General features: G+C 37.4%; 49 protein-coding genes and 5 tRNA genes (1 of these 54 running past the window's edge). 38 read left to right on the plus strand and 16 right to left on the minus strand.

The features are described from left to right. Positions 1-266: 266 nt before the first annotated feature. The 6 genes from ENH66_03590 to ENH66_03615 form a co-directional block, all read right to left on the minus strand. A complete protein-coding gene (locus ENH66_03590; GenBank protein ID HDZ54752.1) occupies positions 267-617 on the minus strand; it encodes a hypothetical protein in 351 nt (116 codons plus the stop codon). Between the two features lie 202 nt (positions 618-819). After that, positions 820-1,410 carry an ATP-dependent Clp protease proteolytic subunit gene (locus tag ENH66_03595; GenBank protein HDZ54753.1) on the minus strand — a complete coding sequence of 197 codons (591 nt, stop codon included), beginning with the start codon at positions 1,408-1,410 and terminating at the stop codon, positions 820-822. A 6-nt stretch (positions 1,411-1,416) separates the two neighbouring features. Next, a complete protein-coding gene (gene tig / locus ENH66_03600) occupies positions 1,417-2,757 on the minus strand; it encodes a trigger factor (GenBank protein HDZ54754.1) in 1,341 nt (446 codons plus the stop codon). Between the two features lie 85 nt (positions 2,758-2,842). Beyond that, positions 2,843-4,828 carry a sodium-translocating pyrophosphatase gene (locus ENH66_03605; protein HDZ54755.1) on the minus strand — a complete coding sequence of 662 codons (1,986 nt, stop codon included), beginning with the start codon at positions 4,826-4,828 and terminating at the stop codon, positions 2,843-2,845. Between the two features lie 12 nt (positions 4,829-4,840). Further along, complete coding sequence (gene nusA / locus ENH66_03610; GenBank protein HDZ54756.1) at positions 4,841-6,196, minus strand: transcription termination/antitermination protein NusA; 1,356 nt, start codon at positions 6,194-6,196, stop codon at positions 4,841-4,843. A gap of 303 nt (positions 6,197-6,499) precedes the next feature. After that, complete coding sequence (locus ENH66_03615) at positions 6,500-7,675, minus strand: S1 RNA-binding domain-containing protein (protein HDZ54757.1); 1,176 nt, start codon at positions 7,673-7,675, stop codon at positions 6,500-6,502. 158 nt (positions 7,676-7,833) lie between these two features. On the opposite strand from ENH66_03615, the gene ENH66_03620 reads away from it, so the two are divergent. The 8 genes from ENH66_03620 to ENH66_03655 all read left to right on the plus strand — a co-directional run bounded on the left by ENH66_03620 (position 7,834) and on the right by ENH66_03655 (position 14,906). Then, on the plus strand, positions 7,834-8,493 hold the full coding sequence (locus ENH66_03620; protein HDZ54758.1) for a hypothetical protein: 660 nt from the start codon (positions 7,834-7,836) through the stop codon (positions 8,491-8,493). Positions 8,494-8,498: 5 nt separating this feature from the next. Next, positions 8,499-8,798 carry a hypothetical protein gene (locus tag ENH66_03625; GenBank protein ID HDZ54759.1) on the plus strand — a complete coding sequence of 100 codons (300 nt, stop codon included), beginning with the start codon at positions 8,499-8,501 and terminating at the stop codon, positions 8,796-8,798. Between the two features lie 176 nt (positions 8,799-8,974). Then, complete coding sequence (gene gyrA / locus ENH66_03630; protein ID HDZ54760.1) at positions 8,975-11,416, plus strand: DNA gyrase subunit A; 2,442 nt, start codon at positions 8,975-8,977, stop codon at positions 11,414-11,416. 148 nt (positions 11,417-11,564) lie between these two features. Beyond that, positions 11,565-12,089, plus strand: coding sequence for an SAM-dependent methyltransferase (locus tag ENH66_03635; GenBank protein HDZ54761.1), 525 nt, complete (start codon positions 11,565-11,567; stop codon positions 12,087-12,089). A gap of 38 nt (positions 12,090-12,127) precedes the next feature. Beyond that, positions 12,128-12,469, plus strand: coding sequence for a hypothetical protein (locus ENH66_03640; protein ID HDZ54762.1), 342 nt, complete (start codon positions 12,128-12,130; stop codon positions 12,467-12,469). 41 nt (positions 12,470-12,510) lie between these two features. After that, positions 12,511-12,861 (plus strand): hypothetical protein, encoded by a 351-nt coding sequence (locus ENH66_03645; GenBank protein ID HDZ54763.1) that lies wholly within the window; start codon positions 12,511-12,513, stop codon positions 12,859-12,861. Positions 12,862-13,120: 259 nt separating this feature from the next. Then, positions 13,121-13,201, plus strand: a tRNA-Leu gene (locus tag ENH66_03650). Positions 13,202-13,349: 148 nt separating this feature from the next. Beyond that, a complete protein-coding gene (locus ENH66_03655; protein HDZ54764.1) occupies positions 13,350-14,906 on the plus strand; it encodes a hypothetical protein in 1,557 nt (518 codons plus the stop codon). 83 nt (positions 14,907-14,989) lie between these two features. On the opposite strand, the gene ENH66_03660 is transcribed toward ENH66_03655, so the two are convergent. The 3 genes from ENH66_03660 to ENH66_03670 all read right to left on the minus strand — a co-directional run bounded on the left by ENH66_03660 (position 14,990) and on the right by ENH66_03670 (position 18,675). Further along, complete coding sequence (locus tag ENH66_03660; protein ID HDZ54765.1) at positions 14,990-15,400, minus strand: Hsp20/alpha crystallin family protein; 411 nt, start codon at positions 15,398-15,400, stop codon at positions 14,990-14,992. A gap of 112 nt (positions 15,401-15,512) precedes the next feature. Continuing rightward, a complete protein-coding gene (locus ENH66_03665; protein ID HDZ54766.1) occupies positions 15,513-16,334 on the minus strand; it encodes a PrsW family intramembrane metalloprotease in 822 nt (273 codons plus the stop codon). An 85-nt stretch (positions 16,335-16,419) separates the two neighbouring features. Beyond that, complete coding sequence (locus ENH66_03670; protein HDZ54767.1) at positions 16,420-18,675, minus strand: valine--tRNA ligase; 2,256 nt, start codon at positions 18,673-18,675, stop codon at positions 16,420-16,422. Positions 18,676-18,729: 54 nt separating this feature from the next. Here ENH66_03670 and ENH66_03675 point away from each other — a divergent pair. After that, a tRNA-Glu gene (locus ENH66_03675) sits at positions 18,730-18,804 on the plus strand. Between the two features lie 178 nt (positions 18,805-18,982). Further along, positions 18,983-20,599: a hypothetical protein gene (locus ENH66_03680; protein HDZ54768.1), complete on the plus strand. Its 1,617-nt coding sequence runs from the start codon at positions 18,983-18,985 to the stop codon at positions 20,597-20,599. Between the two features lies 1 nt (position 20,600). Here ENH66_03680 and recG read toward each other — a convergent pair whose 3' ends face one another. Together recG and ENH66_03690 are read right to left on the minus strand one after the other, a co-directional pair. Beyond that, positions 20,601-22,856 (minus strand): ATP-dependent DNA helicase RecG, encoded by a 2,256-nt coding sequence (gene recG, locus ENH66_03685; GenBank protein ID HDZ54769.1) that lies wholly within the window; start codon positions 22,854-22,856, stop codon positions 20,601-20,603. Between the two features lie 12 nt (positions 22,857-22,868). Next, positions 22,869-22,944 (minus strand) — tRNA-Arg (locus ENH66_03690). A 78-nt stretch (positions 22,945-23,022) separates the two neighbouring features. Between ENH66_03690 and ENH66_03695 the strand changes: the two genes are divergently transcribed. After that, a tRNA-Ser gene (locus ENH66_03695) sits at positions 23,023-23,110 on the plus strand. Positions 23,111-23,260: 150 nt separating this feature from the next. After that, a tRNA-Ser gene (locus tag ENH66_03700) sits at positions 23,261-23,345 on the plus strand. A 203-nt stretch (positions 23,346-23,548) separates the two neighbouring features. Here the strand turns inward: ENH66_03700 and ENH66_03705 are convergent. Next, positions 23,549-24,256, minus strand: coding sequence for a ComF family protein (locus ENH66_03705; GenBank protein ID HDZ54770.1), 708 nt, complete (start codon positions 24,254-24,256; stop codon positions 23,549-23,551). A 97-nt stretch (positions 24,257-24,353) separates the two neighbouring features. Here ENH66_03705 and pilM point away from each other — a divergent pair, with 97 nt between their 5' ends. The 25 genes from pilM (at position 24,354) to recA (ending at position 54,786) form a co-directional block, all read left to right on the plus strand. Next, positions 24,354-25,496: a type IV pilus assembly protein PilM gene (gene pilM / locus ENH66_03710; protein ID HDZ54771.1), complete on the plus strand. Its 1,143-nt coding sequence runs from the start codon at positions 24,354-24,356 to the stop codon at positions 25,494-25,496. 108 nt (positions 25,497-25,604) lie between these two features. Beyond that, positions 25,605-26,135 (plus strand): hypothetical protein, encoded by a 531-nt coding sequence (locus tag ENH66_03715; GenBank protein ID HDZ54772.1) that lies wholly within the window; start codon positions 25,605-25,607, stop codon positions 26,133-26,135. After that, positions 26,136-26,678 carry a hypothetical protein gene (locus ENH66_03720; GenBank protein HDZ54773.1) on the plus strand — a complete coding sequence of 181 codons (543 nt, stop codon included), beginning with the start codon at positions 26,136-26,138 and terminating at the stop codon, positions 26,676-26,678. Positions 26,679-26,809: 131 nt separating this feature from the next. Continuing rightward, a complete protein-coding gene (locus ENH66_03725) occupies positions 26,810-27,076 on the plus strand; it encodes a hypothetical protein (GenBank protein HDZ54774.1) in 267 nt (88 codons plus the stop codon). Positions 27,077-27,222: 146 nt separating this feature from the next. Further along, on the plus strand, positions 27,223-28,965 hold the full coding sequence (locus ENH66_03730) for a type II/IV secretion system protein (GenBank protein HDZ54775.1): 1,743 nt from the start codon (positions 27,223-27,225) through the stop codon (positions 28,963-28,965). Between the two features lie 128 nt (positions 28,966-29,093). Next, positions 29,094-29,462, plus strand: coding sequence for a response regulator (locus ENH66_03735; GenBank protein ID HDZ54776.1), 369 nt, complete (start codon positions 29,094-29,096; stop codon positions 29,460-29,462). Beyond that, positions 29,459-30,529 carry a type IV pilus twitching motility protein PilT gene (locus tag ENH66_03740; GenBank protein ID HDZ54777.1) on the plus strand — a complete coding sequence of 357 codons (1,071 nt, stop codon included), beginning with the start codon at positions 29,459-29,461 and terminating at the stop codon, positions 30,527-30,529. Before ENH66_03735 ends, ENH66_03740 begins: the two co-directional genes overlap by 4 nt. Before the next feature lie 128 nt (positions 30,530-30,657). Next, complete coding sequence (locus ENH66_03745; protein ID HDZ54778.1) at positions 30,658-31,866, plus strand: type II secretion system F family protein; 1,209 nt, start codon at positions 30,658-30,660, stop codon at positions 31,864-31,866. A 205-nt stretch (positions 31,867-32,071) separates the two neighbouring features. Continuing rightward, positions 32,072-32,623 (plus strand): type II secretion system protein, encoded by a 552-nt coding sequence (locus ENH66_03750; GenBank protein ID HDZ54779.1) that lies wholly within the window; start codon positions 32,072-32,074, stop codon positions 32,621-32,623. Positions 32,624-32,812: 189 nt separating this feature from the next. Beyond that, a complete protein-coding gene (locus ENH66_03755) occupies positions 32,813-33,316 on the plus strand; it encodes a prepilin-type N-terminal cleavage/methylation domain-containing protein (GenBank protein HDZ54780.1) in 504 nt (167 codons plus the stop codon). A gap of 403 nt (positions 33,317-33,719) precedes the next feature. After that, a complete protein-coding gene (locus ENH66_03760) occupies positions 33,720-34,343 on the plus strand; it encodes a type II secretion system protein (GenBank protein ID HDZ54781.1) in 624 nt (207 codons plus the stop codon). Positions 34,344-34,425: 82 nt separating this feature from the next. Beyond that, complete coding sequence (locus tag ENH66_03765) at positions 34,426-35,253, plus strand: prepilin peptidase (GenBank protein HDZ54782.1); 828 nt, start codon at positions 34,426-34,428, stop codon at positions 35,251-35,253. 55 nt (positions 35,254-35,308) lie between these two features. Next, a complete protein-coding gene (locus ENH66_03770) occupies positions 35,309-35,899 on the plus strand; it encodes a prepilin-type N-terminal cleavage/methylation domain-containing protein (GenBank protein HDZ54783.1) in 591 nt (196 codons plus the stop codon). A 37-nt stretch (positions 35,900-35,936) separates the two neighbouring features. Next, complete coding sequence (locus ENH66_03775) at positions 35,937-36,458, plus strand: prepilin-type N-terminal cleavage/methylation domain-containing protein (GenBank protein ID HDZ54784.1); 522 nt, start codon at positions 35,937-35,939, stop codon at positions 36,456-36,458. A gap of 55 nt (positions 36,459-36,513) precedes the next feature. Further along, positions 36,514-37,071 (plus strand): type II secretion system protein, encoded by a 558-nt coding sequence (locus tag ENH66_03780; protein ID HDZ54785.1) that lies wholly within the window; start codon positions 36,514-36,516, stop codon positions 37,069-37,071. Positions 37,072-37,200: 129 nt separating this feature from the next. After that, entirely contained in the window at positions 37,201-37,611 is a 411-nt protein-coding gene (locus tag ENH66_03785) for a hypothetical protein (protein HDZ54786.1), read from the plus strand. A gap of 90 nt (positions 37,612-37,701) precedes the next feature. Continuing rightward, complete coding sequence (gene ligA / locus ENH66_03790) at positions 37,702-39,882, plus strand: NAD-dependent DNA ligase LigA (GenBank protein HDZ54787.1); 2,181 nt, start codon at positions 37,702-37,704, stop codon at positions 39,880-39,882. Further along, a complete protein-coding gene (locus tag ENH66_03795; GenBank protein ID HDZ54788.1) occupies positions 39,879-40,973 on the plus strand; it encodes a rod shape-determining protein RodA in 1,095 nt (364 codons plus the stop codon). The genes ligA and ENH66_03795 overlap by 4 nt, the downstream gene beginning before the upstream one ends. A 195-nt stretch (positions 40,974-41,168) precedes the next feature. Continuing rightward, positions 41,169-41,384: a four helix bundle protein gene (locus ENH66_03800; protein HDZ54789.1), complete on the plus strand. Its 216-nt coding sequence runs from the start codon at positions 41,169-41,171 to the stop codon at positions 41,382-41,384. A gap of 34 nt (positions 41,385-41,418) precedes the next feature. After that, entirely contained in the window at positions 41,419-41,556 is a 138-nt protein-coding gene (locus ENH66_03805) for a hypothetical protein (GenBank protein HDZ54790.1), read from the plus strand. Positions 41,557-41,572: 16 nt separating this feature from the next. Beyond that, positions 41,573-43,735: a hypothetical protein gene (locus tag ENH66_03810; GenBank protein HDZ54791.1), complete on the plus strand. Its 2,163-nt coding sequence runs from the start codon at positions 41,573-41,575 to the stop codon at positions 43,733-43,735. A gap of 431 nt (positions 43,736-44,166) precedes the next feature. Then, positions 44,167-47,412, plus strand: coding sequence for a DNA-directed RNA polymerase subunit beta (locus tag ENH66_03815; GenBank protein HDZ54792.1), 3,246 nt, complete (start codon positions 44,167-44,169; stop codon positions 47,410-47,412). Positions 47,413-47,480: 68 nt separating this feature from the next. Continuing rightward, a complete protein-coding gene (gene rpoC / locus ENH66_03820) occupies positions 47,481-51,122 on the plus strand; it encodes a DNA-directed RNA polymerase subunit beta' (GenBank protein ID HDZ54793.1) in 3,642 nt (1,213 codons plus the stop codon). A 58-nt stretch (positions 51,123-51,180) separates the two neighbouring features. Continuing rightward, positions 51,181-53,370: a DNA translocase FtsK gene (locus ENH66_03825; GenBank protein HDZ54794.1), complete on the plus strand. Its 2,190-nt coding sequence runs from the start codon at positions 51,181-51,183 to the stop codon at positions 53,368-53,370. A 399-nt stretch (positions 53,371-53,769) separates the two neighbouring features. Then, positions 53,770-54,786: a recombinase RecA gene (gene recA, locus ENH66_03830; protein ID HDZ54795.1), complete on the plus strand. Its 1,017-nt coding sequence runs from the start codon at positions 53,770-53,772 to the stop codon at positions 54,784-54,786. Positions 54,787-54,875: 89 nt separating this feature from the next. On the opposite strand, the gene rpsR is transcribed toward recA, so the two are convergent. From rpsR to ychF, 4 genes are all read right to left on the minus strand, one after another. Continuing rightward, positions 54,876-55,079, minus strand: coding sequence for a 30S ribosomal protein S18 (rpsR, locus tag ENH66_03835; protein ID HDZ54796.1), 204 nt, complete (start codon positions 55,077-55,079; stop codon positions 54,876-54,878). Positions 55,080-55,155: 76 nt separating this feature from the next. Beyond that, entirely contained in the window at positions 55,156-55,614 is a 459-nt protein-coding gene (ssb, locus tag ENH66_03840; protein ID HDZ54797.1) for a single-stranded DNA-binding protein, read from the minus strand. Between the two features lie 92 nt (positions 55,615-55,706). After that, on the minus strand, positions 55,707-56,129 hold the full coding sequence (rpsF, locus tag ENH66_03845; GenBank protein HDZ54798.1) for a 30S ribosomal protein S6: 423 nt from the start codon (positions 56,127-56,129) through the stop codon (positions 55,707-55,709). Between the two features lie 95 nt (positions 56,130-56,224). Next, positions 56,225-57,268 carry a redox-regulated ATPase YchF gene (gene ychF / locus ENH66_03850; protein ID HDZ54799.1) on the minus strand — a complete coding sequence of 348 codons (1,044 nt, stop codon included), beginning with the start codon at positions 57,266-57,268 and terminating at the stop codon, positions 56,225-56,227. A 93-nt stretch (positions 57,269-57,361) separates the two neighbouring features. On the opposite strand from ychF, the gene ENH66_03855 reads away from it, so the two are divergent. Continuing rightward, positions 57,362-57,671: the start of a phosphomannomutase/phosphoglucomutase gene (locus ENH66_03855; protein ID HDZ54800.1), read on the plus strand. Its footprint extends 1,121 nt past the window's final position; the window shows 310 of its 1,431 coding nt (coding positions 1-310); it begins with the start codon at positions 57,362-57,364; the stop codon falls past the right edge of the window.

The following is a 57,671-nucleotide window of genomic DNA, read 5'->3' on the forward strand; positions in this document are numbered from 1 at the left end:
AAGGGCCCCAGATTTATATTGGGTTACCCCTCCAACATTTAAAGGAGCTGGGACATTGTCTCCTGGTGGAACAGCTGTAGGTTCTGTCCATTGAGCAAAGACATACCAGACAAAGAGGAAACTAAAAGCAATTAGCCCTAAAGTTAGGGTAAGTGTTTTGTAGTTTACTTTTGACATATTATTTTTATTGCTCCCTGACTTTTTATTACTTTATTTGAAAGATAACAAAAGACCAGGTCAACAATTTTTTATTATTTTTATTTAGATTAACGAAGTTTATTTAATTCCTCAAGTTGTCTTTGGATTTCTTCTTCTGAAAGAACAGGTGGTTTTTCGCGAGCTTTTTCTATTTCTTCAAATTGGGTCTTCATTTCTTCTTCGGTTGAGGGTTTAGTGCCTGCTTTTTCCCTTAACTCTTCAATTTCTTTTAATTGTTGTTCTGTTATTGTTTCTTCTTTTGGTGAAGGAACTTCTGGAGGTGGAGCTTCTTTTTTTAGCCAGATTAAAATTAAAATTCCCAGAATAACAATAATCCCCAGGACTATCAAAATCAAAACCTGAGGAGTGAATTTCCAGCTTTTTTCTAAAGAGATCTTTGAATTCGTGAAATTAGTCATTTTATTGTTGGTTTATTGCTTCATCAATTATATCTTATAAGAAAGATAATAATATGACTAGGCGATAGCTTTTAATTGTTTAATTTATCTTAGCAAGAAAAGTAATTGTCAACAATATAAGTTACTAACAAATAGCCCGCGCTTTCAGCGCGGGCCGTTTAATTTTTTTCTAAAATATTTTTTTATTTAGCTCGTTTATTTTTTATCCTTTAGGTTTAATTACTTCATCAATGATTCCGTATTCTTTAGCTTCAGGAGCCGACAAATAAAAATCTCTGTCGGTATCTTTCTCAATCTTTTCAAAGGGCTGGCCGGTATGTCGAGCTAAGATTTTATTAAGTTTTTCTTTAATTTTAATAATTTGGCGGGCAGTTATTTCTATTTCTATAGCCTCACCGGTTACTCCGCCAGCTACCTGGTGAAGTAAAATTTCAGCATTGGGTAGGGAAAAACGTTTTCCTTTGGCCCCAGCCGCCAGAAGAGTGGCTCCCATTGAGCCTGCCAAACCAATACAAACTGTTGAAATTTGGCATTTGACATACTGCATAGTGTCATAAATTGCTAAGCCGGCAGTAACTGAACCTCCGGGAGTATTAATGTAAAGCTTAATTTCTTTATTATGGTTGTGACTGGCCAAAAAAAGCATTTGGGCAATGATTGAATTAGCAACAGGATCAATAATGGGACCTGCCAAAAAAATTATTCTGTCTTTCAAAAGCCGGGAATAAATATCATATGCCCGCTCTCCATATTGTGATTTTTCAATGACAGTTGGAATTAAATTCATAATTATTAGTGTTTAATCATTTTCTGAAAAACTCTCAAGCTTTTCAAAAGTTTTTTCGTTTCTTATTTCACCTTCAATATATAATTTTAATTTTTCCAGGTCAAGTTGTTTTTTAGCCTCTTTTATATCTTGATAATTGCTCAGAACTTTGTCAATTCTATTTTTAATTTCTTCTTCTGTAATTTCGATATTTTCAGTTGTTGCAATCTTATTTAAAACTAAAAATCCTTTAATCCTTGTTTCCGCTTCTTGACGCAGAGGCTGTTTGACAGCTTCCTCTGTTTGATTGACTTTTTTTAAATAATCTTCAAAACTAATCTGGAATTTGTCAGCTATCTCTTTTTTAAAATTCTCAAGCATTCGATTTTCCTCTGCTATAATTAAAACCTGGGGAATTTCCCAGGAAATTTTCTCTATTATTTTTTTTAAGATTTCCCGGTGAATTCTTTGTTTCTCAAGGCCTTCTTTCTCTAAATTTAATCCTCGAATAATATTTTGTTTTAAAGCAGCGACATTCTCAAATTGACCCAAAGACCGGGCAAACTGGTCGTTAATTTCTGGGGGCTCCATTTTCTGAACAGATATCATTTTAACCTCAAGATTCACCTCTTTGCCAGCTAACCCCCCACCGCTTTTAGTGTCGTTTGTTTGGGTAGCCCCCCCTTCCATAAAAGTAGTGGGGGGTTGGAAATGTTCTTTTGGAAACTGCAGGGAAAATGTTTTTTTCTCGCTAGCTTCCATTCCTTCTAGTTTTTCTTCAAAACCAGGGATTAAACGGCCTTGACCCAACAAAAAAGCATCTTTTTGTTTTGCGCCTCCTTCAATGTTGGGGGAAGAAAATTCAATCTCAACAAAATCTCCTTTTTGGGCTGGCCTGGCAATTTGGCTAAATTTTGCCCGGCTGCGTTGAAGAAACGAGAGTGCTTCTTTAATTTCTTTTTCTTCTACTAAAACTTTTTTCTTTTTACAGGAAACTGCAATTTTTTTATAATCTGGCAGGATAATTTCTGGTAAAACCGAAATTTTAACTTTAAACAATAGTTCTTTATCTGCTTGGAGAGAAGATAGAATTTCAGTTTTTGGATTAGCCACAGCTGTAATTTTATTTTTAGAAATAACCCTAAGATAATTTTCTCTAATAGCCAGTTGGGCAGCTTCTTTTAAAATTTTATCCTGACCAATTTCTTTTTCTATAATTTCTTTTGGCACTTTTCCTTTGCGGAATCCTTTAACCTTAAGATTCTGGCCGAGCTGGAAAATTGCTTTATCAATAAAACCTTGAAATTCTGGAGCCGAAATTTGAATTTTAATTTCAAGCTGAGATTTTGGTAATTTTTCTATTGAAAAATCCATAAAAATATAGAGATATTCCCAAAACAAAGGATTAGAGAGACAGTCTTGGGACTGTCTCTCTAATCACCCTTAAAATCTAAGGTTTTTAGACTAAAAATCCGACAATTAGTAATGCGACTATATTCAAAACCTTTATCATGGGATTAATAGCAGGCCCTGCAGTATCTTTATAGGGGTCACCAACCGTGTCGCCGGTAACAGCTGACTGGTGGGCAAAAGAACCTTTGCCGCCCAAGTTCCCTTCTTCAATATATTTTTTAGCATTATCCCAGGCGGCTCCCCCTGAAGTCATAGATATTGCCACAAAAAGACCAGTAATGATTGAACCGATTAAAAGCCCTCCCAAAGCTTCTGGTCCTAAAACCAAGCCGATTAAAACGGGGGTAACAACCGGCAGCAAAGCAGGCAAAATCATTTCTCTTAGAGCAGATTTGGTAACAATATCAACGCATCTTTTATAGTCTGGTTTGGCCTTCCCTTCCATTAATCCTTTAATTTCTCTAAATTGTCTTCTAACTTCATCAACCACTTTTGAGGCGGCCCTACCCACAGCTTCCATGGCTTGGGCGGCAAAAAGATAGGGCAATAACCCGCCAATAAAAAGCCCAACCAAAACTCTCGGGTCTCCTAAAGAAAATTGGATTTTAAACCCCAATCCCTGTAATTCTTGAGTATAAACAGAAAAAAGAATTATGGCAGCAAGGCCGGCTGAAGTTATAGCATAAGCCTTGGTGATAGCCTTGGTTGTGTTGCCAACAGCATCTAAAGAGTCTGTAACTTTTCTGATTTTAGAGTCCAAACCTGCCATTTCAGCAATACCCGAAGCATTATCAGTAATAGGGCCATAAGCATCAATGGCGATAACTATACCGGTAAGAGAAAGAAGACTTAGGGTGGCTAAAGCTACGCCGTAAATTCCTCCCAGCCAGAAACTAATTAAAATTCCTAAAGAAATCAGAATTACAATAGGCGCCGTAGACCTCATGCCAACAGCGAGACCCGCAATAATATTGGTGGCATGGCCGGTTTCAGACGCTTTGGCTATGGTTTTTACTGGACGGTATTTTGTTGAAGTAAAATATTCAGTAATTAAAAAGACAAAAGCCGTCATTAGTAAACCTACTAAGGCTGAAAAATAAAGAGAAAATGAAGGAAGAGAGAGCTCAATCTCGGCTGCCTTGATTGCAGGATAGAAACCGACAGCTGAAATGAGGCCGGCTCCAATTAGTCCTCGATAGAGAGCTGCCATTATATTCTGGTTTTTGCCGAGCCTGACGAAAAAGACAGCAATTACTGAACCCATGAGAGCAATGGTAGCCAGCAGGATGGGCAAGAGAATGGCTTGGGATTGACCGAGAAAAATTAAATTACCCAAAATCATGACGGCAATCAAAGTAACAGCATAAGTTTCAAAGAGGTCAGCTGCCATTCCGGCGCAATCACCAACATTGTCACCAACCTGGTCTGCAATTACAGCTGGATTTCGGGGATCGTCTTCAGGAATACCAGCCTCTATTTTTCCAACCAGATCAGCCCCTACATCAGCAGCCTTAGTATAGATGCCCCCTCCTAATCTAGCAAAAATAGAAATTAGACTTCCGCCAAACCCTAAAGCTATCAGGGCAGTCAAGTCTTTGGTCAAAAAATAAAAACCAGAGACGCTTAAGAGTCCAAGTCCAGCCACCAAGAGACCAGTTACTGATCCCCCTCGAAAAGCCAGAGATAAGGCCGAAGCCAATCCTTTTTTGGCAGCCTCTGCTACTCTGACATTGGCTTGAGTAGAAACCATCATTCCCAAGATTCCAGATGTAGCGGAAAATATAGCTCCAACCGAAAACCCCAAAGCGGACTTTAGGCCGAGGAATTTTAAAAGGATAAAGAATATGACTAAAGCTACAATGCCAATTGTTTTGTATTGCCTTTTCAGAAAGGTTTTGGCCCCCTCTCGGATTGCTTCTGATATCTCAATCATTTTTTTCGATCCTGAAGAACTTTTTTGAACTTCCCAACTCAGGAAAAGGGCAAAAATTATAGCGGAGATGGAAGAAATTATAGCAATTATAAAAATCATAATAAATTAAAACTATTTTTTTTGAGAGTTTTCTTTTTTCTTTTTGCGCTTCTTCGGCGCATCCGCCGAAGAGGCTGATCTCCTTTTCGGTTTTTCCTTGCCCTCCGAAGCCTTCTTGTCCGCCGACTTGCCCGCCAAAGCTTCAGCGTCGGCGGGAGCTTTAGCGGAGGTGGAAGCGAAAGAAGGTTCTTTTTCTGATTCTTCTCCGGGTTTCTCCTCTTTCCCGGGTTCTTCGATTTTTACTTCTTCTTTTTTTGCTTCTTCTGAACTTTTTACATCAATTTTCCATCCAGTCAGCTTGGCAGCTAATCTGACGTTTTGACCATTTTTACCGATAGCTAAAGACAGTTGATCTTCCGGAACCATGACTAAGGCTTTATTTTTTGGAAGAATTTTTACTTCTTGAACCTTAGCTGGACTTAAGGCATTGGCAATATATTTTTCTGGATCTTCTGAATATTCGATAATATCAATTTTTTCTCCTCCTAGTTCTGAAATTACTGCCGTTACCCTTGCTCCTCTTTGTCCGACCGCTGATCCAATAGGATCCACTCCTTCTGTTTGAGAGAAAACCGCAATTTTCGATCGGGACCCTGCTTCTCTGGCGATTGATTTGATTTGGACCTGATCTTGGCTGATTTCCGGCACTTCTAACTCAAAGAGTTTGGAAATTATTTTTGGATAAGCTCGGGAAAGAAAGACAGCTGGTCCTTTAGGATTGTCTTCTACTTTTAAAATGTAGACTTTGAGCCTTTGGCCCGGCCGATAGAATTCTTTTTGGACCTGTTCTTCTGTGGGCAAAATTCCCAAAGTTTTACCAATATCTAGAAAGACATTCCCACCTTCAATTCTTTGGACTATTCCTGAGATTATTTCTCCCTCTTTGTCTTTATATTCCCTGAAAATCACGCTTCTTTCCGCTTCTCTAATCTTTTGTAAAATGACTTGTTTTGCAGTTTGAGCTGCAATTCGGCCAAAATCTATTTTAACTTTCAAGGGAATTGAAAGCACTTCCCCTGGTTTTATTTTTTTGTTCTCTTTTTTCGCCTCTTCAAGAAGAATGTGTTTTTCTGGATTAAACCGGACTTTTTTTTCTTCTTCTTGCATCTGGCCTTTTTCTTCTTTTTTTTCCACCAATTCTTCTTCCGAAAGGATCATCGATTGGTTGACCACCAATTTTTCTTGCCAGAATTTGGTTTTACCAGTTTCAAGGTTAAGCTCAGCTAAAATTTTTTGTCCTCGTTTTCCATAATCTTTTTTATAGGCTGCAGCTATTGCCTGTTCTGTAATTTCTTTAACCGTTTCTCGGGGAATGTCTTTTTCTTCGACAATTTGAGAGATGGCTGAAATAAAAGATTTGATGTCCATAAGCGCTTCGCTAAAATAAAATATAAAAAATATTTTTGGGTTTTTATATTTTTGTTTTTTTACCTCCGAACGGAGCGAGACGAATAAATGAATGTATTCATTTATTCACGAACGAGTGAGGAGGCAAGGTTCTGACGAAGTCAGGTTCTTATTTTTAGTTTTTTATCTTTATAAAAAGTGTCCGTTTTCCAACGGACATAACTCTTTCAACAGATTAAACTCTTTTAGTTTAACAAACATAGACTTAATGTCAACCCTTCACCTTTGGCTAAGGGTGAAGGGTTGACCCTCAAGATAACCTACCTATTCTCTTACCAACCGGAGAGTCATTCGATGCTCTTTCGGTTCAATTAAGAGAATTTTAAAATTGTAATTTTTATCAATCCTTAAATCTTCTTCCATTTTCTTTTGAGAACCAAATTCAGAAATGTGGCAAAGCCCTTGGATTTTAGGAGCAATCCGGACAAAAGCACCGAAAGGGTTTAATTTACTCACTTTGCCTGAAACAACACCTCCTTTTTTGTATTTTTTTTCAATGCCTTCCCAGGGGTCTTTTTTCAAAGCTTTTAATGAAAGAGAAACTTTATCATCTGAAATTTCAATAATTTTTGCCCTTACTTTTTGACCAATTTTGACTATCTCTAAAGGGTCTTCAACAATTTTCCAGTCTAACTCTGAAATATGGATTAAGCCTTCAAGGGAGAAGGTATTATTGATTGAAGTTGGAGCTTTGGCGGGTTTGTCTTGAATAAGAGGACCTTCTTTCGCCGAAGGGCTTCGGCCTTCGCCGACCGTAGTCGGCTTCGGCCGACGAAGGTCGGAGGGTAAAAATTTTATGAAAACGCCGAAATCAACAATTCCGGTGATTTCTCCATCGACTATATTACCGACTTTATAGTTTTTTAAAATCCCTTTTATTTTTTCAGCTTCTTTTGCTTTTTCTGACAAAATAAGCTGATTATCTTTTTGGTTTAAATCGAGAATTTTAACCTCCAGTTCTTTGCCAATAAATTTTTGAAGCTCTCTTAAAATATGAGAAGTTTCTCCTCCTTTTATTCTGGGATAGTGCTCCGGCGCCAGTTGAGAAACAGGCAAAAAAGCTGAGATACCCTTTATTTCGGCTATTAGGCCTCCTTTGTTCGCTTTAATAATTTTAACTTTTATTATTTTTCCTTCTTTTCGTTGTTGTGAAAATTCCTGCCAAGCGATTTCTTTTCCTGCCTGAGCAACCGATAATTCAATGAAACCGTCTTCATTATCTAATTCAATTATTTTGGCATATATTTTGTTGCCAATTTTTTTCCCTCTTAATATTTCTTTAGCTTCAATAAATTCTCTTCCATAGATTATACCCGTTCCCATAATACCCAAATCCAAAAAAGTCGTCGCCCTGTCAATTCCAATAATTTTTCCTTCAACAATTTTACCTACTCGCAGCGGTTTTAATAAATCTTCTTTGTCTTCTAAAATATTTTTCATACTGTTTAGCTTATCACGGCTCCCCATTTTTTTCAATAGTTGAGTTAGCAAAAGAATTGTGATAAGATTCAAATAGGGTTATAAAATAAAAAATAAAGACGTTAAAATGCAAAATTTTTTATATTTTATTTTTAATTTTTGGTTTTAACGAAGCGCTTATGCAGATTATTTGGCATGGACATGCTTTTTTTCAAATCATTACCAGTCAAAGAAAAGAGGAAAAACTAAGTATTGCTATCGATCCTTTTTCAGAAGAGATTGGTCTGAGGGTTCGTTCAGTTGAAGCTAATATTTCGTTGATTACCCATGATCATTATGATCATAATAATACGAAAGTAATCAGGGGAAAACCTTTTTTAATTCAGGGTCCTGGCGAATATGAGATTAAGGGAGTTTTCATTCAAGGAATTGCTGCTTATCACGACAAGGTCCAGGGGAAAGAAAGGGGAGGGGTGACTATTTATACTATAGAGACGGAAGGAATAAGGCTGTGTCATTTGGGAGATTTTGGCCAAAAAGAACTAACACCGGGCCAGATAGAAAAAATTGGCGATTGTGATATTTTAATGATACCGGTAGGAGGAGTTTATACAATCTCTGGTCAGGAGGCCTCCAGGGTTATTTCCCAAATTGAACCAAGAATAGTGATTCCTATGCATTATCAATTACCAAAATTAAAACTAAAATCAAAATTAGAAAACTTAGATAAATTTCTTAAAACAATGGGCCAGAAAGGAATTACCCCTCAATCAAAATTTTCTCTTAAGAAAAAAGACCTACCGGAAGATGGGACAAAAATTATCGTCTTGAATTGCTAACCAAGATGAACATTTTAGCAAGAATCCAGAATCAACCTAAACACATTAGAAAAATTATTTTTTGGGTTACCATCGTAATTATAGGAATAATTCTTCTATTGACCTGGATTCAGGGCGTGAAGACAAGAATAAAGGAGGTAGAACCGAGAAAAATGTTTGAGCAATTGAAACCTTCAACATTTGGAGAGGACCTGGAGAATATTCCAAAAATTGAACTGCCGGAATTCCCAGAGATTAGCGAGGAGGAATTCAAAAAACTGGAAGAGGAGTTGATAAAAGAGTCTAAAGAGCAAATAATAGAATAAACGGTTCAACGGTTTGATGACTCAATGATTATTAGAATTTTATATCATTGGTCATGTAATCTGTAACCATATAATCATTGGCTGCTAAGTCTCAAAAATTCAATACTGCCGCCGGAGGCGAGCCTCGCCAAGGGCGGGAAATAGGCCATATTAAACCCCGGGAAATTGTCGAAGAGATGAAGGAATCTTATATTGACTATGCAATGTCAGTCATTGTTTCTCGGGCTTTGCCTGATGTTAGAGATGGTTTAAAGCCAGTTCACCGTCGGATTTTATATACGATGTGGGAGGACGGTTTAACTCATAATGCAAAATCTAGAAAATCAGCAACAGTAGTTGGATCTTGTCTTGGTCGTTATCATCCCCACGGAGACACGGCGGTTTACGATGCCTTGGTTAGGATGGCTCAGAGTTTTTCATTAAGATATCCTTTGATAGAAGGCCAGGGTAATTTTGGAAGCATTGATGATCCGTCAGAGGCAGCAGCCATGAGATATACCGAGGCGCGTCTTTCCAGGATCGGAGAAGTTACGCTGCAGGATATTGAGAGAAATACGGTTAATTTTGTTGAAAACTACGACGGAACGACCAAAGAACCTCATGTTTTACCTTCACCCCTGCCTCAGCTTCTTTTAAATGGTTCTTTAGGAATTGCCGTAGGTATGGCAACTAATATTCCTCCTCATAATTTATCCGAAGTTATCGATGCTTCGGTTTATCTTATTGATCATTCCGGGGCGACCACTGAAGATCTTTTTCAATTTATCAAAGGCCCCGATTTTCCAACTGGCGGCATAATTTATGATCAAAAAAGCATAATCTCGGGATATTCTCAGGGCAGGGGTCCAATTGTTGTCCGTGGCAAAGTAGATATTGTTGAACAAGAGAAATCTGACAAATTGCAAATTGTTATTACCGAAATTCCTTTCCAGGTTCAGAAGTCTACCCTGGTTGAACAATTCGCTAATTTGGTTCAGGAAAAAAAGATTGAAGGGATAAGGGATATTCGCGACGAATCAGACAGAGAGGGATTGAGAATTGTTCTAGATTTACAGAAAGGTACCTTTCCTCAGAAAGTTTTAAACCGTCTTTATAAATTCACTGATTTACAAAGAACTTTCCACTTAAACCTTCTTGCTTTGGTAGATGGTATTCAGCCTAAAGTTTTGAATCTTCAAGAAATTTTGAATTATTACCTTCAGCACCGGAAAGAAGTTATTACTCGAAGGACCAAATTTGATTTAAATAAAGCCAAAGAAAGAGCTCATATCTTAGAAGGGTTACACAAATGTTTATCCAGGATAGATGCAGTTATTAAAACAATAAGAAATTCATCAAACCGAGAAGAGGCTCAGAAAAACCTGATGAAGAGGTTTAAATTAACCCAAATTCAAGCTAATGCTATTTTGGAAACTAAGCTTTCGTCTTTAGCCAAATTAGAAAGAAAAAGAATTGAAGAAGAGCTTGCTCTGAGAAAGAAAGAAATCAAAGAATTGACAGCCATCTTGAAAAGCCCCCAGAAAATAAAAGGGGTGATTAAAAAAGAGCTGAAAGAATTAAAAGAGAAATTCGGAGACGAAAGAAGAACAAAATTAGTTCCGCAGAAAGTCGGGGAGCTGGCCTTGGAAGATTTAATTCCCCAGGAAGAGACAATCATTACTCTGACTCAGGGAGGTTATATCAAAAGAATCAACCCTTCTACTTATAAAATTCAGAAAAGGGGAGGAAAGGGCATTGTGGGGATGAAAACTATTTCAGACGATATTGTGGAGCATTTTTTAGTAGCTAAAACCCATGATTTTTTACTTTTCTTTACCGATTCAGGAAAGGTCTTTAGAACCCCCGCCTATGAGATTCCCGAAGGCCAAAGACTGGCTAGGGGGAGGGGCTTGCTGAACTTCTTAGAAATTTCGTCTCAGGAAAAGATTCTATCTTTGATTTCTTTAGGGAAGGAGAATGGGGAGATGGGGATAAAATATTTAGCCATGGTAACCAAGGAAGGTATAATAAAGAAAACTAAAGTCCAAGAATTTGAAAACGTTCGAAGGTCGGGGATTTTAGCTATCACTTTGAAAAAGGGAGACATTTTAAAGAAGGTTTCGAAGATAAAAGAGGAAGATACGTTGGTTTTGATAACAAAAAAGGGCCAGGCTATTTGTTTTAAAGGCAAAACAATCAGAGAGATGGGGAGGCAGGCCGCAGGAGTTAAAGGCATCAGGCTGAAAGGGGGAGATGAGGTAATAGGGATGGAAGTAATTAAAGCCCAGAGCCCAGAGAACAGAGAACAGAGAACAAAAAACAAAGAGCAAAAAGCAAGAGAATATTTATTAGTGGTTACTGAAAATGGATTTGGCAAAAAAAGCGACCTGAAAGAATATCGATTACAGAATCGAGGGGGATCTGGGATTAAAACCGCTAAAGTTACCCAAAAGACCGGTGATTTGATAGTTTCAAGAATTTTAACCGGCCGGGAAGAGGATTTAATTGTTATTTCTCAGAAAGGCCAGGTAATAAGGACTAAAATCAGCTCAATCTCCAAATTGAGCAGATCCACCCAGGGAGTAAGAATTATGAGATTAGATACAGGAGACAAGGTAGCTTCTGCAACCTGTATATAGATAAAATTCTAAATCCGAAAGCAACCCTTCGGGGAGTCGCAAGCGACAGCGAAATCCGAAACAAATTCAAAACCCTAAATTCTAATGCTTCAAACCCGTGTTTAGAATTTAGATATTGTTTAGGATTTAGAAATTAGAAATTTAAACCATGGAAGGCTTTCTTAAACCAGAAGAAATTTTGAAACAGCTTAATCTTAAAGAAGAAATGACAGCTGTTGATTTTGGTTCAGGCTCCGGGGGTTGGGCTATTCCTTTAGCTAAAATTTTAAAAGAGGGAGAGGTTTATGCCATAGATGTTTTAGAGGAACCCCTTTCTGCCCTGAAAGGAAAAGCCAACCTTTCGAATATTTCTAATATTAAGACAATTCGCGCTGATATAGAAAGAGACAAAGGATCCGGGCTCAAAGATAATTCTTTAGACTTGGTTTTAATAACTAATCTTTTGTTTCAGATTGAAGAAAAGGAGAAAGTTGTAAAAGAGGCCAAAAGGGTTGTAAAAAAAGAAGGGAAAATCTTGATTGTTGACTGGAAAGTAGATTCGTCATTTGGGCCCAAAGAAGGAAAAATTTCAGCAGAGGCAGTAAAAAAAATCGCCAAAGAGCTTGGCCTGCAGTTTAAAAAAGAAATTGGAGCCGGAGGATATCATTATGGACTTTTATTCGAAAAGACTTGAACTTGTATATTAGTGTAACCATAGTAAGATAATTTAAGATGCGGATTTTCAAAACAATAATTCTTTCTTATTTTTTACTTTCTTTTTTACTGATGCCAGGTTTCGCTGGGGCAGATGTAATTATTGATAATCCTCTTGCTTCTGACAGCCTCGAAGATTTAATCGATGGAATTATCAACTTTATCTTTTGGGTGGCTACGGTTTTAGCTCCTTTAATGATAGTTATTGCTGCTTTCTATTTTGTAACTTCAGCTGGCAATCCTCAGCAGATAGCTACCGCTAAAAAGATAATCCTTTACACTTTAATTGGTTATGCTATTATCTTATTAAGCAGAGGTTTGATTCTTGTTTTAAGAGAGATTTTAGGAGTAACAACATAAAAAGGTCGATTTATTGTAATAAAAACTAAAATTTACCAAAAATGAAAAAGATTTTATTAGCTTCAGTTTTATTCAGTATTTTGGCTTTTCCTGTGGTTGGTTTAGCTGGCTTGGAAGCACCCCCTGAAGGAATCCCTGAGACGATAACAGCGGCAGCTGACATAATAGCCATAATTGACAATCTTGCCAACTGGCTTTTCGCTATTCTTTTAGCGATAGCTATGGTTTTCATTATTCTTGCCGCTTTTCAGTTCTTGACTTCAGGTGGAGACCCAGCTAGGGTGACTTCTGCCAGACAAAGCCTTATGTATGCTTTAGTTGGAATAGCAATTGCCTTTCTAGCCAGGGGGCTTGTTTTCTTAGTCAGATTTGTCCTTGGAATCGCAGCATAAATCTTGAGCCAAGTATAGATTATAGCTCATAATGAATATCGGCAAGAAGATGGCAGAGCTTATTTTGCTTTAAAGATTAAATTATCTTTATTACAATCCTCCTTTATTTGAAGGAGGATTGTTTTTTTTATCTCAATAAGATAGAATAATTAAAAATCAGGGTGGTGAAATTTCGTATCTTTTATATCGGAGTGGCGGAACCCCGCACCGAGCTTTGCTCTGGTGCGAGGCAAGCTGGAAAACACGCCCGCCAAGATTTGCCCCCGTGATGGAATGGCAGACATGCATGGTTTAGGACCATGTCCCGAAAGGGGTAGAGGTTCAAATCCTCTCGGGGGCATAAAAATTTAGGAAGACGTGAGGGTTCGTCCGGTGATGAATACCGGGTGGGGGAAGGACTTATCTCTTCCCGAATATCAAGCTAAAAGGTGCGATATAGTCCTCGGCACCAAGCAAAATATCATAAATAACATCAGACCAAATTTAGAATGAATTTTCTTAAGAGAAACCTTATTTTCTGCATTGTTTTTATTACCGGAGGAGCGGTTCTTATAATTGAAGTAACAGCCTTTCGTATCCTCGCTCCTTATTTTGGCAATACTCTTTATAGCACTTCAAGCATTATCGGAGTGGTGCTGGGGGCATTAAGTTTGGGATATTATTTCGGAGGAATTTTAGCCGACAGATATCCAAAATATTCAGTCTTTTTCTCTCTCATTATTATTGCCGGGATTTTTGCGTTGTTAATTCAAGGCCTTTCCAATATTTTGCTTGTAAAATTAGGTTATACCCTTAGTTTTAAAATTGGCCCTCCAATTATTAGTTTGATTCTTTTTTTCTTTCCCAGTTTAATTTTAGGAATGATGTCGCCCTTCGCCATCAAGCTAAAGAGTTTGAGAGAGAAAAACGGGAAAAAAATAGGCCGGATCTCAGGAAGTGTATTTTTTTGGTCAACATTGGGAAGCATTGCCGGAAGCTTCGCTGCCGGCTTTTTTCTTATTCCTTCTTTTGGCATAAATATTATCATTATTTCAACCGGCTTGGCGCTTATTATAATTGGGACCTTGGGATTGTTATTTTCTAAACCAGGGCAATATAAGAATTTTCTCAAAGGGCACAAACTATTTTTATTTTTAGTATTTTTGATATTTGTTTTATCTTTCAGCTTTTTATCTTTACCGAAATCAGAGCAGGTTATTTTCCAAAAAGAAGGGCTTTACAGCAAAATAACAATTGAGGACCGCAAAATCGCCAACAAAAAAGTTCGGGTCTTAAAAACCGATAATTATTCTATACAAGGAGGAATTTTTTTAGACAGTGATGAACTGCCCTTCGAGTACACTAAATATTACGTCCTTTATAAAATTTTAAATCCTCAATCTGAAAAAGCTTTATTTTTAGGCGGAGGAGCTTATTCTATACCAAAAAAACTTCTTTCTGAATCAAATAACATTAAAAGAATTGATGTTGTTGAAATAGAGCCGGAGCTTTATTCTTTGGCTAAAAAATATTTCGGACTCAGAGAGAATGAAAGACTATTTAATTATGTTGCCGATGGAAGAAGATTTCTGCATGATACCAAAGAAACTTATGACTTCATTTTCACAGACGTCTATTATTCGATAAGTTCTGTACCCGTTCATTTCACAACCAAAGAATTTTTTCAGTTATCAAAAAACAAACTCTTAAAAGACGGTTTTTTTATGATGAATATCATCGGAATGCTTGATGGGGAAGCCAATCAGCTGATTCTTTCTGAAATGAAAACCTTTGGATTGATTTTTCCAAGCAGCTATTTCTTTGCCGTTGATTCTCCCGATAAAAAAGGAGCCCAAAATTTTATTTTCCTTGGACTTAAAGATGATAATCAAAAGATAGATTTTTCTAGCCAGGAAATTTTAGCTAATGAAAATAAAGTTATCCGTCAACTTCCGGAGAAACTAATAAGGCTTGAGAATTTAGATTTTAATTCAGCTTATTTACTTACAGATAACTTTAACCCTATCGAGTATTTAACCGCTAAAATGGTATCCAGATTTCGATGATAACAATCTTAAAGCTTGCATTTGATTTAATGCAAAAAAACCGCCACCTTCAGGTGGCGGTTTTATCGTTGATTTGGTTTATTTCATTCTTTAATCTTAATTTTTCTTGTTTTTTCTCGTTGAATTCGAGGGATTTTTAAAGTTAGAATTCCTTCTTTCATTGAGGCTTCAGCCCTTGAAGGGTCTCCTTCGTCAGGCAAAATAATTTCTCTTGAGAATGGTCCCCAATAACATTCTTGATAGAAATATTTTTTTTCTTCAGCTTCAGAAGGTTTTTTTCTATCACCCCTAATAATGACTACATCATTTTCAATAGAAATATCTAGGTCCTCTTTTCTGATTCCGGCAATGGGAGCCTGGATAACAATATAGGAATCTGTTTGATAAACATCGATAGCTAATTGTCCTTCTTGTTTTGGCCACCCTTTTTGAGTTTCATCGTTTTCTACTTTCACTTCTTTTGGTTTTCTTTTCGGTTTTTCTTTAGTTTCCACTTCTTTCTTTTCGGCGTCCCCCCCCTTTAATTTTTCGAAAAAAGATGTCATATACCACGGATATTTATCACGAATCTCTTCACAAATATTCACTAATGATTATTCGTGATAATTAGTGATTTGAATTAGCGCTTTGATTAGTGGTTATTTTACAAATACTGGCCAACTTTTTTAAATCCCTAAAGCCAAAAGTTACAAAGACAGCCAAGCCAACTAGAATAGCTATTAAAGCGGAAAGAGAAAAATAGAATATCTGCGGGTTAACTAGAATTATCTGTCCGTTTTTAACCATCATGTTTTCCCCAATCTTTATTATAGAAAAATTAAAGAGGCCATGCAAGACAATAGCCAGGGTGAATCCTGTAAATAATAATTTCCTTTTTTGTTTGGGTGTAAAGAATGATCTGGCCAGAAAATAACCCAGAGTTCCAGAAGCTAAAGCGTGTAAAAAAGTGGCCCCGACGAAACGAAAGGCAATGATTATCGAGGCTTCCTTAATTAAAAGCGGTTTTTCGGGAAAGGATAAAACAAGGATATTTTCAACTGCCGCAAAACCCAAGGCCGCAATTATCATATAAAGAGGAATATCTAAGGGCTCATCAAGTTCTGAGCTTTTGAGGACTTTTATTTTTATTACTAAAAATTTAGCAATTTCTTCAATTGTAGCTACGCCCAAAAAGATATAAAGAAGGCCTCCCAACGGAAGAAAATCTTTAAAGAATGAAGGCAGAAAACATTTTATTGCTCCACCTTCTGGGTGAAATCCGATTGGAATACATTCTGCTATAGCTACCAAAGGAACTATTGCCATTCCCAGCAGAAAAACTAAGATAATCATTCGGTTTGATTCAGGATGCACATCTTTTCTAAGAAAAAACAGAAGCCAGATAATACTGGGGGCTAAGCCAAGAACGATATAGAGAAGAAAAATCAATTGCTACATTGCCACATTGCTACATTGCCACATTGTTTTATTAATTTAACCATTTAACAATGTAACCATTTAACAATGTAACAGTTTAATTTGGCCATTCTTCGATCATCAAGCATTTCTTTTTATTTTTAAGAGGCAATTTTTGATAAATTTCTTCTGTAATAAACGGAACAAAAGGATGCAAAAGTTTCAGAGAAGTTAATAATACATAAATTAAAATTTCCGAAGTTTGGAGCTTTAAGCCCGCAGATTGAAGCTGTCTTTTGGATTTTTCTATATAAATATCGCAAAAGTCGTGCCAGAAAAAACCATAGAGCTTATGAGCTGCTTGGCCAAAACTAAATCGCTCTAAATCTTTATTTGTTGATTTTGTTATTGTGTCCAAAGACTTAAGAACCTTTTTATCGGCTGAGGTTAAATTTTTACTTTTTAGCGTAAACCGACGCACCGAATCAACATTGATCAGGGGTAGTTTGTTCATCATAATAAACCGCGAGGCATTCCAAATCTTATTACAAAATTTTCTACCCATTACAATATTATCTTCAACAAATCTAATATCTTGACCGCCCATAACTTGATAACTAATACCAAAACGGGTGGCATCTGCTCCGTATTTTTCAATAAGTTCTATAGGATTTATTCCGGTACCAAGCGATTTCGACATTCTTTTTCCTTCTTTGGTTAAAACCGTGGCGTGGATATAAACGTTTTTAAAAGGGATTTTTTTGATAAATTCCATTCCAGAAAAAATCATTCTTGCTACCCAGAGATTTATAATTCCCCGGTCAGTACTTAGAACGTCAGTAGGGTAGTATATGTCTAAGTCAGATTTTCTCTTTTTGGCTTGTAAACCTGAGCCTTGGCGAAGACGGGGCCAGCCCAGAGTAGTAAAAGGCCAGAGGGCAGAAGAAAACCAGGTATCAAGGACATCATCAATCTGCCTTGGTTTACATTTTTTACAAATTGGACAACGCCCCGGCCTTTTTAGAGAAATGAAATATTTTTCTTTGTCTAATTTTTGGTTTTTTATTTTTGGTTTTTTATTTTTGCCTATTTGGCACTGCCAAATAGGCAAATGGTGGCCCCACCACAACTGTCTGGAAATGCACCAATCTTTTATATTTTTTAACCAGCTGAAATATCCTTTTTCAAAACTTTTGGGATGAAACTTGATTTTTCCTTCCCTGACTGGTTTCTCTGCTATTTTGGCTAATTTCTCCATTTTTAAAAACCATTGCTCAGAAGGAATCAACTCGACCATAGTATCGCATCGATAACAGACCGGAATCTGGCGAGAATAATCCTCAACTTTTTCTAACAGATCTTCTTCTTCTAAATCTTTAATAATCTTTTGGCGAGCTTCCAAAACAGATAATCCCTGGTAAGGTAGAGGAGCTTCTTTTGTAATTTTTCCTTTTTCATCAATAACTTGAACGACAGGAAGGTAGTGCCTCAAAGAAATGTCATAATCTTTTAGGTCGTGGGCCGGGGTTATTTTTACAGCTCCTGTCCCGAATTCTAAATCAACCATGGGATCTGTAATAATTGGAATTTCTCTATTAACCAAAGGCAGAATAGCTTTTCGGTCAACTAAATCCTTATACTTTTTGTCTTTTGGATTAACAGCTATAGCCGTATCTCCGAGCATTGTTTCTGGCCTGGTTGTTGCGACGATTATGTAGTTTGTAGTTTGTTTCGAGTTTCGAACCAAAGGATACTTAATATACCACAGATGACCTTTCTTTTCCTTATATTCTAATTCCAGATCAGATAAGCTGGTTTGGCACCTCAGGCACCAATTTATAACTCTTTTTCCGCGATATATCCAGCCCTTTTCGTAATAATGTAAGAAAGCTTTTTCTACGGCCTTAACATAATCTTTATCCAAAGTAAATTTGGTTCTTGACCAGTCGCAAGAAGCCCCTATTTTTTTTAGCTGTTCCAAAATAATATTTCCGTATTTTTTTTCCCACTGCCAGATTCTTTCTATAAATTTTTCCCGGCCTAAATCAAACCGGTTTTTGCCTTCTTTTTTTAATTCTTTTTCCACTACATTTTGGGTGGCGATACCCGCATGATCAGTCCCTGGCAGCCAGAGAGCTTTGAATCCCTGAAGACGTTTCCAGCGAATTAAAATATCCTGGATAGTAGCATTAAGGGCATGGCCCATATGGAGTTCTCCTGTAATATTGGGTGGGGGCAGAACAATCGTGTAAGCTTTCTTTCTTTGGCCCGGCAATTTATCAGGATTGAAAAATCCAGATTTTCTCCAAAATCGATATACTTTTTTTTCTACTTCTTTTGGGTTATAGGCTTTTGACAGAAGTTTCATATTCATTATTCTAACTTTTTCTTGATTTTTTGTAAATTTTCTTCTAAAATAATGATACTTGGCCCCATCGTCTATCGGTCAGGACATGTCCCTTTCAAGGACAAAAGAGGGGTTCGATTCCCCTTGGGGCCGCAAAATTTAATTTTATTCTGAATCTAAAGGTTCAAATCCTAAGTCCCAAGCACCAGTCAGCGCAGTATCGAGGCCGACCGAGAGGTCTATAAATATAACTTAATCAGAAAATCGCCAAGAAAGCGATTTTTTGGTTTAGGGCTTTTGTTTTCTTACAAATGAAGTTAAAATAGAAGCAAAAATGGAAGAAAAATATTATCTTAATATTGCTAAAGCCTCAGACTTAAAAGACACTAAAGAAAGAATTCTTTACCGCCTTTTGGAAATTTTTCCTGGCGCTTTTTCTTGGGGAACATTATTTTTGATTATTTTACTTTCCTGGTTGAAACCTGTCTGGATCACCATTTTTATTATCATTTATGTTTTATTTTGGCTTTTTAGAACAATTTATCTTTCTTTTTATCTAAGGTCTGGATATAAGATAATGCGAGAAAACGAGAATATTGATTGGATAGAGAGGTTAAACCAGCTAACCCTCTCAAATTTCAAAGAAACTTGGGCGGACAAGCAATCAACAATTAGCGGCTGGCGAGATATCTATCACCTTGTTGTTTTGCCAATGTATAAAGAACCATTGGAAATTATCAGAAACAGCTTTTTGTCTTTAGTGAATTCAGATTACCCAAAAGATAAAATGATTATTGTTTTAGCCTGCGAGGAAAGAGCGAAAGAATATTCTCAGCCAATAGCCAGAGCAATTAAAAATGAATTCGGTGATAAATTTTTCAATTTTTTAATAACTTGGCATCCTCAAAATTTGCCAGGCGAGATGGCCGGAAAAGGAGCAAACGAAACCTGGGCAGTCAGAAAGGCGAAAGAAAAGATAATTGATCTTCATCCACCCAAATTTTCAAAGAAAACTTGGGCGGGCACGAAAATTCCATATGGAAATATAATTTATTCTTCTTTTGATGCAGACACAGTAATTTTCCCGAAATATTTTAGCTGTTTAACTTACTATTATTTGACCTCTGAAGATCCAACCAAGACTAGTTTTCAACCAATCCCTCTTTTTATTAACAACATTTGGCAAGCTCCTTCTTTTTCCAGGATTTTTTCTTTTTCTTCAACATTTTGGCACACTATGAATCAAGGAAGGCCGGAAAAATTAATCACTTTTTCTTCTCACTCAATGAGCTTTAAAACCCTGGTTGATGTCGGGTTTCGGCAGACCGATGTTGTTTCTGATGATTCCAGAATTTTTTGGCAGTGTTTTTTAAAAAACGACGGAGACTATAGAGTTCAACCAATTTTTTACCCGATTTCAATGGATGCCAATGTTGCCAGAACTTTTTTTAGGACTGTAATCAACGTTTATAAGCAACAAAGAAGATGGGCCTACGGTGTGGCCGATATTCCCTATTTCCTTTTCGGTTTTATAAAAAATAAAAAAATCCCTATTTCTAAGAAAATATCTTTGGGATTTGAATTAATCGAAGGCCACTGGTCTTGGGCGACAGCCTCTTTTTTAATTTTTATTCTTGGCTGGCTGCCTTTGATTCTAGGGGGAGCTGAATTCAGCCAGACTCTTATTTCTTATAATTTGCCAAGGATCACCAGCCGGATTTTAACCGTAGCTATGGCAGGTCTTATTTCTTCTGCTTATCTTAGCCTTCTTTTGCTTCCGCCAAAACCCCCTCAATACGGTAGATTTAAATATCTATTTTTATTTCTTCAGTGGTTTTTACTTCCTTTCACGATGATATTTTTCACCACCCTTCCGGCCCTAGAGGCTCAAACTCGTTTAATGTTGGGAAAATATATGGGTTTTTGGCCCACCGAGAAAGTACGGAAGTAATTTATTCTAAATGCACTTTTTCTCGGAGCTCTTCTACTCTTTTTTGAAGTAGGGGATATTTTTTTAATGCGGGATCTTGTTCTAATATTTCTTTGGCGGCTTGTCTTGTTTTTTCAACTAACGATATATCTTTTAAAGAAGACATTACTAAGTCTGGAATTCCCCATTGCCTGGTACCAGAGAAATCTCCCGGTCCCCGAATCTCTAAATCCTTTTCAGCTAATTTAAATCCATCTTCAGAATCCAATAGAGCCTTTAATCTCTGCTGAGTTTTTTTAGCTGGAGAATCAGTGAATAAAAAACAGAAAGACTGAAGCTTTGATCTTCCTACTCTTCCTCTAAATTGATGAAGCTGAGCCAATCCGAATCTTTCTGTCCCTTCAATCATCATTATGGTGGCATTGGGAACGTCAATTCCCACCTCGATTACCGAGGTTGATATCAAGATATCTGTCTTTTTGTCTTTAAAGTCTTTCATTATTTTTTCTTTTTCTTTTGGAGTCATTTTGCCATAAAGCTGTTCTACCTTCAGATTGGGGAAAATAGTTTTTGAAAGCTTTTCGTATTCTTCTTTTACTGCTTTGACCTCAGCCCAGCTTAACCTCCCGCCACTTTTTATGTAATTTGTTTGATCTAATTTATTTTCTTGGGAAGCAGCGGGGGGCTCAATTCTTGGGCAGACAACGAAGGCCTGTCTTCCTTTTTTAACTTCTTTTTCAATAAAATTATAAATTTTCTTTCTTTCTTTGGGTTTAATTACTTTAGTGATTATTTTTTTTCTTCCTTTTGGTAATTCTGTAATTAAAGATAAATCTAAATCTCCATAAATAGTTAGGGCTAAGGTGCGGGGGATGGGGGTGGCAGTCATTGATAATAAATGAGGAATAATTTTTTCTTGTTTTTTTTGATTTTTACAGAGCTTAGCTCTTTGTTCTACTCCAAAACGATGCTGTTCATCTAAGACGACTAAAGCCAGATTTTTAAATTTCACTTTATCTTGGATTAAAGTATGAGTGCCGATTAGAAGATCTATTTCTCCTTTGGCCGTTTTTTCTAAAATTTTTTGACGCGAAATTTCTATGGTATCATTTTTTAACTTTTTTGAAATAAATTTATCTTCTTTACCGGTCAAAAGACCAATATTCAAATTAAAGTTCCTTAAAAAACGGGATACTTCCTGAAAATGCTGTTTGGTCAAAATTTCAGTCGGCGCCATAAAACCTACTTGATAACCAGCTTTCATTACGTTAAGAGCTGCCATTGTAGCTACCACCGTTTTTCCAGAGCCCACATCTCCTTCTAAAAGCCTGTTCATTGGCCTTGGTTTTTCTAAGTCTTTTAAAATCTGCCAGGCTGATTTTCTTTGGGTATTTGTTAGCTTAAAAGACAAAGAAGCAACAAACTTTTTAATTAGAGGAAGATTTAAAGAAATTTGATAGGCCTTTTTCTGAGTTAATTTTATTCTTTCTTTAATCACCAAAAGCTCGATTAAAAAAAGCTCCTCAAAAGAGAAGCGTTGCTTTGCTTTTTCAGCTAAAGCAATTGAATCTGGAAAATGAACCTGCCAGAGAGCAATTTTTAAATCAAGTAGATTATGTTTTTTTCTAATTCTTTCCGGCAGAGTTTCTGGAATTGTATTTTTTAAACTACCCAGAAGAGGCTTAATAATAAATCTTAACCATCTTGAACTTAGTCCTTCGGTTTCAGGATAAACAGGCACAATTCTGCCGGTATGGACTAAGTTTGTAGTTTGTAGTTTGTGGCCTGCCGCCTCTGGCGTAGCCAGAGGCGAGCCTCGCCAAGGGCGGGTAGTTCGAAAGATTTTTTCGTAGGTTGGATTGGACAAATAAAGACCTTCCTTTCCAATAACTGCTCTTCCGGCCAGACATACCCAATCTCCCGGCTTAATAACCCTGACTAGATATGGCTGATTGAACCAAACAACTTTTATTGCTGCACCCCGAACCGAGCCTTGTTTTGGTTCTGGGGCTGCGGTTTTGTCTGAAACAACGGCGTGTGTTAAAGTCATTCTTTTTTTCCAGGTGCTACTGTTGTTGATTTCTAAGATTTTTCCTTGGATACAGCAAGGTTCGTTTAATTTTATTTCCGAAATTCTAATTATATTCGAAAAATCCTCATAACGATGAGGAAGATGAAAGAGTAGATCCCTAATTGTTTTAATCCCTATTTTTTTCAATCTTTTTCGGTAAGCCAGGCCAACATTCGGGATTTTTTCAATAGGAGTGGAAAGAATCATGAGAAAAAATATTAGCGCCCTCGGTAGGAATCGAACCTACAGTCTCAAGCTCCGCAAGCTTGCATTTTGTCCATTAAACTACGAGGGCGAACTTCTTTAAATTACCACAGAATTAACCCAAAATCAATTGACTTAAATAGGTTTTATTTATAAAATGGAGATGTTTGGAGAGGTGCGCCGAATGGCAAGGCAGCAGTTTGCTAAACTGTAACGGTGTAAAAAGCCGTTTGCGGGTTCGAGTCCCGCCCTCTCCGCACTTCGACGCGCTGCGCTTGCTCAGTGCAAGCCCGCAAGCGTTGAATTATGATAGTAGGGACGAGAAGTTTATCCTGAGCGGAGTCGAAGGGAGTCCCGCCCTCTCCGCCTTCGCTTCGTTGGAGCTTCGGCGGACAAGTCCGCAAAATGGTGGGCTGTGTCGAATGGCAAGACACCAGTCTTGAAAACTGGGGCCCTGCAAGGGGCGTGCAGGTTCGAGTCCTGCGCCCACCGCTTTCCTACGGGGGTTAAAAATCGCTACAGCTAAAGATTGTCGAAGGTTCGAACCAGAGCACCGAACACCTAAGGCATCATGTGTTTCGGTGCTCGGCCGAGCACTAAAAGTTTTTAGTGCTTTGGTCCTATTCCCTCCGCCTCATAAAAAAACCGGATTTAATTCCGGTTTTTTTATTCACTAAACGCTGAGTATTAGATAACTATCCTCTGGCAACCACTACTCCCCAGATTTCTTTTGCTCCTGCCACTTTCAAAGTTTTTGCGCATTCCTCCATAGTAGCTCCGGTAGTATACACATCATCAATCAAAAGAATTTTTTTACCATTCAATTTTCTGCTGGCCGCAAAAGATTCTTTAATATTTTCTATTCTTGCTTCTTCTTCTAATTCTACCTGGGGGAAAGTTTCTTTAATCTTCAATAAAATATCGTCAGCCAGAGGAAGATTTAATTTTTTTGATAATTCTTTGGCAATTTCTTTTGCCTGATTAAAGCCTCGTTTTTTCTCTCTTTTTATACTCAGGGGAATAGGAATAAAAACCCAATCCAGACCAAACCGAGGAGGTTTGTTTGAAAGTTTGAAATGAGATATAATTAAAGAAGATAAAAGCTCGGCCAGTTCTTTGACATAAGGTTCGTATTTGAATTTATGGATTAATTTTCGTAAAAGCTGGTTTTGATAAGGCAGGGCAAAATAAAGCCCATTAAGTTTTTTATAATAACAAGATCGACATTTACCAGCCAGGACCAATCTTAAAGGTTTTTTACAAAGACAATATTGGTACTCTAAGATTTCAAGAGTTGAAAGACAATCTTGGCAGAGATAACTTCCTTCTTCCCGGCAGCTAAAACAGAATTTCGGAAAAAAGAGATCTAAGACAGATTTTTTTAGAAAGAATAAGATTTTCATTTAGTTTTTGATTAAGCTTGTCGAGGATGAGGGAGGAATGGCTTTTTTATTTTTTTTTAAATGTTATAATAGAAAACAAAGAAAGTAAATTCCCGATATGATTAAACTTCCTTTTAAAATAACTCTTCCCAAACTTACAATATCCCACCAGAGTTGTTTGGGTGTGGATATTGGCACAGCTTTCATTAAGATTGTTAGCCTGACAAAAGTTGGAGCAAGGGTTAAGTTGGACAATTACGGTGAAACTTCTGCCCTAATTTTATACGAAAAACCATTTCGAACATTTGAAAAAAATACTCTCTTACTTTCCAGCTCAGAAGTTGCCAAGGCGCTCAGAGCTATTTTATCTGAAGTTAAAACCAAGAAAAAAGAAGCTGTTTTTTCGGTCCCTGATTTTTCTAGTTTCTTTACTAATTTTGAATTACCCCAGATGACAGAAGAAGAACTTCCCCAGGCGATTCAGTTTGAAGCACCACAACATATTCCTCTTTCTCTTTCTGAGGTCACTATTGACTGGCAGGTAGTTGAAGGGAAACCAGGGGACAAAAAAGGAACTAAGCTCAAAATTCTTTTAGTGGCTGTTCCGAATGAAGTTATTTATCAATACCGAGAAATTGCTAAACTTTCCAACTTAAAGCTTCAAGGGCTGGAGGCTGAAGCTTTTAGTCTTTCTCGAGCGGCTATTAAAAATCAAGATTTGAAAAAGATAGTTTCTATCGTTGATATTGGCGCTCAAAGCACAACTTGTAGTATTATAGATAAAGGGGTCTTGAAATTAAGCCGTAGTTTTGATATTGCCGGCAACGAGCTGACACAAACCTTAGCCAAAAGTTTAAATATTAACTATAAAGCAGCAGAAGAATCAAAAAAGAAATATGGATTAAGATTTCTTAGAGGAGATTCAGAAAGAGAAACCCTTCCTGCTTTAGAAGAAAATAATCCCAAGAAAGCGGCTCAAGCTCTTGTCCCGGTGATTGATTCAATTATAGTGGAGATCAAAAGAATCTTTCAAAATTTCCGGCAAACTGAAGATAAGACAGTCGAAAAAATTATTCTGACCGGGGGCACATCTTTAATCCCTGGTTTCCAAGAACATTTCTCTTCTTCTTTAGAAAAAGAAACAGAGGTAATTAATCCTTTTGCCGATATTTTTTATCCCCCTATTCTAGAAAAATCTTTAAAGGAAATGGGACCAGCATATGCCGTTGTCGTAGGAGCTGCTCTCCGTGGCTTGAGATAGAAACCTTGGCCTAAACAATCTTCACGCAGATCTCTAGAATTAGATATATGAGTCGATCCATGTTGCTGATCTGCGAGGAAATCTGCGTTTTTCACGAAGTGAAAAATTATGATAGAAATTATACCTAAACCAACAAAAAAAGAGCCCGTATGGACAAAGATTCTGTTTTTTCTCTCAATAGCAGTTTTAATGGGAATTACTGTGGCTTTCTTTCTTTTCGGTTATTTTATCGGGGAAGAAGAGAAGACTTTAGAATCAACAAAGAAAATTTTAGCCCAACCAAGAAGCACGAATGAACAGGAGTTAGAAAGAAGAGTTTCTCAATATCAGCGAAAGATTGACGACTTCACTCTTTTAATTAACCAGCATAAAGTTAGCTCTGATTTTTTTGCGTTTCTGGAGGGAATAACTCATCCCCAAGTCTGGATTTCTGAATTAAATTTAAATACCCAAACAGCCGAAGTTGAATTGTCAGGGGAGGCAGAAAAGACAGCTTTGGGTCAGCAACTTTTAATTTTTAGAGAAGACAAACAAATTTTAAGAACAGATTTATCTAATGTTCGGGTGAAAGAGGGAGAGAAAGTTGGTTTTACTATTTTACTTTTTCTTCATCCAGAAATTTTCAAATTTTTAAAATAAATGCCTAGAATTTTTATCAGTTTTATTTTACTTGGTATTTCCCTTGTTCTTGGGGTAATTTTCTTTTGGCCTCGTTATCAAGAATTAGATAATCTTCGGGTTCAAATCGAGAATGAAAAACAGGAAATTCAGAATCAAAATGAATATTATCAAGCGCTGTCCCTGATTTCTAAAGAGCTCGATAAACACCGAGAAGAACTAACAAAAATTGATTCGGCCCTATCCCTTAATCCTCCGTTACTATCATTATTGAAGTATTTACAAAAAGTTGCTCCCGAAAATGGACTAATCTTAACGGGTATCAGCTCCTTTTCGACTAAACCTATTCCTGAAAGAGCCGATATTAAAGAAATCCAGGGTTCTTTAGAACTTTCTGGTTCTTACTCTTCTTTGAAAAACTTTTTGAAAACTTTAGAGAAATCAGCTCGTCTAATTGAAGTAGATAGTATTTCTTTTTCGGCTTCTCAGAACAAAGAAAGCGAGACAGTTGAGATATCAGAGATATTTAATTTTTCACTATCAATAAGAACTAAATCTTATTAATCCTTCGACATTGCAGTCCGGTCTTGAGCATTTTGGCCCGATTGAATGGAAGACTTCACTGCCGAAAGGCTCGGGATTAAGGCTGAGGGCTTCGAGTAAGCCTCAGCCGAACTCCTCGCCGAATGTTTTCAATGGCTTTGCCATTTTTTCAACAAAGAAAAAGACAAAAATATTTAAATTGGATTTTTATAATTGCAGTTTTAATTGGCGCACTTTGGTTTGGCCAAAATTATTTATTTAAACCCCTCTCTTCTCCACCATTGACACCAAAAGAAAAGAAGGTAGAAATCAATCTCGAGATATTAGAGAAACCCATACTTCAAGAACTTCAGCCTTTTGAAGAAATCCCTCCCTTTGAAGGAGATATCGGTCGAGAAAACCCCTTTTTACCATATTAAAAAATGACACCAATACACTAATCGTATACTAATGTCACGAATAATTTATTAGTGTTATTCGTGCTTTATCAACCCTACGGGGAGTCTCACTCTTTCTGAAGAAAGAGTGAGCCAGAGTAAATTAGTGTCGGGTTATGACTTTAGTTATGACTTTAGTTCAACAATTACTCAAGCAAGAGGTAATTGACAGAGAAAAGGCCACTTCTTTAGAATTTGAAATTAAAAACTCAGGAAGGAAAGAAGAAGAGGTAATTTTAGAAAAAGGAGTGGTTGATGAAAAATTCTTATTTAATCTGAAAAGCGAAAATCTTAAAATTCCCCTAAGAGAAGTCCGCGCCGAAGATGTTCTTCTGGAAACCTTAGAACTTATTCCCGAAGAGTCAATCAGATACTACAAAATGATTCCTTTAGCCAAAGATAATAATGTCTTAGAGATAGGAATGGTTTATCCCAGAGATACGGTTGCCCAGGAAGCTTTAAAATTCTTAGCTCGCCAGAATAAGTTCTCTTATCAGATTTCTCTAATTGCTCCCACTACCCTTGACAACCTTCTAAAACAATACCGCACCCTGAAAGGAGAGGTTACCCAGGCCTTAGAAGAGTTAGAAACCGAGCTGAAAGGCGAGAAAGTCAAGGCCAGACCTTTAAAGAAATCAGAGATGGAAAGGTTGGTCGAAGAAGCCCCCGTTGTTAAGATAGTAGCTGTTATTGTTAGGCATGCTGTAGAGGGGAGAGCTTCTGATATCCACATCGAACCCCTTAGAAAAAAATCAAGAGTTCGTTTTAGAGTAGATGGCCTTTTAAAATCTAGTATTTTTTTACCCCTAAGAATTCATTCAGCAGTGATAGCAAGAATAAAAATTCTTTCCAACATGAAGCTTGATGAAACTAGAATCCCTCAAGATGGACGTTTTTCTACCAGGATAGGAAATCATGATATTGATTTTAGGGTCTCAACCTTTCCTACCATCTTGGGAGAAAAAGTAGCTCTTAGAATTTTAGACCCAGAGAAAGGATTAAAGTCAGTTGAAGGGCTTGGTTTAACAGGAAGAAACTTAAAAATAACGAAAGAAGCTCTCCAAAAACCTTATGGGTTGATTTTGATTACCGGTCCAACTAGCAGCGGCAAAACCACTACTTTATATGCCATGCTCTCTCGTTTAAATAAAGAGGAGGTAAATATTTTAACCCTGGAAGACCCAGTTGAATATTATCTCGATGGCATCAACCAGTCTCAGGTTAGACCGGAACTTGGTTTTGATTTTGCCAAGGGTCTTAGGCATTTAGTTAGACAAAATCCTAACATCTTAATGGTTGGAGAAATTCGAGACCCGGAAACTGCCAACGCTGCCATCCATGCCACCCTAACTGGCCATATAGTTCTATCGACCTTACATACTACAAATGCTTTAGGGGTGGTTCCGAGATTAGTTGATATGGGAGTGGAGCCATTTTTAATTCCGGCAGTTTTAAATATTGCCATGGCCCAGAGATTGATTAGGATTCTTTGCCCAGATTGTAAAAAAAAGATAGTACCGAAACCAGAAATTAAAGATTTAATCCTTAAAGATATTGAGAATTTGCCTTCTTCGACAAAAAAAGACGTTAAAATTCCAAATCCACTCAAGATTTATACAGCCGAAGGTTGTAAAAAATGTAATCAACAAGGGTTTTTTGGCCGGACAGCTATTTTCGAGGTTTTAAAAATGACAGACGAATTAGCTGAGATTATTTTAAAAGGCACAACCGAGGCCAAGATTAAAGAAGAAGCTTTCCGTCAGGGAATGATTACTATGAAACAAGACGGAGTCTTAAAGGTTCTTCAGGGCATCACTTCAATAGAGGAAGTTATTAGAGCAGCTGAAGAAATAAGAATAGTGGAGGGATAATAACCACCAATAAAACACTAATTAAGACCACCAATAGAACACTAATTTAACACAAATATTCACTAATAACGTATTCGTGATAATTAGTGAGTAATTCGTAATTTATTCGTGGTTGTGATTCGCGGCATATGAAAACAATTTTACTAATTGAAGACGACCCCTTTTTAGTTGATCTTTATACCACTAAATTCAAAGAGATTGGATTTGAAGTTGAGGTTGCCACTAACGGCCGAGAAGGATTGAGAAAGATGAAAGTAAAAAAGCCCGATATTTTGCTTTTGGATATTGTTTTACCAGCTATTAATGGCTGGGAAATTCTTGGAGAGATGAAAAAAGATGAAGGGTTGAAAGATTTAAAAGTTGTTATTCTTTCTAATCTTACTTCAAAAGAGGAGGTAGAGAGAGGCCTAAAACTGGGAGCGGATAAATATTTAATTAAATCCCACTATACTCCCTCAGAAGTCGTTAAGGAAATTAAAAAAATTTTAGAACAATGACAGATTACCACAATTTAATAAAAGAATTTCTTTCTTTATGCATTGAAGCTCAAGCTTCGGACCTGCATCTTTCGGTTGACCATCCGCCAATACTGAGAATTACCGGAAGATTGGTTCCCCTCTTGAAGGAGAGAAAATTAATCGCTCAAGATACCCAAGAATTAGCCTTTGTTCTAATGACCGAGAATCAAAAAGAGAAATTTTTAAGAGAAAAGGAAATTGATTTTTCCTATGCTTTTGGCGAAAAAGCCCGTTTTAGACTAAACATTTTTTTCCAAAGTTCAAATATTAGTATTGCCTGCCGTTTGATTCCGTCTAAAATTAAAACCATTGAAGAACTAAATCTCCCGCCAATTTTACATACTTTTACCCATCATAGTCAGGGATTTGTTTTAATAACCGGCCCCTCTTCTCATGGTAAATCGACTACTCTAGCTGCTTTAATCGATGAGATTAATCATACCCGGGCTGATCACATTATTACCATTGAAGATCCGATTGAATATGTTTTCGAAGACGATCGTTCAATTATTGACCAAAGAGAGCTTTATGCAGATACCCACTCTTTTACCAGGTCTCTCCGTTCTACTTTACGTCAGGATCCCGATGTTATTATGGTTGGAGAAATGCGGGACTCCGAAACTATGACCACGGCCATTACTGCTGCTGAAACAGGCCACTTGGTCTTTGCAACCCTGCACACCAATTCAGCCGGCCAGAGCATACATCGGATTGTTGATTCTTTTTCTCCTGCCCAACAGAACCAAATTAGAGCTCAGTTGGCTTCTTCTTTATTGGGAGTGATTTCTCAAAGATTAATCCCCAGTCTTAAGGGAGGTTTAATACCTGCCTGTGAGGTGATGCTGGCCACTCCAGCTATTGCCAATTTAATTCGAGAAAATAAAGTTCACGAGATTCCTTTAGTCATTGATACCTCAGCTGAAGAAGGGATGATATCTTTAGATAGATCTTTGGCCGCATTAGTGAGAAGAAAAGAGATTTCTTTGGATAGTGCTTTGCTTTATTCTCAAAGTCCGACGGAATTACGGATGTTAGTAAGAAGATAATAACCACCAATAAAACGCTAATTAAGACCACCAATAAAACACTAATTTAACACAAATATTCACTAATAACGTATTCGTGATAATTAGTGAGCAATTCGTAATTTATTCGTGGTTGTGATTCGTGGTCTATGAAGTTTTCCTATCAAGCCAGAACTGAAGATGGAGACATTCAATCAGGTATTGTTGAAGCTTTTAGTCGAGAGGCAGCTTTGGCTATATTGCAAAAACACGGAATTTTCATCACCGCTTTAGAGGAAGCTGGGGCTCATCCTATTTTTGCTAAAAAAATAAAATTATTTAGGGGAATTTCCAGAAGAGATAAGGCTATTTTTGCCCGCCAGCTTTCAATTATGTTTAAAAGCAAGGTAGCTTTAACCGAATCTTTGAGGGTGATGGTTATCCAGACTGAAAGCCTTTCTTTCCGGGAAAAAATTGTTAAAATTACTGAAGACGTTGAAGCTGGAGCCTCTTTGTCTAAGGCCCTTTCCCGTTTTTCGGAGGTCTTCTCCCCCTTTTTTATCAGTATAATTAAATCAGGAGAAACAGCTGGTAAGCTTTCCAAAGCCTTGGAATATTTAGCTGATCACCTAGAGAAAGAAAATGATTTTTATTCTCGAATTCAAGGAGCAATGCTTTATCCTATAATGGTAATGGTAGTGATGGGTGGAGTAGTTTTGATAATGGTTCTCTTTGTTTTTCCTCAGATTTCCCAAATTGTTAAAGACATGGGGGTTGAGCCTCCTTTAATGACTAGAATTGTTTTTGGGACGGTTGATTTTATCAAAAAATGGATAATAGTTATGATTTTAGTTTTCATTACTGCCGTCTTATTCGTTTACCAGTACTTGAAAACAAAGGAAGGAAAAACCCTTTGGAATAAAGTTTCTCTAAAGATTCCGGTAATCAGCGGTCTTTTAAAAAAAATCTATCTTTCTCGTTTTGCTGAAAATCTTTCCACTTTGATTTCAGGCGGTGTCCAGATAGCCCCGGCTTTAGAGACAGCCGGAGAGGTAGTTGGCAACGAAGTGTACAAAGCTATTATTATTGAAGCTCGTGATACTGTTAGAAAGGGAGGCCAGATAAATTCAGTCTTTGCCAAATATCCAGGAAGCTTCCCGCCTCTTTTTACCCAAATGACTTCAGTGGGGGAGAGGACCGGAACCTTAGAGGAAACTTTAATGCATTTAGTTGATTTCTACCAAAAAGAAGTTAACAGAAGCTTGGAAAATGTTCTAGATTTATTGGTTCCCCTTACCATTGTGGTTTTAGGAATAGTTGTCGGAGGAATGGTGGGGTCTGTGATTCTTACTCTTTATAATGTCGTCGGAATGATGTAACCCCCCACCACTTTTAAATAAAAAGTGGTGGGGGGCTCGGTTCTCGCTTCACCGAGCACTTAACGACTCAACGTTTTAAGTGCTTGGCTTCGCTCGACTTTTCCACAACTTGACTTGATTTAGATATGTTATAGTAAAAAAAGACATTAATAAAAGGTCGAGCCAATAAACAATAAACAATAAATAATAAATAATAAAATTGAAAATGACTCAATTTTTCAGTAAAAAAAGAGGAGAAAAGGGTTTTACCTTGATTGAATTATTGGTGGTTATCGCCATTATCGGAATTTTAGCCGGAATTGTCTTGGTGGCTTTGGGTGGAGCAAGAGACAAAGCCAAAGATGCCAGAATTCAAGCTAGTGTAGCTCAAACAAGAGCGCTTGCGGAAATGTTATATACTGGTACTGTGTACCCCGACGGAACCGCTGGTGCCAACGACGGCTTTGATACACCAGTGTATACTGGTGGTACCGCTCCTGCTTGTACTGGGGACACGACCCGTGACTCAAGTTTAAAAGCTCTTGACGGTGATGTACGCGCACAACAAGGTGCACTCTGTACTACTGCTGCGGCCGTGAATACAGGTGCCTTGGGGAAAGCAGGCATCTTTATAGTAAAGTCTGCTGGCGATGATGCTTACGCGGCCTATGTGGCTCTTAAGAGTGGGACCGACAAAGGTTGGTGTGTTGATTCTATTGGTAAATCCCAGGCTTATACTCTTCTGGCGGCAGATCCGACGACGACAACTTGTCCATAGAGTATGTAAAAATTGTCTAAATTAGGGCGTAAATTAGGGTCAGTTCTATTTCCTGATTGAAAATTAGTGAGATCATCCTTACACACGATTTCCGGCAATCAACCCGCCAGCGGCGGGTTGATTTTTTTATTTCTTTTCTTTAATTTTTGTTGTATAATTTAAGAATACAAAAACAATTAACAATTAACAATGCACTCAATCCTTATCAGAAAATATCGAGGCTTCACTCTCATTGAGATACTAGTCGTTATTGCCATCATCGGAATTTTGGCAGGCATCGTTTTGGTGGCTATGGGTGGAGCGAGGAATAAGGCAAAAGATTCCAGGATTATTGCCGAGATGGGCCAGCTTCGGAACGCAGCCGATCTATTTTACAACAATAATCACGATAGTTATACCAGCCCTCCAGGTTCTACCAACTTTGATTGTACCGTTACTAACCCAAACATTGATGCCCTTTGCGCTGACATGGCTGTCCAGGGAGGGATAAAACCATCTGATGAAGCTACTCCTGAATACGGGGTAGATATTATTGTTACTGATCAGGCTTATTGCGCCGAGGTAAAATTAAATTCAGGGAAATATTGGTGTATAGACAGTCAGGGGAGATCAGCGAGATATGATGCGAACACTACACCCACTGAGCCTGCCTGTGATGATACGCCTGGCTCAGAAGTTTATACTTGCGAATAATAAATTTAAAAAACGAAAAAGCCGGATTTTTTTCGCAATCAACCCGCCGAAGAGGCGGGTTGATTTTTTCATGTTTATTTCGACACCTTTGATTCCCCCAATAACCTTAATATAATAATTTTACCGGGAACTGTTCCCGAAAAGTTAGTCTTTTATTTCCCTTTTTTAATTTTTAGAGTATAATTTAATAATGTTTAGTTCGACAAAAGCGAAGAAAATTTTCCGCGTCGTGCCCACCTACCTTCTCGACGCAAATCAGATAGAACTGACACGCGATAATCATTCTCAAGGTGCCAGTTTTAAGTATTTCAACGGGCAGGAAGGCGGGCGGGTGAATCCGCATAGCTACCCGCGCCTGCCCCGTAGGGAACTAAAGGTTCTCCTTCGGGGTCAATCCGCTTCTATGAATAAGGGTTTCACTTTAATCGAACTCTTAGTCGTTATTACCATTATTGGCATTTTGGCCGGCATTATTTTGGTTGCAATGGGATCAGTACGAGAGAAGGCAAAAGATACCAAAATTGAGAGCAATATGCTTCAGCTCCAGCAGCTAGCTGAAAATCTCTATTTAGACTATGGAAATTATGATAATGTAGACCCTACTATCTCGTCTGAAATTGCTGCTATTGAAAATGATATCATCACCCAAGGAGGTTCGCCACTAACTATTAAAACACCTTTACCAGCTGATACATACTGTGCTTATACATCTTTAAATAAAACTTTAGACGGACAACAGGTCTATTATTGCACTGATTATTTGTTTAGGAACCAGCAGATTGGGGATCCTTCTATTGGTTGTTATGATACCTGTTTTGTTTGTCCAGCCTGCCTCGATTCCAATGGTGATGGTTTGATGACGGCCGGTCCTGACCCGATACCAAACGAGCTGTTGAACATGTTCATATCGTCTTGTTGGGGGCAGCCTGCTTCTTGTAATCCCAGCCTAGATTTAGATTGTAATGGAATAATCAATATCTTAGATGTGATGTCTTATAGCGGCTTAATACCTTATCCTTGTCTATAATTTTCTTAGAGAATACTATTAACTGGTCCGTCCCGCCCTCAGAAAGGGCTTTTTACTCTGCTTTTTGTGTTATAATCAGAAAATGGCGCTAAATTTTCTTTTTTACTCCACTATTTTTATTTTTGGCCTAACAACAGGTTCTTTCCTGAATTCGATAATTTATCGCCTCCAGGCTGGGGAAGGCTTTTTACTTGCCCCGTTAAAATCTCGAGGAGATTTTTTTTCGGGGTTTCAAAGATCCTATTGCCCTCATTGCAAAAGAACTCTCAGTTGGCAGGATTTAATTCCTCTTTTCAGCTTTTTATTTTTAAAGGGCAAGTGCCGTTATTGTCAGAAAAAAATCTCCTGGCAGTATCCTTTAGTAGAAATAGCAACTGCGATGCTATTTCTGCTAATTCTCAATTCCCAATTCTCAATTCCCAATTCCCAATTTCTAGATTTTATTTATTTGTTAGTTATTTCTTGTATGTTGATCATTATTTTTGTCTATGACTTAAAACATTACATCATTCCCGACAAAATAATTTATCCGGCAATAGCCTTAGCCCTAATTTATAATTTCTACCAATTCGCTATCAACAATCAACAATTAGCAATGAGCAATTTCTTGGCTGCCATATTCGCTTCAGCTTTCTTTTTCTCGGTTGTTCTTATTTCAAAGGGTCGCTGGATGGGTTGGGGCGATCCTAAATTAGTCTTTTTTATGGGATTATTGCTTGGTTTCTCCAATATTTTAGTTGCCCTCTTTATAGCTTTTTTATTCGGAGCTATAATAGGAATAGGGCTGATCATCTTCAGAAAGAAAACATTCAAGAGCGAAGTTCCTTTTGGGCCGTTCTTAATTACCGGAACCCTTATAGCTTTGTTCTGGGGCAAAGAAATTATAAACTGGTATTTGCATTTACTCTAGTAAAAATAGCTAATAGCCAATTGTTAATAGTTAATAGAGAATTAACAATGTAACAATGAAACAATGTGGTAATGTAACCCCGAAAAGAAATCAAAGATTTCTAACGGGGCAGGCAACAAATAGAGGTTTTACTCTTATCGAGCTTTTAGTTGTAATTAGTATTATTGTTATTTTGACCGGAATAGTTCTTGTTAGTTATAGAGCGGGGGAACAACAACTTGCCCTTCAAAGAGCAGCTAATAAATTAGCTCAAGACATCAGAAGAGTCCAAGAAATGGCAATGTCAGCAAAAGAATCTCAAAAAATTTTTCCTCCGGGAGTTCCTCTAGGAGGATATGGGATTCATTTAACCAGGGGGGAAAATCAATATATAATTTATAGTGATGGCGGAAATGAAAAATGGGGTGGCGCAGGAGATTTTATTGAAGAAAATATAGGTTTAGAAAAAGGAGTGTTTATAAAAAACATTGAGCCTCCTGCAGCTTCTTTTAGTATAAATTTTAAACCCCCTGACCCTATAATTAGGATTGTAGATGCGGCAGGAGTTGATAAAGATAATGTGGCAATTATCCTCGCCTTAGAAGCTGATTCAAACAAAATTAAAAAAATCAGAGTAAATAAAGCTGGCCGAATTGAGATAGACTAAAGATCATCTGAATATATAAACATGTTAAAATGCTGAAATGTTTAATGTTAAAATGAAGAATAAAGGTTTCACCCTTCTTGAGGTCATCATTGCCATTGTTTTGGTTCTTGTGGGGATAACGGGAACTTTTGTTTTGATTACCAAAACTATGGGAGTTATGGCTATTTCTTCTTCCCGGCTTATTGCAGCCTACTTGTCTCAGGAAGGAATTGAAATTGTCAGAAATATTAGAGATACAAATTGGATTGAACAAAGTGCTGGTTCTAATTCTTGGGACGAAGGGTTGACTGGCTGCTCAACAGGCTGTGCAGCAGATTATACTTATACAGCGACTGAGGATCCAGATCTATTATTGGTCCCTCCAGAGAGTTTTCTAAAAATTTCAGTTACTGGTATTTATAGCTATAATCCAGCTGATACCGATACTAAATTCAAAAGAGGAATTACTATTGTGCCAAACGGCTCGGATATTTTGGAAGTTACTGTTTTGGTTGAATGGAAAGAGAAAGGAAAAACCTATTCTCATACTGCCCAGGAAAATTTGTACAACTGGAAATAAAGATTATTTAAACATCTAAACATTTGATAAACACTAAAATATAAAAATATTTAAAATGTTAAAATGCTTAAATGCTAAAATGAAGAGGGGCTTCACCCTCATTGAGCTGATGGTTGCCGTAACCTTTTTCGCCTTAGTTATCGGATCTGCTACTGGTCTTTTTATTTCAGCTGTCCGTTCCCAGGCTAAAGCTTTAGTTGTCCAGAAACTTTTAGACGAGTCGAGTTATGTTATAGAATATATGAGCCGAGCTTTAAGGATGGCACAAAAAGATACAGATGGGATGACTTGTCTTACCGCTGTTGGCTCAGGATATAATTATGAAGTTAATGCCACGGGCGATAGTATAAAATTTATAAATTATCAAGATATCTGCCAGAAATTTTATTTAGATAACTACCAGCTTAAAGAAAACAAGGGCGGTATCTTAGAACTAACTTCTAATAAGCTGAAAATATCTTCACTTCAATTTCATCTCTCAGGAGCTGCTCAGACAGACTCTCTTCAGCCAAGAGCAACTATTTCAATGACAATAAGAAAAGCGGGAGTAACAGGGCCGGGAATTAAAATCCAGACCACCATTTCCCAGAGAAATTTAGACATCCAACAATAAAAATCTCAATTTTCAATGACCAATAAATTAATCAACCCCCCCAATTCCTAAATTTCTAAAAATAATTGATTATTAAGTCATTGAATAGTCATTGAGATTTGGGCATTGGTCATTTTGAAGATTAAAACAATGAAGCAATGTAACAATATAACCCCGAAAAGAAATCAAAGATTTCTAACGGGACAGGTAATGCAGCGAGGTGTTGCTATCTATCTTGCCATAGTAATTATGTTCGTTTTGCTTGGTATTGGTTTGGGGATAAGCACTCTTTTAGTCGGGCAAATCAGAATAATTAGAGGAATGGGCTATTCAGTAGTTGCTCTTTATGCTGCCGATACCGGAATTGAGAGAGTTTTATATGCGATTAGAAAGGAAAATCCACCATATGTTCCTGTCGCTGGCGATGAACCTTTCACTGGTGCTGCTTTAGATAATGGTGCTACCTATACAGTAAAGATTATTTCAGCTAATGGGACCCTTACTATTAATTCAATAGGCGTTTATCAAGGAACTAGCCGAGCAATAGAAATTTCCTATTAAAATATCTCAGCGATAGATAAAAGACTTCGGAGATTTAGCCTCCGATTTTTTGATTATAATCTAATCTCTAGTTATAATTAAAAGAGGGTTATGCATAAAAAAGAAGCAAAAAAAAGAATTGAAAAATTAAAAAAACTTATCAATCGTTATCGATACCTATACCACGTTCTTGATCGGCAGGAGATTTCAGACGCTGCCTTGGATTCTTTGAAGAAAGAGCTTTTTGATTTGGAGCAAAAATACCCTGAATTTATTACCCTTGATTCCCCGACCCAAAGAATTGGAGGAAAGCCCCTTGAAAAATTTAAAAAAGTCAGACACTCTCAGCCAATGCTATCTTTTAATGATGCTTTTTCTGAAAAAGATATGAAAGACTGGCAAGAGAGAATTTCAAAACTTTTAACCGGGAAAGAGCAGAAAGAAATAGATTTTTTTTGCGAGTTAAAAATTGATGGTTTGGCTGTCGAGTTGATTTATGAAAAAGGAATTCTAAAAATAGGATCGACTCGGGGAGATGGCTTAATTGGTGAAAATGTTACTCAAAATTTAAAGACCATTGAAGCTATTCCCTTGAAACTTCAAGCAAAAAAAGACACAATAAAAAACCTTAAAAAACTTAACTTCTTACCCTATACCAAGTGCCAGATACCAGATACCATAGTCGTTAGGGGAGAAGTTTTTATTTCAAAAAAAGAGCTTGAAAAACTAAATAAAGAAAGACAAAAAAAGGGACTGGCTCTTTACGCCAATCCGAGAAATGTGGCAGCAGGTTCCATTCGGCAACTGGATTCTAGGGTTATAGCCAAAAGGCGTCTTGATTCTTTTGCTTATGATTTAGTCATCGATCTTAGCCGGAACCCCAAAAGAAGGCCTTCGATTTCCTACGGAGCAAGAACACACGAAGAAGAACATAAAATATTAAAAGCCCTGGGGTTTAAGATTAATCTTCATAACAAATATTGTAAAGATTTATCGGCAGTTTTTGAATTTCATAAGTTTTGGCAAAAAGAGAGGATAAAAATTCCTTATGAAATTGATGGAATCGTGGTAATAGTTAATTCAAATAAAATTTTTGAGAAATTGGGTGTAGTTGGGAAAGCGCCAAGGGGATCCATTGCTTTCAAATTTGCTTTGAAACAAGCGACTACCAAAATCGAGGATATAAAAATTCAGGTTGGCAGGACGGGAGCCTTGACTCCGGTTGCTTGCCTAAAGCCTGTTCAAGTTGGAGGGGTAACAATCTCTCGGGCCACCCTGCATAATGAAGATGAAATAAAAAGGTTGGGAATAAAAATAGGAGACACAGTTATTGTCGGAAGGGCAGGAGATGTTATTCCCGATATTGTCAAAGTTTTACCCGAGCTGAGGACCGGAAAAGAAAAAAGTTTTAAGATGCCCTTAAAATGCCCTGTTTGTGGTGCAAAAGTGATTCGACCTGAAGAGGAGGTGGTATCTCGTTGTGAAAATCCTAAATGCTTTGCCCAACAAAAAAGATCTCTCTATCATTTTATTTCCAAAGGAGCTTTTAATATTGTCGGTTTGGGGCCAAAGATTATTGATAAATTGATTGATGCAGGATTAGTTTCAGATCCAGCCGACATTTTTAAATTAGAAATAGGAGATATCTTGCCATTGAAAAGCTTGCTCCGTAGGCCGAGCCCTCAACGCCTTGAGCGCTCGGTCCTGCGGGGATTTGCCGAGAAATCAGCCCAAAATTTAATTAAAGCAATTCAGCCTCGAAAAAAAATTACTCTACCAAGATTTATTTATGCTTTAGGAATTAGGAATGTTGGAGAAGAAACCAGCATGGATTTAGCTAGATATTTTGGTTCTTTGGGAAAATTAAAAAAAGCCTCTTTGGTAAGGCTTGAAAATATAATGGACATTGGACCGGTAGTGGCAAAATCAATTTTCGACTGGTTTCATCAAAAGAGAAATTTGCAATTTCTTCAGAAATTAGAGAGAGTGGGAGTAAAAATAATAGACGAAAGATTAAAGATGGAAAATGGCAAATTACAAGGATTAACTTTTGTTTTAACCGGTAGCTTAGAAAATATAACTAGAAATGAGGCGAAAGAGAACATCAGAGAACTAGGAGGAGAAATTTCAGAGTCAGTTTCTCAAAAGACAGATTATGTTGTGGTGGGCAAGGAACCGGGAGCAAAGCATGAAAAGGCAAGAAGGCTGGGAATTAAGACGATGGGGGAGAAAGAATTCCTTAAATTAATCAAATCAAGCCAAACAGAGGCCCGGCCTTTGTTAACTCAATGAGGGATGTTTTAATTCATCTTAAAAAATTAGATTGGATTTTGATTATTATTGTTCTTTCGTTGATTGGTATTGGGCTGCTTTCTATTTATAGTTCCTCACTGGGAAGGGAAGATTTTTTGAATTTTAAAAAACAGATTATCTTTTTAACGATGGGATTTTTTTTAATGTTAATTTTCAGCTTTTTAAACTGGAGAATGTTTAAAGATAATCCTCATTTAATTTTGGCTCTATATTTTTTATGTTTACTGGCTTTGGTCGGCCTATTTTTTTTCGCCTCAGAAATTAGACAAGTTAGAAGTTGGTATAAATTAGGGCCTCTTGTTTTTGACCCAAAAGAATTTACTAAAATTATTTTAATTATTTTACTGGCTAAATTTTTTTCGATGAGACATATTGAAATGTACCAACCAAGACATATTTTGCTTTCTGGGGTTTATGTGTTTTTGGCAGCCTCTTTAATTTTTTTTCAGCCAGATTTTGGCTCGTTTTTAATTTTTATTTTTTTGTGGGCGGCAATTTTAGTCGTTTCCGGTATAAAAATTCGCCATTTTCTGATTTTAATTTTTTTGGGGTTAATTTTTTTAGTTTTCAGTTGGTCGTTTTTACTAAAAGACTATCAACAAAAGAGAATCATCAGTTTTGTTCAACCCCAGGCAGATCCTCAAGGAATGGGCTGGAGCCAGCAACAGGCAAAAATTGCCATTGGATCTGGAGGGATATTTGGCCAGGGAATTGGTAAAGGTTCTCAGGTTCAGTATGGTTTTTTAACCGTTCCTCAGACTGATTTTATTTTTTCTGCTATTGCCGAAGAAATGGGCCTAATTGGAGTGCTAATTTTATTGACTCTTTTATCTCTTTTAATCTGGCGAATTGTTAAAATTGCTCTTTCTGCCAAAACTAACTTTCCTCGTCTATTTGCTGTCGGTTTGGCCACCATCTTAATTTCCCAGATTTTTATTCACATTGGCATGAATCTCGGGCTTTTGCCGATTATCGGCATACCCTTGCCTTTGGTTAGCTATGGGGGTTCCGGCTTAATTTCTATCTTTATTGGCCTGGGTATTCTCCAAAGTATTAAAACAAAGAAATAATTTAGTATATTAGTATGTCGGATTGATTAGTCTTTCTTAGTTTTCCTCTTGAGGATCCGGCAAGCGAACGGTCGGTTAGCGAAGAAACAATTGGAGAATCAGCGGACGAACAGCTAGTTGAATAATAGTATTTCGTATTTGGTATTTTGTATTTAGTATTTTGTATGTTGTATTTCGTATCTCGTATTTAGGAATATGAAAATTAGATCATTTACTGATCTCGATGCTTGGCGAGAAGGACATAAATTGGTTTTAATGATTTACAATATTGCCAAGCACTTTCCGTCGGAAGAAAAATTTGCTATTATTAATCAAATGCGACGCTGTGTTGTTTCTATCACTTCAAACATTGCCGAAGGCTTTGCCCATCAATCTAAAAAAGAGAAAATTCAGTTTTACTCTATAAGCTAAGGGATCAAATACTGAGTTACAAAACCAACTTTTAATCGCAAAAGATATAGAATATTTAGAGCGGAGAGATTTTAATAAGATGGCCGATCAATCGACAAAAGTTAGCAAACTTTTGAATGGTCTAATAAAGTTTTGTAAAAAATCAACCAAAATATCAGATACGAGATACTAAGTACTATATACGAATTATGCGGGAACAACTTATTAATATTTTTTCAAAAATTATTGAGTGGGGATTAATTCTTCTGGTTTTTTTATTACCCTTGTTTTTTCTTCCGATAACTACGGAAGCTTTTGAATTTCCTAAACAGCTATTGCTTATCTTTTTTGTGAGCGTTTTAACGATTATTTGGGCAATCAAGATGATTCTGGAAAGGTCAGTCAAGATACTTCACAGCCCTCTGACAATACCTATTCTTGCTTTCTTTGGCTTTTTCTTTCTTTCAACAGTCTTTTCTGTTCATCGTTTTGCCTCAATTTTTGGCTCCTATCCCAGGTTTAACGATGGCTTAGTCAGCCTTTTTATCTATCTTCTTGTTTTTTTCTTAGTGGCCTCCAATATTAAAGAAAACAAACAGATTGTTAGAATTTTAGCTTTTATCAGCTTTTCCGGAGTTTTAGTCGCCATTTTAGGAATTTTGAATTTCTTTGACTTTTATCTTTTGGCTAATTTACTAAAGAATCCCCTGATAACTCCGGCTGGTTTTGCGGATAGAACTGTTTTCTTCTTAGCAATTTTGTTCCCGATTATATACTGGGTTTTTCTGTTTGAAAAGAAAAAAATCTTTCAGGTTCTTTCGGCTCTTACTGGCTTCCTTTTTCTCTTTTACATTTTTCTAATTTCGCATTTGGCAGCAATTTCAGCTGTTTTTTTGGTTTTTCTTTTACTTCCTGCCTTGGGTCGCTTTCAGCTCTCAAAAGTAATAGCGATTAAAGTTGGAATTGTTTTTTTAACTTTCCTTTTCCTTTTGGCTATCAACAATATCGGATTTATTAAATCTCAAATCCCATTTCTCAAAGATAGAACTGTTCAACACGAATTAAAAATTAGTCCAAATACAGCCTGGGCAATTACCACGGGTTCTTTTCAGAATTTAAAACTTTTAACTCTGGGCTCAGGACCAGGGACCTATCTTTTTGACTTCACGTCTTTCAAGCCGATTGGATTCAATCAAACTCCTTTCTGGAATCTTCGTTTCGAAAGGTCTTTTAATGAATATTTTCAAATTATATCCACCTTGGGAATTTTAGCTTTCTTTGCTTTTCTGTGGATTTTGTTTAGATTTTTTCAAATGGCCAGGGAGGTCCGGAAGAAAATAACTTCTGAAAACAAAGAAAGTCATACTTTAGCTTTTGGACTATTCTCTTCTTTGTCTGTCTTTTTATTGATTTCCTTATTTACTTCCTCTTTTACTTTAATTTACTTTACATTTTGGTTGTTTTTAGGATTGGCCGTATCTTTTTCTCGTATAGCTGGTTTAGGACGTTCGGCTGAGCTCAGTCGAAGCCCTGGAGTTAGAGATATTGAGCTTTCTTTAGCTACCATTCAGATTCGAGGGATAAGCGAAAGGAAGGGCGAGATTATGCCCTGGTTGGCAGCAGCTTTTATTATTTTAGTTTTATTACCTTTATTGTGGAAAGAAGCAAAGATTGTTCAGGCCGAGCTTCATTTTGCCAGAGCCCAAATTGAACAGCTGCAAGAAAGCCCAGATCCTGATTTAATCTTGGGCTCTTTAGTTAGGGCCAGAAATATAATGCCAAATAATGACAGTTATCGGAGAGCTCTATCTGCAATCTCTCTTAATTTTACTATTTTGGCTGAGCAGCAAAAATTATTATCAGACGAAGCAAGGCAGCAACTTTTACAGACTGCAGTAATAGAAGGAGAGATGGCTGTTCGTTTGGCTCCCCATAATATTTTCAATTGGGAAAACCTCCAAAGAGTTTATAGTTTAGTTACTCTTGAAAATCAAGATGATCTATTAATAAACAATGTCTTTCCCCAAGAGATTTTGCTTGATCCAGCCAATCCCAGACATAGGAATGATTTAGGTTGGACCTACTTTAACTTAAGGAACGACATTGAATTAGCTAAGAGAAATTTCCAAGATGCTATTTCTTTGAAGCCAGATTTTGTCGATGCCCATTATAGCTTAGCCAGAGTTTATAAAGAAGAAGGGAAAAGAGATTTGGCCTTACCCCAATATGAACAAACCTTGAATTTATTGAATCAGCAAATTGCCTCTCTGGAACCAATTGCCTCAGCATGGCCAGACTTGCAAAGAACTTTAAATCAACTAAAACAACTTGAAGTTCAGATAAGGTCAGAGCAAGAAATCCTTTTACAATAAATTGAAGCAAAAAAAGAGCAACCCCTAGAGATAGTGCCCGAAGAAGAGATAACATCTGGAGAAGAAGTAGAGGAAGAATAATCAAGGAAGGGCTGACCCTGCACTTATTTTGTCCTACAGAAACTTGGAGATTAACCCTTCACCTTTAGCTAAAGGTGAAGGGTTGACAAACTATTTAAAACGAGTAAACTTAAAAATAGACCATTTGTAATCAAAGGGTATTTTTTATATATTTGATTCAGGTTTTCTCAATTGATTTCTATAAACAATTAAAACTTTAAACAATTTCCTACCCTAAAAAAAATTAAATTTAGGGATTTTTTGCGTTTTATTCGGCTCTACGAATCTAAACGGATTACGAATATCGACCCTCCGGGGGAGTCGCTAATGAGACAGCGTAATTCGATAAAATTCGTAACTAGTGAAAAACTATGAAGAAGGTCAAAACAAAAAACTTCGGGAAATCAAAAGTTCGACTTTCTTTACCTTATTTACTTGAACAACAGCAAGAAAGCTGGAAGAATTTTTGTCGAAGAGATCTAAAAGAGCTTTTCGTTGAGATGTCACCAATTCGGGATTATACCGGCAAAGAGCTGGAGCTTTGGTTTTTAGATTATAAATTAGATACGCCCAATTATAAGTCTGACTTAGAGGCGAAGCAGAATAATGATTCTTACGCAGCCCCTCTGAGAGTAAAAACCAGGCTAGTTAATTTAAAAACAAAAGAGATTAAAGAACAAGAAGTATTTTTAGCTGATTTCCCTCTTATGACTGAACGGGGTACTTTTGTTGTCAATGGGGTTGAGAGAGTAGTTATCTCTCAGCTTATTCGTTCGCCAGGTGTTTTCTTTACGATGCAGACTAGCGGGGGAAAAAACTATTTTGGTGCAAAGATTATTCCAAACAGAGGAGCTTGGTTGGAATTTGAGACGGAAAGTACGGGTTTCATTGGAGTTAAAGTTGATCGGAGAAGAAAAGTATCAGCCACCATGCTGCTGAGAGCTTTGGGAATTGATAAAGAAAATCAGATAAAAGAACTTTTTCAAGATGTAGACAACGACCCCGAAATTAAATATATTGAGGAAACTTTAAAGCGCGATTCCACCCACAACCAGCCAGAGGCCTTGGTTGAAATTTATCGAAGATTAAGGCCAGGAGACTTAACCACCCCGGATACTGCCCGTGAACTGTTTGAGAATATGTTCTTTAAATTTGAGAGGTATGATTTATCTAAAGTAGGAAGATGGAGAATGTGGCAGAGATTATCAGAGTTAAGGAGCCGTAAATTACGAGATAAAAACAAAAAAGAGAAAAAAGTTTTAACTCAAAACTCTGGAGAGGAAATTACTGTTTCAGACAGAGTATTAAAGCCAGAAGACATTGTTGCTGTCTTAAGAGAAATTATTCGTTTAAATAACGATCCCGAAGGAAAACCAGATCAAATTGACCATTTGGGAACCAGGAGGGTAAGGGTTTTCTCGGAGCTTTTGCAAAATAGATTAAGGGTGGGACTAATGAGAATGGAAAGAATAATCAAAGACAGGATGTCAACTTTAGACGTTTATACTCTAACCCCTGCCCAGGTTATTAATCCCAGGCCGTTCATGGCAGTGGTAAGAGAATTTTTTACCTCAAGCCAGATTGCTCAATTCATGGATAATGAAAATCCTTTAGCTGAATTAGAGCACAAAAGAAGATTATCAGCTACTGGACCCGGCGGTTTAACGAGGGAGCGAGCCGGTTTTGAAGTGAGAGACGTTCAGCCTTCTCACTATGGCAGAATTTGTCCCATCCAAACTCCGGAGGGACCAAATATTGGCTTAGTTGGACATTTGGCTTCTTTTGCCAAGATTAATCCTTATGGATTTTTAGAAACTCCCTATTTTAAAGTGAAAAAAGGTAAAGTTACTTCAGAAATTCATTACCTTAATGCTTATGAAGAAGAGAAATATAATATTGCTTCAGCCAGCATTCTTCTTGATAAAGATAATAAGATTTTATCTTCCAAAGTGGAAGCTCGAATAAAAGGAGAGCCAGGAAAGATAGAAAAAGAAAAAATTGATTTTGTTGATGTTTCTTCTGAACAATCTATTTCGGTTGCTACTTCCTGCATTCCTTTCTTGCAGAATGATGATGCTAATCGCGCCCTAATGGGTTCAAATATGCAGAGACAGGCTGTGTCTTTAATAAAACCAGAAATTCCTTTAGTTGCTACCGGAATAGAAAGGAATGTTGCTACAGACTCGGGACAGGGAGTGATAGCTCCGGAAGACGGGACAGTTATTAGGGTGGATGCCAGTCAGATAACACTAAAAATGAAAGGGAAAAAACCTGAAATCCAGAGATATGAATTGCGAACTTTTCTTCGAACCAATCAATATACCTCTTTTCATCAACGGCCAGTAGTCAAGAAAGGAGACATTGTTAAACGAGGAGACATTTTGGCCGATGGAGGGGGAATCTCTCGAGGATTTTTAGCCTTAGGCCAAAATATCTTAGTGGCTTTCTTGATTTGGCGGGGAAGTAATTTTGAAGATGCAATAATTATTTCTAAAAAATTAGTGCAAGATGATATCTTTACTTCTATTCATATAGAAGATTTTACTTGCGATGTTCGGGAAACAAAACTGGGGCCCGAAATTACTACCGCTGACATTCCTAATGTTGGAGAAGAAAGATTAAAAGATTTAGACGAAGAAGGAATAATTAGGATTGGAGCCGAGGTTGGACCAAGCGATATCTTGGTTGGGAAAATCTCTCCTAAAGGAGAGGCTGATTTAACCTCCGAAGAAAGATTGCTGCGAGTAATCTTTGGAGAAAAAGCCAGAGAAGTTAAAGACAGCTCTTTAAGAATGGAACACGGAAAGAGAGGAAGGGTGGTTGAAGTGAAGCTTTGGGAAAGAGAGAAGGGGGCGAAGTTAGAACCTGGAGTAATCAAAAGAATTCAAGTGGAGATAGCTGAAATTCGAAAAATTCAAGCCGGAGATAAATTAACCGGTCGTCACGGAAACAAAGGGATAGTTGCTCGAGTCTTACCGGCCGAAGAAATGCCTTTTTTGGCAGATGGCACGCCGGTCGATATGATTTTGAATCCCTTGGGTGTTTCCTCAAGAATGAACCTTGGTCAGATTTTAGAAACTCATCTTGGCTGGGCAGCTAAAAAGCTGGGTTACATTGCTTTGTCTCCGGCACTAGCCGGAGCAACCGAAAAAGATATAAAAATCGAGCTAAAGGCAGCCGGCCTACCAGAAGACGGAAAAGTAACCTTATTTGACGGAGTGACCGGTGAACCTTTTGGGGCCAAAATTACAGTTGGCTACATTTATATGATGAAGTTGATTCATATGGTGGTTGACAAGATTCATATGCGTTCCATTGGCCCCTATTCTTTAATAACCCAACAGCCTTTGGGGGGGAAAGCTCAATTCGGTGGTCAGAGATTTGGAGAAATGGAAGTTTGGGCTTTAGAGGGTTACGGGGCAGCTCACGTTCTTCAAGAAATTTTAACTATCAAATCTGATGATGTTCCGGGAAGAACAGCTGCCTATGAAGCAATTTTAAAAGGAGAGAAGATTAAGAGTCCTAATATTCCTGCTTCTTTTAACCTTTTAGTCAACGAAATGAAAGCTTTGGGACTGAATATTGAAGTGATAGAAAAACCCAAAGACAGAGAATAAAAAACAGACAACAAAAAACAATAAATGGAGAATATTACTCTTGTTTATTATTTTTTATTTATCAAATTATGCGTGTAATTGATATCGACTCAATTAGAATAAAAATAGCTTCGCCCGAAGTAATTCTTTCTTGGTCCCATGGAGAAGTAACAAAACCAGAAACTATTAACTATCGGACCCAAAGGACGGAGAAAGATGGTCTTTTCTGCGAAAAGATTTTTGGACCGACCAAGGATTATGAATGTTATTGCGGAAAATATCGAAGGATTCGTTATAAGAAAGTTGTTTGTGATAAGTGCGGGGTGGAGGTAATAAAGTCCCAGGTCAGAAGAGAAAGAATGGGTCACATCAAATTAACCTCGCCGGTTTCTCATATCTGGTTTTTAAGAGGAGTTCCTTCAAGAATCGGGATGGTTTTAAATATGCCCCTTCAGCAGGTAGAAAAAGTTATCTATTTTGTGGCTTATATTATTACCGGCGTTTCAGAAGAAGCTAGAAATAAAGTCTTAGAGGAGATAGAGAAAGAATATAAAAGAAAGATGAAGGAGGTAAGGTTGAAAGGAAAAAAGAAACAGTCGGCTAAGCTGCTTGAGTTAAAGAGAATGAGAGACATAGCTAAAGAAGAGCTTCGGAGCATAAAGCCCTTAAGAATTCTATCTGAAACCGAATATCATCGTCTTTCTCTAAAATACGGAGAAGTTTTTGAAGCAGGTTCAGGAGCAGAAATTTTAAGAAAAATTTTCGAGAAAATAGACCTTAAAAAAGAAATAAAGAAGTTAAAAAAAGAGCTAGAAACCACCTCGTCAATTAATCGAGGAAAAGTTTTAAGAAGACTAAAGCTTTTCCAAGGGATGATGAAGGCAGCAATCAGGCCAGAATGGATGTTTTTAACAGTTTTACCGGTTCTACCCCCAGATTTACGGCCAATGGTTCAACTTGACGGTGGAAGATATGCTTCTTCTGACCTTAACGATCTTTACCGACGGGTAATTAACCGGGATAATCGATTGAAATATTTACTTGAGGTTTCAGCTCCTGAGGTTATTGTTCGGAACGAAAGAAGAATGTTGCAAGAAGCTGTTGATGCTTTGATTGACAATACCATGAGGAAAGGAACAACCACTCAAGCCACCACCGGAGGGAGAAGGCTTTTAAAGTCTCTGGCTGATATATTGAAAGGAAAACAGGGAAGATTTAGGCAAAATTTATTAGGCAAGAGAGTCGATTATTCTGGAAGATCAGTTATTGTTGTCGGGCCGGAGCTTAAACTCTATCAGGTGGGGATACCAAAGAAAATGGCTTTGGAACTCTTTAAGCCTTTTGTTATTCAGAAGATTTTAGAGAAAGAATTAGCTTATAATATCCGAGGAGCCTCTCGATTGATTGAGCAGGAAATTGATGAAGTTTGGGCGATGCTGGAAGAGGTGGTTAAAGATAAATTGGTTTTGCTTAATCGGGCCCCTACTTTGCACCGATTAGGGATTCAGGCCTTTCAACCTTTATTGATTGAAGGAGAGGCACTTAGAATTCATCCTTTAGTTTGCAAGGCATTCAACGCCGATTTTGATGGAGATCAGATGGCGGTTCACATTCTATTGTCTCAAGGTGCCCAGCAAGAAGCTCGACGATTAATCTTATCTACTGTCAATTTATTGAAATCAGCCACCGGTACTCCTATTGTTACCCCCACTCAAGACATCGTTCTTGGTTGTTTTTGGATTACAAAAATAGAAAAAGGGGCTCGAGGTGAAGGCAAAATATTCGGTTCTCAAAATGAAGCTATTTTGGCCTATGACACAAAGACCGTTGACCTAAGAGCAAGAATTAAAGTCAGATTAGGAAAGGAATTTATAGAAACTTCGGTAGGACGAATTCTTTTCAACATAACCCTACCTTCAGAGATTGCTTTTGTTAACGAAGAAGTAAACGGAAAACGGTTAGATAAAATAGTTAGCCTGATTATTGAAAAAATAGGATTGAAAGATTCTCATCCATATTTAGATAAGATTAAAACCTTAGGATTTGAGATTGCGACCCAAGCTGGAATTACTTGGGGAATGGATGATTTAATAGTGCCAAAAGAGAAGAAACAAATTATTAGCAAAGCTGAAGAGAATATAGAGAGAATTGATAAACACTATCAAAAAGGATTATTATCTCGGGAAGAAAAATCTTTTCAAGTAATTGAAACTTGGCAGAGAGCAAAATTGGAGATTGAGAAATTAGTGCCCAAAACCCTACCGCCCCTAGGTCCAGTTTCTCTAATTATTAATTCAGGGGCTAAAGGAAGCTGGGCTCAGCCAATCCAGATGACGGGAATGAAGGGTTTGGTTATTAATCCAATGGGTAAGATTCTTGAGCTTCCGGTAAAAAGTTCATATAAAGAGGGATTTGATATTTTGGAATACTTTATTTCAACCCATGGAGCAAGAAAGGGGACGGCTGATACCGCCCTAAGAACTGCAACGGCTGGATATTTAACCCGTCGTCTTATTGACGTTGCTCATGAAGTCATTATTACCGAAGAAGACTGCCGGGACGACAAAGGAATTACTGTTTTTAAAAAAGATGCAATTGAGCTTGGTCAGAACTTTCTTTTCAAGATTTTAGGGAGAATAAATCTTCAGGATATAAAAATAAAGGGAAAACACCCTAACATTAAGAAAGGGGAAATTATTAATTGGGAGAAAGCTCATTTTATTGATGATTCAGGAGTTGAAGAGGTAAGTGTTCGTTCTCCTTTGAGCTGCAAAACCCTATTGGGGGTTTGCGGACAATGCTATGGCTGGGATTTAGGTCAAAACCAAGAAGTTAAATTAGGAGAGGCAGTAGGCATTATTGCTGCTCAAGCAATTGGCGAACCAGGCACCCAATTAACGATGAGAACTTTTCATTTAGGAGGAGTGGTTGGCGAAGGAGATATTACTTTGGGTCTACCAAGAGTTGAAGAAGTTTTTGAAACCCGTTCCCCCGTGAGAAAAGCAATTGTTTCCACAATAGAAGGAGAGGTGGTAGAGATTACTCCGGAACGAATTATTAAAATAAGGAAGAAAGGCCAGAAAACCCCACACCAGAACCCCAAAGGAAAGCCTTCGGCTTCCTACGGGGCAGGCAAGTTCGGCGCGGGGCAGGTAGAAAAGAAACAGAAAAAATCAGTGGCAGAAATAGTTGAATATGAAATTCCTGCTCCAAATCCTATTTTAATTAACCCAGGCAATGAAGTGAAAATAGGCCAACAACTTTCCGAGGGCAGCATTGATCTAAAAGAGCTTTTTAAATTAACCAACCAAAGAGAAACCCAGAGATATATCGTTAAAGAAATTCAAAACATTTATGTTTCTCAAGGAGCAATTATTCATGATAAACATATTGAAGTAATAGTTAGACAAATGTTTTCCCGGGTTAGGATTAAAGACGAAGGAGACAGCGGTTTTTCGGCAGGAGAAGTTGTTGAGAAAGGATACCTGTTTGAGGAAAATCTAAGATTAAGAAAAGAGAACAAAAAACCTGCTACTTTTCAGCCTATTCTTTTGGGTATTTCAAAGGTTGCCTTAACCACAGATTCATTTTTGTCAGCTGCTTCCTTCCAGGAAACTTCCCGGGTTTTAATTAAAGCAGCTATTGAGGGCAAAAAAGATAGGTTAAGGGGTCTTAAAGAAAATGTAATTATCGGGAAACTTATTCCAGCCGGTACCGGTTTTCGAAAATAGCTGAAAACCCCGAAGGAATGTTTTCGACATCCTACGGGGCAGATGATATAATAGAAGCGTGAGAAGGAGAAAAGACAAAAAGAAATTTAAGAAAAACACAGAGAAAAGAAAAAATCATAACCCTCCAATTTTATATAAAAAGACTAAAGCTTGGATTACAGGAATTTTAATGATTTTGGTGGGGGTAATTTCTTTCTTGAGTTTTTTTAATCAAGCCGGGATAGCTGGAAGGGTATTTTTTGACGGATTTAGCTTTCTGATTGGAAAAAGTATCTTTTTAATCCCACCCCTTTTCTTGTTGGGTGGGATTTTGTTTTTAAAAAAGAGCCGGCAGAGAATCTATCTACCGATATTGTTGGGAATTTTTATTCTAATATTAGGAACTTCAGGCATGATATCGATTTTTCAATTGGTCCAGACAAAGGGGATAGCAGACGGAATTAATCAATTAATCATAAAAGAAGGGGGAATAATGGGTTTTCTAATGGCTTTGCCGCTAGAAAAAACCTTTGGGGTAGAAGTAACTTTCATTATAAATTTAGCAGTAATCATTATTGGCGGTTTAATCTTGATTCAATTTTTGCTGCCAGAAAAAGACAAAATAGTCTTCGAAAAAGAACCTTCTTTTTTATCTATTCGGAAAATTTTAACTCCTAAATTTAAGATAAAAGAAATACCTCCCCTGGCTGGGACTTCGACCTCTTTTCCGGAAGAAAAAAGAAAGACCCCGGAAATTCTTGTTCAATCTCAAACTCCAGAAAATCTCTTAGCCAAAGATCTGAAAGTTAAACCGATCGAAGAAAAGAATAAGATTATTTATCAAAGGCCTCCCCTAGACCTTTTGGAGTCTGACCATGGAAAGCCTAGCCCCGGAGACATTAAATCCAACTCAGTCGTTATTAAAAAGACTCTTCAAAATTTTGGTATTCAGGTTGAAATGTCAGAAGTCAATATTGGCCCGACCGTAACTCAGTATACTTTTAAACCAGCTGAAGGAGTGAAACTTTCTCGAATCACGGCCTTAAATAATGATCTATCCTTAGCCTTAGCTTCTCATCCAATCAGAATAGAGGCTCCCATTCCTGGCCGGTCTTTAGTGGGGATTGAAGTGCCCAACAAAGTAAGGGCTCAGGTTAGGCTGAGACATTTAATTGCTCATCCAAGTTTTCAGAATTCACCCGCCAATCTTCTTTTGTCCTTAGGCAGAGACGTCGCCGGCAATCCTGTTTTTGCTGATTTGGCTCGGATGCCTCATTTATTAGTCGCTGGTTCTACGGGTACGGGCAAGACCATTTGTCTTAATAATTTAATTTCGAGTCTTTTATATCGTAATCCTCCAGAAACCTTAAGATTTATTTTAGTTGATCCAAAAAGAGTAGAGTTTCCTGTCTATAATCAACTTCCTCATCTTTTAACTCCGGTAATTTTTAATGTCAATCAAACTATTAATGCTTTAAAGTGGTTGACTAGTGAAATGGAGAGGAGGTTTGATGTTTTATCTGAGGCTAGAACTCGAGATATTGCTGTCTATAATGAAATGATGGGACGGGAAGGTCAGACTATGCCTTATATTGTTTTAATTATTGATGAATTGGCTGACTTGATGGCGGCTCGTGGTCGAGACATTGAGGCAGGAGTTGTCAGAATAGCCCAAATGGCCAGAGCAGTAGGTATTCATTTGATAGTTGCAACCCAGCGGCCATCAGTTGAAGTAATTACCGGGCTGATTAAAGCAAATATTACTTCTCGGATTACTTTTCAGGTAGCTTCTCAAGTTGATTCGAGAACAATTCTAGATATGGCCGGAGCCGAAAAGTTATTGGGAGCAGGAGATATGCTTTATATTTCTTCCGATGTTTCTAAACCAAAAAGAATTCAGGCAGCTTATATCTCAGAAAAAGAAGTCAAAAGAGTGACTAATTGGATCAAGAAAGCAGAGAAACCAAAAGGAGAAATAGTAGAAGATCTAAGCGAAAGCCTGGAAAAGACATTAACCTTACCAGGGGAAACAACAGAGACCTTTTCTGAGGAAGGAGAAGACCCTCTCTTTGAAGAAGCAAAAAAAGTAGTTATTGAAGCCAAAAAGGCGTCAGCTTCCCTGCTACAACGAAGATTAAGGGTAGGATATGCTCGGGCAGCCAGATTAATTGATATGATGGAGGAAAAAGGGATTGTTGGCCCGGGAGAAGGGGCAAAGCCAAGAGAGGTTTACATTGAGACCGAAGAGGAAGAGCGTTCGGAAATGTGACCTTGTATGTTCGTATCTATTTATAATCAACCCTGCGGGAGACTTGTTCGGGTAGAGCCCCATCAAAGAGACACAATAATTTTCCCCAGCGAGGAAAATTTTGTTCATCTCTCGGCCTCGCTCTTTCGCTTCGCCAGATACAGCACTGTATCTGGCTTCGTTCGAACCATGCCCGCTCGGCCTCCGAGGTGCTCTTTGAGGGGCTTACCCTTACTCCAGAATGATTAGGGGGAAAAGGAAAGACTCCCCGAAGCTAGAGAGCCTTGAATGCGAGGAGCAAGCGAGTGCCTCAGTGGCAAAAGCAATAGCTTTTATTGTCGAATGGGTGGCAGAAACGGTAATTCACTTAATAACAAAACCTCATTGACTATTATTTCAAAATGTTTATCATAAAATAAAATGGCAAAACAAAAAAAAGAACAAAAAATTGAAAAGGATAAGATTCAGGAGGCAATTGAGGAAATCAAACAACGCTTTGGTGAAGGGGCAATTATGACATTGAAAGAAGTAAGAGCAGTTGATGTGGACGTTATTCCAACAGGCTCCATTTCTTTAGATTTAGCTTTGGGGGTAGGAGGCGTTCCTCGGGGAAGAGTAATTGAAATTTTTGGACCCGAAATGTCTGGCAAAACTACATTATCCCTTCACATTTTGACCGAAACTCAAAAAAAAGGAGGAGTAGGGGCTTTTATTGATGCAGAGCACGCTTTGGATCCTGACTATGCCAAGAGAATTGGAGTGAATGTTGATGACCTTTTAATTTCTCAGCCAGACTCTGGCGAACAAGCCTTGCAAATTGTGGAGACCCTGGTTAGGTCAAATCAGGTTGACACGATTGTTATTGATTCGGTTGCCGCTCTTACTCCTAAAACTGAAATTGCGGGCGAAATGGGGGAATTTCAAATTGGACTTCAGGCAAGATTAATGAGTCAGGCTTTGAGAAAGTTATCTGGTATTGTTGCAAAGGCAAAAACAGTAGTGATATTTTTGAACCAGACCCGAATGAAAATTGGAGTTCGTTTCGGGAATCCTGAGACTACCTCCGGAGGGTTGGCTCTTAAATTTTACGCTTCAGTTAGGCTTGATTTAAGAAGAATAGCCCAGATTAAACACGGAGATGAAATTATCGGATCGCGTATTAAGGCAAAAGTAGTTAAAAACAAAGTGGCTGCGCCCTTTAGGGTTGCTGAATTCGATATTTATTATAATGAAGGAATTTCTTATTTTGGCGATATTGTACAGAGTGGTTTAAACCAAGAGCTGATCAAAAGATCCGGAAGTTGGTTTCAGTATGAAAATACAAGACTTGGCCAGGGGATGGAGGGAGCAAAGAAATACTTAAAAGAAAACCCTGAATTGGCCGAGAAAATAAGAAAAGCAATATCAGAAAAAGCTCAGAGGAACTCTGGCTTATAATCCAACAGGATAATAAAAACGGCCAATGATCTTTTGGCCGTTTTTAGTTTGTGGGTTTAGAGAATAATTTTGATATATAGATAGTAAGACTATTTTGTGGTATATGGAAGCAACCCAAAATGGCGTGCTCTTTTTATGGCTTTTGCGAGCTTCCTTTGATGCAAGGAACAAACTCTGGTCCTTTTTTTGGCTCTGATTTTGGCCAGACCGGAGGTAAATTTCCCCAAAGTTCTAATATCTTTAAAGTCAATTTCTTGAAAGTTGTGTTTACAAAAATAACAGTTACCGTCCATTGCTAAATTGCTAAATTGCTACATTGCTACATTGAAAAATCAGTTTGACAATTCAACAATGTAGCAGTGCAACAATTTAGAAAGGTATATCTTTTATATTGATTTCTTCTTCTGGCTTTTCTTCAATTTCTGATTTTTCTTCAATTATCGGAATATCTTCCTGAGGGGCCTCTTTTTCTTTTGGCGAAGGAGGAGTTTTTCCCGCTGCCCTTGGACCTAGCTGCATGATTTGACCGACGACTTCTGTTCTAAAACGACGATTACCAGAAGAGTCTTGCCAAGACTTTGTTTCTAGTCTTCCTTCAATTAAAACCAGAGACCCCTTGGTTAAAAATTGAGACGCAATTTCGGCTAGTCTTCGCCAGAGAACGATATTATGATATTCGGTTTTCTCTTTTTTTTGGCCAGAATCTTTCTCGGTCCAAATCCTATTAGTTGCTAATCTAAAAGTACAAACCGACTGACCGGCTGGCGTAGATCTCATCTCCGGGTCGGTGGCTACCCGACCCACAAGAACGACTTTATTGAAATTCATAGACCACGGATAATATCACGAATTTTCCTACTAATTTTCACAACTAAATTATTAGTGAGTATTCGTGGTAAAGTAGTGTTTATTAGTGGTTATTATTCACCCAATATTTCTTCTAATTTCTTCTCAATTTCTTTTAAATCAACTTTTTTTGGAGGCGGTTTAACGTCTTTTGCCTTGGAAATTATAGATAAAGGCCCGTAGATTTTGGTTTTCTCTGGTATTTTTTTGGCCAGAATAACGTAACGAAGGATTTGGCTTTCAGAAGTAAGTTTTACTTTTAGTTTTTCTATCTTCTGAGGATCAAAATAGAAACTTAAAACATTTAAATAAGCTTGACTCTCTTTTTTTATTGGTGAAGCTAATTTCTTTTTGACTATTTTTGCTTGAGCTAAAGAGTTTTCAACTAAAGTTCCTTCGTTTTCTTTGATAAAGGAGAATATTTTTTCTGAAAAATTTTTAAGCTCTTCTTCGTTTAAATTTGAAGAAAGAAAATAAGTAAGTTCGTATAATTTCATACCATTGATTAATCACTAATTTTTTCACTGATATTCGCTAATGATTTGATTTATCGGTGATAATTAGTGATTTTAATTCGTGATTCTATTAGTGGTTATATTTTGAATTCTATTACATCTTTGTCTTGAACAAGATAATCTTTTCCGGCCGTTTTTATTTGTCCCAATTCTTTGGCTTTTTGCCATGACTTTATTTTGAACAGCACTTTCCATTCAGCAACTTCGGCTCGGATAAATTTCTTGGCAAAATCAGAATGAACAAGTTCTGCCGCTTTCAAAACCGTATCTCCCTTTTTCAGCGTCCAAGCTCGAACTTCTTTTCCGCCAGCTACCGTGTAGAAAGTAATTAACTCAAGGGTATTGTAACAGGTAAGGATTAACTGGTCAACTCCGGATTTCAGCTCTAATTCTTTGGCTTCTGATTCTGATAATTCAGAAATTTCTTCCTCGGTTTTTAAATCAATCGCTAAGTGAGGTAATAAATTTTGAATGCTTTTTTCTTTATAATTTTCGTCAATATTTAAGATATAGACAATTGGTTTTAAGGTTAGAAACTGGAATTCTCCGATTTCTTTTTTCTCTTCTTTTGACAGGGAAAGAGTTGAAATTAATTTTCCTTGAGAAAGGGGTTGCTGGATTCTCCGGAATAGTTCCCCTCTTTTTAAAATTTTTTTGTCCCCAAATTTAAGGTCTTTTTCTATCTTTTTTAATAAGTTTTCTACAGTTTCTAAATCTTTCATTAGAAGTTCAGTCCCGATTGTTTCTATGTCTTCTTGAGGATTAATTTCTCCTTCAACATGCTCAACTTCTTCTCCTTTAAAATCTCTGACCACTTCTAGAATTAAGTCGCAGTTTCTGATATGTGAAAGGAATTGATTACCCAACCCCTCTCCCTTATGAGCCCCCCTGACTAAACCCGCAATATCAATAAAGTCAATAATGGTAGGAGTAATTTTTTCTGGTTTTATTACTTCGGCAATTTTTTTTAATCTTTCATCGGGAACAGCCACTACTCCCACATTAGGATCTATGGTGGTGAAAGGGTAAGAGGCAATATCAACCTGTTTTTTAGTTAAGGCCTTAAATAGAGTTGACTTGCCAACATTTGGTAATCCAACAATACCTACTGAAAAACTCATACAGTTATGTTACCCCGTTAGAAGTTCTCTGTCATTTTTTTTGATGATTTTATCCTCGCAAAACTTCTGACGGGGTGTTATAATAAAAAAAACATGAAAATTAATCCTTATATATTTCGTGGATATGATCTGCGGGGTATAGTTAATAAAGATTTAAATTCGGAAATCGTTGAACACATCGGAAAAGCGTATGGCGCTTTCTTGCAGCGGCGCGGTATTAAAAAAGGAGTGATAAGTTATGATTCAAGAGCCACAAGTCCTCAATATAGCGAAGCCATCATTAAGGGTTTAAATTGGGCTGGTATTGATATAGTCGATATAGGCATGAATCTTATCGGGACTTTTTATTGGTCACAATACTATTTAGATTGCAAAGGCGGGGTTTACGTTACTGCTTCGCACA

The organism is Candidatus Nealsonbacteria bacterium, from assembly GCA_011050465.1.
In the GTDB taxonomy this organism is placed as follows: Bacteria; Patescibacteriota; Minisyncoccia; order Minisyncoccales; family RBG-13-36-15; genus RBG-13-36-15.

What these genes read in the sequence shown, in the direction of transcription:
- ENH66_03590 (HDZ54752.1), bottom strand. Translation starts at nt 617, where the DNA reads ATGACTAATTTCACGAATTCAAAGATCTCTTTAGAAAAAAGCTGGAAA.
- tig (HDZ54754.1), bottom strand. Translation starts at nt 2,757, where the DNA reads ATGGATTTTTCAATAGAAAAATTACCAAAATCTCAGCTTGAAATTAAA.
- ENH66_03605 (HDZ54755.1), bottom strand. Translation starts at nt 4,828, where the DNA reads ATGATTTTTATAATTGCTATAATTTCTTCCATCTCCGCTATAATTTTT.
- nusA (HDZ54756.1), bottom strand. Translation starts at nt 6,196, where the DNA reads ATGGACATCAAATCTTTTATTTCAGCCATCTCTCAAATTGTCGAAGAA.
- ENH66_03615 (HDZ54757.1), bottom strand. Translation starts at nt 7,675, where the DNA reads ATGAAAAATATTTTAGAAGACAAAGAAGATTTATTAAAACCGCTGCGA.
- ENH66_03620 (HDZ54758.1), top strand. Translation starts at nt 7,834, where the DNA reads ATGCAGATTATTTGGCATGGACATGCTTTTTTTCAAATCATTACCAGT.
- ENH66_03625 (HDZ54759.1), top strand. Translation starts at nt 8,499, where the DNA reads ATGAACATTTTAGCAAGAATCCAGAATCAACCTAAACACATTAGAAAA.
- gyrA (HDZ54760.1), top strand. Translation starts at nt 8,975, where the DNA reads ATGAAGGAATCTTATATTGACTATGCAATGTCAGTCATTGTTTCTCGG.
- ENH66_03635 (HDZ54761.1), top strand. Translation starts at nt 11,565, where the DNA reads ATGGAAGGCTTTCTTAAACCAGAAGAAATTTTGAAACAGCTTAATCTT.
- ENH66_03640 (HDZ54762.1), top strand. Translation starts at nt 12,128, where the DNA reads ATGCGGATTTTCAAAACAATAATTCTTTCTTATTTTTTACTTTCTTTT.
- ENH66_03645 (HDZ54763.1), top strand. Translation starts at nt 12,511, where the DNA reads ATGAAAAAGATTTTATTAGCTTCAGTTTTATTCAGTATTTTGGCTTTT.
- ENH66_03655 (HDZ54764.1), top strand. Translation starts at nt 13,350, where the DNA reads ATGAATTTTCTTAAGAGAAACCTTATTTTCTGCATTGTTTTTATTACC.
- ENH66_03670 (HDZ54767.1), bottom strand. Translation starts at nt 18,675, where the DNA reads ATGAATATGAAACTTCTGTCAAAAGCCTATAACCCAAAAGAAGTAGAA.
- ENH66_03680 (HDZ54768.1), top strand. Translation starts at nt 18,983, where the DNA reads ATGGAAGAAAAATATTATCTTAATATTGCTAAAGCCTCAGACTTAAAA.
- recG (HDZ54769.1), bottom strand. Translation starts at nt 22,856, where the DNA reads ATGATTCTTTCCACTCCTATTGAAAAAATCCCGAATGTTGGCCTGGCT.
- ENH66_03705 (HDZ54770.1), bottom strand. Translation starts at nt 24,256, where the DNA reads ATGAAAATCTTATTCTTTCTAAAAAAATCTGTCTTAGATCTCTTTTTT.
- pilM (HDZ54771.1), top strand. Translation starts at nt 24,354, where the DNA reads ATGATTAAACTTCCTTTTAAAATAACTCTTCCCAAACTTACAATATCC.
- ENH66_03715 (HDZ54772.1), top strand. Translation starts at nt 25,605, where the DNA reads ATGATAGAAATTATACCTAAACCAACAAAAAAAGAGCCCGTATGGACA.
- ENH66_03720 (HDZ54773.1), top strand. Translation starts at nt 26,136, where the DNA reads ATGCCTAGAATTTTTATCAGTTTTATTTTACTTGGTATTTCCCTTGTT.
- ENH66_03725 (HDZ54774.1), top strand. Translation starts at nt 26,810, where the DNA reads ATGGCTTTGCCATTTTTTCAACAAAGAAAAAGACAAAAATATTTAAAT.
- ENH66_03730 (HDZ54775.1), top strand. Translation starts at nt 27,223, where the DNA reads ATGACTTTAGTTCAACAATTACTCAAGCAAGAGGTAATTGACAGAGAA.
- ENH66_03735 (HDZ54776.1), top strand. Translation starts at nt 29,094, where the DNA reads ATGAAAACAATTTTACTAATTGAAGACGACCCCTTTTTAGTTGATCTT.
- ENH66_03740 (HDZ54777.1), top strand. Translation starts at nt 29,459, where the DNA reads ATGACAGATTACCACAATTTAATAAAAGAATTTCTTTCTTTATGCATT.
- ENH66_03745 (HDZ54778.1), top strand. Translation starts at nt 30,658, where the DNA reads ATGAAGTTTTCCTATCAAGCCAGAACTGAAGATGGAGACATTCAATCA.
- ENH66_03750 (HDZ54779.1), top strand. Translation starts at nt 32,072, where the DNA reads ATGACTCAATTTTTCAGTAAAAAAAGAGGAGAAAAGGGTTTTACCTTG.
- ENH66_03755 (HDZ54780.1), top strand. Translation starts at nt 32,813, where the DNA reads ATGCACTCAATCCTTATCAGAAAATATCGAGGCTTCACTCTCATTGAG.
- ENH66_03760 (HDZ54781.1), top strand. Translation starts at nt 33,720, where the DNA reads ATGAATAAGGGTTTCACTTTAATCGAACTCTTAGTCGTTATTACCATT.
- ENH66_03765 (HDZ54782.1), top strand. Translation starts at nt 34,426, where the DNA reads ATGGCGCTAAATTTTCTTTTTTACTCCACTATTTTTATTTTTGGCCTA.
- ENH66_03770 (HDZ54783.1), top strand. Translation starts at nt 35,309, where the DNA reads ATGAAACAATGTGGTAATGTAACCCCGAAAAGAAATCAAAGATTTCTA.
- ENH66_03775 (HDZ54784.1), top strand. Translation starts at nt 35,937, where the DNA reads ATGTTTAATGTTAAAATGAAGAATAAAGGTTTCACCCTTCTTGAGGTC.
- ENH66_03780 (HDZ54785.1), top strand. Translation starts at nt 36,514, where the DNA reads ATGTTAAAATGCTTAAATGCTAAAATGAAGAGGGGCTTCACCCTCATT.
- ENH66_03785 (HDZ54786.1), top strand. Translation starts at nt 37,201, where the DNA reads ATGAAGCAATGTAACAATATAACCCCGAAAAGAAATCAAAGATTTCTA.
- ligA (HDZ54787.1), top strand. Translation starts at nt 37,702, where the DNA reads ATGCATAAAAAAGAAGCAAAAAAAAGAATTGAAAAATTAAAAAAACTT.
- ENH66_03795 (HDZ54788.1), top strand. Translation starts at nt 39,879, where the DNA reads ATGAGGGATGTTTTAATTCATCTTAAAAAATTAGATTGGATTTTGATT.
- ENH66_03800 (HDZ54789.1), top strand. Translation starts at nt 41,169, where the DNA reads ATGAAAATTAGATCATTTACTGATCTCGATGCTTGGCGAGAAGGACAT.
- ENH66_03810 (HDZ54791.1), top strand. Translation starts at nt 41,573, where the DNA reads ATGCGGGAACAACTTATTAATATTTTTTCAAAAATTATTGAGTGGGGA.
- ENH66_03815 (HDZ54792.1), top strand. Translation starts at nt 44,167, where the DNA reads ATGAAGAAGGTCAAAACAAAAAACTTCGGGAAATCAAAAGTTCGACTT.
- rpoC (HDZ54793.1), top strand. Translation starts at nt 47,481, where the DNA reads ATGCGTGTAATTGATATCGACTCAATTAGAATAAAAATAGCTTCGCCC.
- recA (HDZ54795.1), top strand. Translation starts at nt 53,770, where the DNA reads ATGGCAAAACAAAAAAAAGAACAAAAAATTGAAAAGGATAAGATTCAG.
- rpsR (HDZ54796.1), bottom strand. Translation starts at nt 55,079, where the DNA reads ATGGACGGTAACTGTTATTTTTGTAAACACAACTTTCAAGAAATTGAC.
- ssb (HDZ54797.1), bottom strand. Translation starts at nt 55,614, where the DNA reads ATGAATTTCAATAAAGTCGTTCTTGTGGGTCGGGTAGCCACCGACCCG.
- rpsF (HDZ54798.1), bottom strand. Translation starts at nt 56,129, where the DNA reads ATGAAATTATACGAACTTACTTATTTTCTTTCTTCAAATTTAAACGAA.
- ychF (HDZ54799.1), bottom strand. Translation starts at nt 57,268, where the DNA reads ATGAGTTTTTCAGTAGGTATTGTTGGATTACCAAATGTTGGCAAGTCA.